Raw genomic sequence first — 57671 nt, forward strand, 5'->3', positions numbered from 1 at the left:
CCGCGAGCGGTGGCTTGGCGGCGATCCCGGCGGCCACCCGGTGCGCGACATCGGCGAGCTCGCCGGCGGGCACCACCTCCTGTACCAGTCCGATCTCGAGCGCGCGCCGGGCCGAGATCCGCTCGTCGTTGCCGACCAGCGCCATCCGCAGCACCTCGCCGAGCGGCATCCGCCGGGACATCATGATCGACTCAAACACCGCGGCCATCCCGAAGGTCACGTGCGGGTCGAAGAAGGTGGCATGGTCGGCCGCGAGGAGAAAGTCGCATTCGGCCAGCAGATAGAAGGCACCGCCGCAGGCCATCCCGTTGACTGCGCCGATGACGGGCTTCCAGAGGTCGCCGGCCGTCTTCGGGGGTAGCCAGTCGCCCGGGTCGTCGTTGTGCAGCGGCGTCTTGCCCCGCCGGCCGATCCCGAACTCGGGATCGAGGTCGCCGACCCGGGCCGCGTCGCGGTCGATGCCGGTGCAGAATGCCTTGTCCCCGGCAGCCGTGAGCACGACCGCGTGGACGTCGTCGTTGCCCCGCAGCGACCGCCAGCAGGCGTGGATCTCCCGCATCATCGTGGCGTCGAACGCGTTGTACACCTCGGGACGGTTGAGGGTGACCCACGCGACCTGGTCGCGCTCCTCATAGCCCAGGGTCTTGTAGTCCGGGATGGCGAACCTCCTCGTTTCGGTGACCGGCCAGCGGATCGTAGGTCGGGTCGGCCCCCGCTCAGGCCCGAGCCGCTCCCACGCCCGCCGCGGGTCCGGGGACCCGTGCTGGCCAGTGCTTCAGCACCTCGTCCGCGGTGACGATGGTCGCCACCAGAGACAGGCTGTTGCGGATGAGAACCTCGGTGTACTCCGCGGGGACACCGGCGATCGCATCCCGGGGCACGACCACCTGGTAGCCGCGGTCGGCGGCCTCGAACACCGTCGACGGGATGGCCACGTTCGTGGAGACCCCGGTTACCACCAGCGTCCGGCAGCCGACGTTGCGCAGCAGGGCGTCGACATCGGTGCCACCGATCGGCGACAGACCCGCCAGCCGCACCGAGACGAGGTCCGACGGCTCCTGGCCGATCTCGTCGATCACCTCGACCATACGGGTTCCCGGTAGCTGGTAGACCGGCCCCCGCTCCGCCGCCGCGAACAGCCGGGCGTTGCGGTTGGCGCCCTTGCCGTCCGGGCGGCGCGCCGCGATCGTGTGCAGCACCGTCACCCCCGCCGCCCGGGCGCCGGCGGCCAGCCGGCTGATCGCCGTGAGCACGCCCTGCGAGCGGGCCGCCTCGGCCAGGGCCGGCAACGCGCTCTCGGGGCCGACGACGCCGTTCTGGCACTCCTGAGTCAACAGCACCGTGTGGGCTGGGTCCAGCAGGGATGCGAGGTCGACCGGCATGGTCGGTCTCCTTCCGTCAGTCGTTCTGTCCGCGGCGTCAGAACCGCATCCCGGGCGCCCGGGTCTCGAACAGGTCCTGGTTGATCAGCGAGCCGAGGGTGGTGGCGTCCCATCGCTTGCCGTCCGCCGAGATCGTCCGGTGCTCCTTCCATCCCCGCATCCAGATGATGCGATCGCCGATGGACCGGATGACCTGACCGGTGACGTGGTCGGCCTCGTCGCTGGCGAGCCAGGCCACCAGCGGCGAGCTGTTCGCCGGGTCCATCTCGCGCCACTCGTCCTCCGGGACCTCGTCGGGCTCGAACGAGTCCGGCATGCCCGGGATCGAGGCGGTGATCCGGGTGAGACCCGACGGGCCCACCGCGTTCACCGTCACGCCGGTGCGATGCAGCTCGAGGGCGACGGTCTGGGTGATGGCGACGATCGCGGCCTTGGCCGCGGCGTAGCTCGACTGGCCGAAGTTGCCGCCCAGACCCGCGCCGGAGGTGGTGTTGATGATCCGGCCGTTGACCGGCCGGCCGGCCTTCGCCTCCGCGCGCCAGTGCCGCGCGGCGTGGTGGCAGGTCGACCAGGTGCCCATCACATGGACCCGGATCACCGCCTCGAAGTCCTCCGGCGGCATGTTCCAGATGACGGCGTCCCGAACGATCCCGGCGTTGTTGACGAGGATGTCGAGCCGCCCATAGGCGTCGAGCGCGCGCTGGACCAGCGCACCGGCCTGCTCGAAGTCGCTGACGTCGGAGTAGTCCGCCGCTGCCGTGCCGCCGCGCTTGTCGATCAGGGCCACGGTCTCGTCCGCCGCCCGGCCCTGTCCCTCGCCCCGCAACGAGCCCCCGAGATCGTTGACCACGACCTTGGCGCCGTGACGGGCGAACTCCAGCGCGTGACCACGGCCGATGCCGTGGCCCGCCCCCGTGATGACCGCGACCTTGCCGTCGAGCAGTCCCATGGCCTCTCCTGTCCTGTCAGGTCGATGTGTAGCCGGACCCCGGTCCCGGTACGCCGGTGCTTGCTCCCGCGCCTGGTCGGCCCGCCTCTCCGGTCAGCCCAGTGCTCCGGTCAGCCCAGTGCTCCGGTGGCGCGCAGCTGCGCCAGGCGCTCGGGTCCATAGCCGAGCAGATCCCGCAGGACCTCCTCGGTGTGCTCCCCCGCGGTCGGCGCGTGCCGCGTGACCGCGGGAACGGCTCCGTTGAGGTGCACCGGGAAAGGAAGCTGGTCCGCACCCAGCTCCGCTGCCGGCAGCCAGGGCAGACGCTCGACGAACTGCGGGTCGGTCGCGATGGTCTCCGGGGTGTTCACCGGCGACAGCGCGGTGTCGACCTCCCCGCCGAAGCGCACCCACTGCGCGGTGGTGCGGCTCTTGAAGATCTCCCGCAGCTCGGACCGCAGCTCGAGATCCCCCCGGGCGTGGTCGGCGTACTCGGCACCTGGCCGGGCCTCGAAAAGATCGAGGCGGCCGATGCCCGCGCAGAAGTTGCGCCAGAACCGCCGCTCCGACGCCATGAACAGGATGTGGCCGTCCGCGGTCGCGTAGGTCTGATAGCGGACTGCGTCCCGCATCCCGCCGGTGCCCGCAGCGCGCCGTTCGTACCCGTCGGCGGGGTTTCCGGTGACCTCGTCCGCCGGCCGCTCGTACGCGCGGTAGGTCTCGATACGCATCCAGTCCATGGCCGCCGCCGCGTCGGACTGGCCGACCTCCAGGTGCGCGCCCCGCCCGGTCTCCCGCGCCGCCAACACCGCCGCCAGCAGCGCCAACGCCCCGTACAGCGGACCGGCATGGATGCCGATCGAGGCGTGGTCGGGCACCGAGGCGAACCCGTTGTCGTCCTCCTCCGGACGAACGACCCCGGCCCACATGTCGTACGCCACGCCGTGGCTGGGAAGATCGCGATAGGGCCCGCTCGCCCCGTAGCCCGAGAGCGAACACAGCACGATCTTCGGATTCAGGGCGGTCAGTGCCTCGTAGCCCAGGCCACGGCGTTCCAGGGCGCCCGGCCTCATCGCCTCCACCACCGCGTCCGCGGACGCGACCAGCTCACGAAAGACGCTCGCGCCCTGTTCCGTGCGCAGATCGAGTACCACGCTGCGCTTGCCGCGCCCGATGTGCAGGTGCAACAGCGAGACGCCCGCCACGAAGGGCCACGACATCCGGCGGACGTAGTCCCCACCAGGCGGTTCGACCTTGATGACATCGGCGCCGAGGTCGGCCAGGTGAGTGGTCAGCGCACCGGGCCCGAGCATCGAGACGTCGATCACCCGAACGCCCGCGAGCGGAGCGGCAGCGGCGGTCATCCCCATCACCTATTTTCGATCACGGCAGCATTTTTGGATATTATATATAATTTACAATCCAGGTATGAGATTCGCGATCCAGCCGGCGGCGGATCGTCGCCGGACGGGGTCACGCCGGGCGCCGGGCACGCGAGCACTCGCCCGGCGCGCCCGGCGCCCAGGCTCATGACCTGGAATCCACCACCGCCGCGGATGATCCCGCGATCTGGACGTCGGCGGGCTCGCCGGATGAGGCCGCGATATCGGTGGTGTCCGCGCTCGCGGCACTCCCGGAATCGGCCACGCTCGGCGCGCCGTCGACCGTCCCGGCCGCAGCAGCCCCGGCCGCAGCAGCCCCGGCGGAAACTGCAGCATCCGCCGCCGAGTCGATGCCGAGATAAGCCGCGGCGAGCGTGTCCGCGTCGACCTCGGAGGCGGGTCCGGTCCATCTGACGTGGCCGACGGTCAGGAAGGCGACGCGGTCGGCCAGAGCCAGCGCGTCGCGCGCCTTCTCCTCGGCGATCAGCAGGGCGGTCCCCCGCTCGTGTAGTTCGTTCAGGGCACCGAAGATCTTCTCGATGATCAGGGGTGCCAGCCCGAGGGAGGGTTCGTCGGCGACCAGCAGGTCGGGCGGCCGCACGAGGGCCGGCGCCAGCACAAGCATCTGCTGTTCGCCGCCGGACAGGGCGCCGGCGAGCTGCTTGCGGCGCTCCCCGAGGATCGGGAAGGCGGCGTAGGCGCCGTCGCGCTCGTCGGCGTCCGGCAGCCACAGGCTGAGGTTCTCCTCGATCGAGAGGTCCGGGAAGATGCCCCGGCCCTCCGGCGCGAGATAGACCCCACCGCGGCTTCGCCGGTGGGCGGGAGTTCTCGCGACCTCCTGTCCGACGATCCGCACACTGCCCGCCGACACCGGCAGCAGCCCGCCGACGACCGAGCACAGGGTGGACTTGCCAGCGCCGTTGCTGCCGAGCAGGGCGACCACTTCGCCCTTGCGCACGGTCAGGTCGATGCCGTGCAGAACCTCGAGCTGACCGTAGGCCGCCCGTACGCCGGTCAGCCTCAACGCGGCCGGCTGGTCGGCAGCCTCCTCCGGGCTCGGGCCCGTCCCAGCCGGGGCGGCGGGCCGGTCCTTCGCGACGGCAACGGCACCCCCGACGGCGCCGATCGCCGCCGGCTCGGATGCGCTGGACCCGGCAGACGCAGCGGACCCGGCAGACGCAGCGGCGGACACGTGTGCGGCCGACTTCGCCTCCCGACGCTCCCGACGCTGCCAACGCTGCTGCGAGATCAGCGACAGCAGCCCGTCCGGGTTGCGCGCCAGGTTGACCGCGCCGAGCCCGAACAGCAACTGCATGAAGTACGTGGTCCCCGGGACGTCGTTGAGGACCTGCGGCATCAGCGCGGAGAGCATCCCGGCCACGACGGCGCCGGCGGGGCGACGGACACTGATCGTGACGGTCGTCGCGAGCCAGACCATGCCGAGCAGCACGTCGAAGTCGGTGTTGGTCACCCGACCGCGGCTCGCCCCGAGCATCACGCCCCCGAACCCGGCGATGCCGGCGGAGACGACGAACACCATCAGTTTCATCCGCCCGGCCGCGATACCGCTGGTCATGGCGCCGGTCTCGGTCGAGCGGACGGCCAGGATCGCCCGGCCGGTGCTGGAGTTGCGCAGCGCGTGCACCAGCGCGATGGCGAGCCCGACCAGGACGAGCAGCAGCACGACCATCCAGCGCGGGTTGGCGGTGTCGAGCGGACCGAGGGACGGCGCCGGGATGGCCCACCCGGACGATCCGTTGGAGATGTCCGAGATCTGGAAGATCAGGTTCTGGCCAATGTAGGCGAGCGCCAGGGTGGACAGCGCCAGCGGAAGGCCCCCGAGCCGGCGGGTCGGCAGCGCGACGATGAAGCCGACCAGCGCCGACACCACCGTGCCGGCCAGCAGGGCCGGGAAGAACGGCACGCCGTGGGAGATCAGGATGCCGGCGGTGAAGGCGCCGGAGAGCACGAAGGCGGCCTGGGCCAGGCTCACCATCCCGCCGATGCCCGTCACCACAGTGAACGAGATCAGGATGATCGCGGTGGCGAGGCCCTGAGCCAGCAGTCCGGCATAGAAGTCGGTGGCGCCCCAGGCGGTGTAGGCAAGAAGCCCGACGGTCAGCAGACCCCACAGCACGCGCCGGTGCCACTGCGGCACTCCCGCCGCGTAGTCCCGGGGCGGCTTCTCCTCCAGCGTGGTGCCGGCGCGTCGTCCCCGGTCCGCCCCGAAGTAGATGAGCAGGATGAATAGGATGATGAAGGGCACGGCGGTGGGAAAGCCGACGATGTCGATCGTGACGTAGCCGGCGATGAGGTTCTGGACGACGCCGAGGGCGAGACCCCCGCCCATCGCGATCGGGATGGAGGCCATCCGGCCGAGGATCACGGCGGGGATGGAGATGAACAGCAGCGTGTTGTACGTCAGCGAGGTCAGGCCGAACATCGGCGCGAGCAGCACGCCGACGAGCGCCGCCAGCGTGCAGGACAGCACCCAGGAGACGGCCGAGGCCCGGTCGGGATTGACGCCGCGCAGCGCGGCCAGGCTCGGACGGCTCACCGACGCCCGCATCTCCAGACCGATCCGGGAGTGCCGAACCACGAACCACAGCAGCAGGGCCGAGAAGATCGCGGCACCCAGCATCGCAAGCTGATCGGTGTCGATGATCAGGCCGTTGCCGAGGTTGAAGTTGCTCTTCGGGCTGGGGGCGAGGCCCGGGATGCGGAAGACGTCCTCGATCTTCGGTAAGGTGAGGTCGGTGTTCGACCGCAGCATCTCCGTGATCCACAAGCAGAGCGCCGGCAGTGCGATGAGCAGGCCGAGCGCGGCCACCATCCGGGCCGCGATCGGCGCCTCGCGCAGATCGCGGAACAGGACGCGATGCAGCACCCAGCCGAGCAGCGGCGCGAACACCAGAATGGCGATGATCGCGCTGGGCACGATGGGCAGGCCCTGCCCGGTGTTGAGCTGGAAGTAGAGGTAGGCCGCGGCGAACGCGACACCGCCCTGGCCGAAGTTGAAGATGCCCGAGGTCTGGTGCGTCAGTGTCAGCCCGGACGCCAGAATGGCGTAGAGCGCGCCTGTCACCAGTCCGGCGATCACCAGGTTGACGAACTCGGTCACGTGATTCTCCTTGATGGTGTCCGCCGGCCCGGCGGCGCTACTGGACCCTGCGGAGCGTTCCGCAGCTCAGATCGCCGGCGACGTCGTATGTCGAGCCGTTCAGCGCCGTGGGCTCAACCCAGGTAGGCGTCGCGAACCGCCTGGTCCGCCCGGACCTCGGCCGGCGTGCCCTCCACGAGGACGGCGCCGAGGTTGAGGACGCAGATGCGGTCGCACAGCCGCATGACGAACTCGGCGTCGTGCTCGACCAGCAGCACGGCGCAGCCCTCGCCACGAAGGGACACGATCAGGTCGCCGAACCGGGCGGACTCGGCCTGGTCCAGGCCGGACGTCGGTTCATCGAGCAGCAGCAGTCGGGGCCGGTCGACGATCGCCCTGGCCAGCTCGACCACACGCTGAAGGCCGAGTGGCAGCGATCCCGCGGCGTCTGTGCGCACCGGCTCCAGGCCGCACCACGCCAGCACCTCCGCCGCCCGTTCCCGCCGGGCGCGCTCCAGAACGCGGCGCGTACGCAGCGCGGTGAGGTCCGCGAGCACACCGCCGCCACCGCCCCGCCACTCCAGCGCGGCGAGCACGTTGTCCTCGACCGAGAGCCAGTTGAACACCTGCGCCCGCTGGAAGGTGCGACGGATTCCGAGCCGGGCGCGCCCCGTCGGCGACACCCGGGTGATGTCCGTGCCGCCGAACCGGACGGAGCCGCCGCTGGCCGAGGTGACGCCGGAGACGATGTCGAACAGCGTCGTCTTGCCCGCACCGTTCGGACCGATCAGTCCACGGACCGACCCGGCGTCGAGATCCATACTGACGTCCGCGAGCGCGACCACCCCACCGAAATGCTTCTTGATCTGCGAGAGCCGCAGCAACGGCTCGGCGCCCCCGACGTCGGCAGGTTCGGTCACCGTCGCCGTGGCCGCACTGGACCCGGACATGCAGCCTCCCAGCACCAAAGTGGATCAATATGAATATTATATTCAAAATTTGCTTGATATGACAAGGCTCACAGGCCCAGCTCCGTGCCCGACCTGGGCCGACACTCGGGCGGACGGGGGGCGCGGTCCACATCCGAAGGATTATATTTTATCCGAAACTAGTTCCCAAATCCGGCCAGGAGGACAGATGCTCGGCCTCACGACGTCCCCGAGGGGCTGGACGGCCCCGCCCCGACCGCTCGGATGACCGCCCTTCCGTTGGCCGGCCTGCTCGTCGTCGGACTGGAGCAGGCTGTCGCGGCCCCGCTGGCGACGCGCCATCTGGCCGATCTGGGCGCCCGGGTCATCAAGGTCGAGCGGCCACGCGGCGGCGATTTCGCCCGTGACTACGACGACGCCTGGCACGACGCCCTCGGGGCACACTTCGCCTGGCTCAACCGAGCGAAGGAGTCGGTGACGCTGAACCTGCGCGACGCCCGGGGGGCGGGCGCGGCACAACGGCTCATCGCCCGGGCCGACGTCGTCATCCAGAACCTCGCACCGGGCGCGGCGGCCCGGCTGGGCCTCGACGCCGAGCGGCTCGTCGCCCGGTTCCCGAGCCTGGTGGCCGTCGACATCTCCGGCTACGGCGAGGACGGACCGCTGTCCCACAAGCGCGCCTACGACCTGCTCGTGCAGGCGGAGGTGGGATCGTGCGCGATCACCGGCCAGCCCGGCCGCCCGGCCAAGGCCGGCATCCCGGTCGCGGACATCGGTGCCGGGATGTACGCGCTGACGTCAGTGCTGGCGGCGCTGTACGCGCGGCGGGCCACCGGAGCCGGGTGCGCGCTGTCGGTGAGCCTCTTCGACGCGGCCGCCGAATGGATGGGGTATCCCCTCAACTTCACGATGGGCACCGGCACGGAGCAGGAGCCGAACGGGGTGAGCTCCCCCGCCGTCTCCCCCTACGGGGCCTACCCGACCGCCGACGACCAGACGGTCGTGCTGGGCACCACCAACGACGGCGAGTGGCAGCGACTGGCGACCAAGGTTCTCGGCCGTCCCGACCTGGCGGCCGACCCGACGCTGGCCGGCAACTACGACCGGGTCCGCGAACGACCCCGCCTCGACGCGGCGATCGGCGCGTGGACCAGCACCGTCTCTCTCTCCGAGGCCCAGGCCGCGCTCGACGGCGCCGGTCTCGGCAACGCCCGCCTCAACAGCGTCGGGGACGTCATCGGACACCCGCAGCTGGCCGCCCGCGACCGCTGGCGGGAGGTGGCCTCCCCGGCCGGGCCCGTCCGCGCGCTGCTCCCCCCGCCGACGAGCCCCGGCTGGGCGCCACGGATGGACCCGATCCCGGCGCTGGGGGAACACACCGACGCCGTCCTCACCGAGCTCGGTTACTCGCCCGCGCAGATCGCGGCCTGGCGCGCGGACGGGGCCTGCTGACACAGCGGGCGGCGCGGCGGAACGTCGACCCGCCCGACGGCGGGCGCCTGAGCCGTTCAACCCCGCGGAAGACCGAGAATCCGCTCGGCGATGACGTTGAGCTGGATCTCGACGGTGCCGCCGCCGATCAGCTGCGGCGGGACGGACAAATAGCTTTGGGTCCGCGTCCCGGCCGGGCCGTCCGCGACCGCCGCGGCCGGCCCGAACCAGCGCATCGTGCGCAGCCCGATCTCGGTCACCAGCGATCCCGCGGCGGTCTTGGCCACGCTGGACTCCGCCCCCGGTCGAAGCCCTGACAGGCTGCGCAGCGTCGACCGCAGCCCCATCGCGGCGAGGGCGTACGCCAGGGCGAAGATCGATCCCACCTCGCGCGTGACGTCCTGCGGCGCGGCGGCGAGCTCCACGGAGGCGGCCAGGTCGATCAGACCGGGCGGCACCTTCAGCATCCCGCTGATGCTGACCCGCTCGTTGCCCAGTGTCGTGCGGGCCAGCGCCCAGCCCTGGTTGACCTCGCCGACCAGCCGTCCGTCCGGGACGAAGACGTCGGTGAGGAACACCTCGTTGAACAGGTAGCCACCATTGGCCTCGCGCAGCGGCCGGATCTCGAGCCCGGGTGCGGCCATGTCGACGAGGAAATAGGAGATGCCCTTGTGCTTGGGCCGGTCCGGGTCGGTACGGGCCAGGCAGATGCCGTACTCCGCCTCGAGTGCGTTGGAGGTCCAGACCTTCTGGCCGTTCAGTCGCCAGCCACCCTCGACCTTCTCCGCCCGCGTCGACAGCGATGCCAGGTCCGAGCCCGCCCCCGGCTCGCTGAACAGCTGACACCACCGGATGTCGCCGCGCAGCGTCGCCGGGGCGAAGAACTCCTTCTGTTCCTCGCTGCCGTTGGCGAGGATGGTCGGCAGCGCCCAGTCCCCGATGGTCAGCCTGGGCTGCTCGACCCCGGCCTTCTCGTACTCCTGCGCGATGACGAGCTGCTCGACCGGGCTGGCGTCGATCCCGTAGGGCTTCGGGTAGTGCGGCACCACAAGACCCTCGGCGGCGAGCCGCTCGCGTCGGCCGCGCTCGTCCGGCACCGTGGCGACCTCGGCCAGCACGCCGGCGATCCGGGCCCGGAAGGCCGGGTCCTCCTCTGCCAGCTCGACCCGGAAGTCCCGGCTGCCGGTGCGGACGAGCTGGCCGAGTCGCCGCTGCCATCCGCTGGTCGGGCCGAGCAGGTTCTCCAGGGTCATCGCCCGGCGCCAGTAGAGGTGGGTGTCGTGTTCCCAGGTATAACCGATGCCGCCGAGCAGGGTGACGGTCTGCAGGCCGATCTCGGTCGCCGTCGGCAGGCACGTCACCGCCGCGGCGGCCGCAGCCAACGCGAGCTGCTCATCACCGTCCCCGACCGCCCGGGCGGCGTCCCAGGCAGCGGCCGACATCGCCTCGACGTCGATGAACATCCGCGCGCACTTGTGCTTGACGGCCTGAAACGAGCCGACCGTCCGGCCGAACTGCTCACGGACCTTGACGTAGTCGACGCCGGTGGTCACCAACCAGCGGGCCAACCCGACCGCCTCCGCGGCGAACAGCACGGCGGCCATGGCGCGGACCTGCTCGGTGGTGGCGGTGAGCACCTGGTCGACGGCGACGCCGACGGCGGTCAACGTCACCCTCCCGACCGCGCGGGTGTGATCGACCGGCGCCCCGGCGGCCGCCTCGACGCCGGCCCCGGGCTGCACGGCGAACCAGACCTGGCCACCGTCCTCCGTCGTCGCACCCAGAATCAGCAGCTCGGCACCCGGGGCGCCGAGCACCGGTCCGGTGGTGCCGTTGACCGTGTAGCCCCCGCCGGGCACCGAGGTCGCGACGAGACCGTCGGTGGTCACGGCCGTCGCGCCGATGCCACCGGCGGCCAGCGCAGGCAGGCTGCGCCCGCACAGCGCCTCGTCGCCGTGGCGCGCCAGCACCGCGCTGGTCAGCACGCTGGCCAGCAGCGGGCCGGGCAGCAGACCCCGGGCGGTCTCCTCGACCACCACGGCAAGCGCGATGAACCCGGACCCGGCCCCGCCGTATTCCGCCGGCAGGTGCAGCGACGTCAGTCCCTGCTCGACGAGCTGCGGCCAGTATCCGGGCGCCGTTCCCCGGGCCCAGTTCGCCAGGCCCGCCCGAACCTCGTCCGATGGGGCGTAGCGGGACACGAACCCCCGCACCGAGTCGCTCAGCGCGTGATGGTCCTCGTCAAGACCGATGGACACGTCTGCTGCTCCCTGTGGTTCACGGTCGAACGTAGCTCACCGTCAAACAATGATGATCATGGTCATGCCGGCGGAGGCGGAGGCGGCTCAGGAGCCGATCCCGAGTACCTTCCGCGCGTTCTCGTGCAGGAACCTGGACCAGACGTGATCGCGGAACGGCACGTCCTGCATCTCCTTCATGATCCGTTCAAGAGACAGGCCCATCGGGAAGTAGCCGCCATAGATGACTTTGTCCGCGCCGCGGGTGTTGGCGTAGTCAATGATCGCCTTCGGGTAGTGCTTGGGCGCGAAGGCGGACGTGGAGTAGTACAGGTTCGGCCACTTGAGCAGAAGCTTCACCGCGAGGTCGGTCCACGGCTCGCAGCCGTGGCGGGTCACGAACACCAGGTCGGGGAAGTCGAACATCACCTGGTCGATCAGTTCCACCCGCTGCGGCGCGAACGGCAGCCGCGGCCCCGGCACCCCGGCGCACACGAAGATCGGGATGCCGAGTTCCACGCACTTGGCGTAGATCGGATACATCTTCTCGCCGTTGATCGCGACCTGGGGAAAGGTGCCGGCGGGAAAGACGTCGGCCGCTCTGATCCCGAACTTCTCGTGGTCCTCGACCAACCGGCGCACCGACCCCATCACGTCAGAAGGGTCGGTGACCGAGCTTCCGGCCACGAAGCGGTCGGGGAAGGTCGCCAGCGCGCGCTGGGACGCCTCACCGCGGCACCCGATCAGCGCATACTCAATGTTGAACCGGTCCATCTCACGCAGCGTCACGCTCACCGGATCATCGGTGGGGAGATCGTGCGGAACACCCTTGAACATGTACTGCGCGGGGAACTCGAACGCCTTCGACTCGGAATCCTTGAGCTGACGCCGGATGAAGTCATACTGCGACGAGTCCGGCGAGGGGAACGAAATCATCGTGTCAACGACGGGCGTCCCCATCGGGAAAACCATTCTGTCTGCCCTCCGCCGTTCGTCAGGGAGCCGGCGCTCAGATCGTCGGCGCCGGCGACAGGTACTCCTGGCGGAGCCTGCCCTTGGCGGGCTTGCCGGTGGGCATGCGCGGCAGTTCGTCCCGGAAGTCCACCACCCGCGGTGACACGAGCTGGGGCGATGGTCAGCCGACCCGCTCGAAGATCGCGGCGATGCCCTGCCCGCCCCCGATGCACAGCGTCTCCAGTCCGTACCTGGCGTCCCGCCGCTGCATCTCCCGCAGCAGGGTCGCGAGAATCCGGCCGCCGGTCGCCGCGACCGGATGTCCCAGCGAGATCCCCGAGCCGTTGACGTTGAAGCGTTCCCAGTCCGAGCCGGCGAAGCCCCACTCCCGGGTGCAGGCGAGCACCTGTGCCGCGAACGCCTCGTTGAGTTCGATCAGATCCATGTCCGCCAGCTTCAGCCCGGCGCGTTTCAACGCCTTGTCGACCGCCGGCACCGGGCCGATGCCCATCCGGGCGGGTTCGACTCCGGCCACGGCCCAGCTCACCAGGCGGGCGAGGGGGCGCAGGCCGAGACGTTCCGCTTCGGCGGGGTGGGTGACGATGCAGGCCGACGCACCGTCGTTCTGACCACTGGCGTTTCCGGCGGTCACCGTCGACTGCGGGTCGGAGCGGCTCATGATCGGGCGCAACGCCGCGAGGGTGGCCAGGCTGGTGTCGGCCCGCGGATGCTCGTCGATGTCCACGGCGACGGCGCCCTTGCGGTGCGCAACCAGCACCGGAATGATCTCGTCGGCGAAACGCGCGGTCTGCTGGGCCGCCAGGGCCCGCTGATGCGAGCGGAAGGCGAGTTCGTCCTGCTCCGTACGGGAGATCCCGTACTCCCGTCGGAGGTTCTCCGCGGTCTCGATCATCCCCCCTGGGACGGGAAACCGTTCCCCGCCCGCGGTGACCCGGCCGCGGGCGAGGGAGTCGTGCAGCGTGAGCTCGCCGTTGTTCGGTCCCCACCGCAGGGTGGTCGAGTAGAAGGCGGCGTTGCTCATGCTCTCCGCGCCCCCGGCGACGACCACGTCCGCGACACCCGTCTGGACCTGCATCGCCGCCGTGACCACGGCCTGGACCCCGGAACCACACCTGCGGTCCAGCTGCAGACCCGGGACCTCGATCCCCAGACCAGCGTCGAGCGCGACCACCCGCCCCAGGGCCGGCGCGTCCATGCTCGGGTAGCACGAACCGAACAGGACGTCGTCGACATCCGGTCCCGTCAGGCCGGTACGGTCCAGCAGACCACGCACGACCGCCGCACCCAGGGCCTGCGCACTCATCGTCCGCAGAGCGCCGCCGTAGCGCCCGACCGCGGTCCGAACGGGCTCACAGATCACCGCTTCGCGCATGTTCCACTCCCCACCTTGCCGACATCACCTTGCCGACATCGCTCGGCGTCACCTTTCGTACGGGCGCTGCGACCGGCGATCAGGCCTTCGGACCCCCGGCCACGTAGATCACCTGCCCGGACACGTAACCCGCGCCCTCGCTGACGAGGAACGAGACCGTGTGCGCGATGTCCTCGGGCTGGCCGACGCGGGCCACCGGGATCTGCGCGGCCCGCGCCGTGACGTACTCGTCCCACTCGAGGCCCAGTCGGGCGGCGGTCTCCCTCGTCATGTCCGAGACGATGAAACCGGGCGCCACGGCGTTCGCGGTGATCCCGAACCGGCCGAGTTCGATCGCGATGGTCTTGGTGAAACCCTGCAGGCCGGCCTTGGCCGCGGCGTAGTTCGCCTGCCCCCGGTTACCCAGCGCCGAGGTGCTCGACAGGTTCACGACCCGGCCCCAGCCCGCGTCCACCATGTGCTTCTGCACCTGCTTCGTCATCAGGAACGCGCCGCGCAGGTGCACCGCCAGCACCGTTTCCCAGTCGGACCCGGTCATCCTGAACAGCAGGTTGTCCCGCGTCACCCCGGCGTTGTTGACCAGCACGGTGGGCGGGCCGAGCTCCTGGACCACCTGGTCGACCGCGGCCGACACCCGCGCCTCGTCGCTCACATCCACCCCGACAGCGACGGCTTCGCCGCCCGCGGCGACGATGGCCTCGGCGGTCGCCTTGGACGCGGACTCCTCGAGGTCCAGCAGGGCGACGCGCAGACCGTCGGCGGCCAGTCGGCGCGCGGTCGCGGCGCCGATTCCCCGGGCCGCCCCGGTCACGATCGCCACGCGACGGGGAGAGTCAGTCATCAGGGTCTCCTCCAGAGGACGAACTGAGCTGAGAGCTGGAGCTCCCAGGCCCGGGGCATCCCTGCTCTCGAACGCCTGGAAGCCAGATGCATAAAATATACATAACCGACGGTCTCGCGCCAGAGATCCACGGCTCCCTGTGGTTCCCGTCCCGGTGGCCTCGACCAGGTCCCGATCAGCCAGCCGGGCGGCTGAACCAGGGCTCCGCGACGCGACGGTCGGAGAAACGCCAGCCCTCGGGGGCGCGGGCGAAGGTGTCGAGGTACAGCAGCCCGGAGAAGAACACCGGGCTGTCCTCGCCCTGCGGCTCCATCGAGACGTGGCAGATGCTGCGGGCCGTCGCGGTGTCCCCGGCCAGCGTGATCGCGCTGGTGGCCACCTGGTGCTGGCTCATCTTCAGCGGCGACATCGCCCCGGCGATGTAGTCGAGAACGGACTTGCGGTCGCCGGCCGGGCCACCGGTGGCCGTGTAGTCGAGAGTGCCGTCCGAGGTGAAGAGCGCGACGGCGTCGTCGAAGCTTCGGGTGTCGATGGCGTGGCTGTACCGCGAGATGAGCTCCTGGATCTCCAGCCGGTCTGAAATCTGTTCGAGGGACAGCGTCATGACGATCCTTTCTCGAGGAGTGTGCGGGGCCGGCGCTCGCCGAGCGCGGCCGTCATGATGGGGGCCGCGCCGGTCAGACGAAGTCGTAGTCGTCAGCGTTCGGGGTCCGGGTCAGTCGCCAGTACTCGTGAAGATTGAACGGCCAGTTCTGGGCGATGCGGCCGCGCTCGTTGCGATACCAGGTATTCACCGTGGAGACGCCCCAGGCGCGCTGGTCGGTCGCCTCGTCCACACGCTTGTTGTAGTCGTCGTGGACCGTCTTCCTGACGTCCATCGCCTGCCGGTGGTGCTCGTGGAGAAGCCGCACGCACTCCGTGATGTAGCGCGTCCCGCATTCCGAGAAATAAGTGATGGAGCCGTTGACGACGATGTTGGTGTTCGGCCCGTACAGCAGGAAGAGATTGGGGAATCCGGGGACGGTCAGGCCGAGATACGCCCGGGCGTCGCCGTCCCAGGTCCCGTGCAGATCGGCGCCGCCGGGGCCGATCACGCGCATCGGCGTCAGGAACCTGGAAGCCTGGAAGCCGGTGCCATAGACGATCACGTCGTAGCCGAGGTCGCGGCCGTCCTCCATCCGGAGGCCGTCCCCCGTGATCTCGGCGATCGGGGCCGTCTCGAGGGTGACGTCCGGGCGCTGCAGGGTCCGGGCGTAGGACCCGTTGTCCACAATCATGCGCTTCGAGCCGAAGGGATACGTGGGCAGCACCTTCGCCCGCAGCTCGGGATCGGGGAACATCAGCTCGTAGTACCCGGCCAGCATCTGGCGCAGCGTGTCGTTCGCCGCGCTGACCGATCCGGAGGAGATGTCCCAGTCGGGGTCGACGACCGCCAGCGGCAGCATCCCCTCCTGGAGCCGGGCGAAGACGGCGAGCCGGTCCCACCGGGCGAACTCGGGTACGTGGCGCAGCAGCCACTCGAGGCTGACCGGCAGATCGTCCTGATAGTTCGCCACCGGAAGAAGCCATGCCGGCGTCCGCTGGTGGATGGTGAGGTGCCCGGCACGTTCCGCAAGCCAGGGGATGAACTGCACGGCGCTCGCACCGGTGCCGATCACGGCCACCCGCTTGCCGGTGAGATCGACGTCGTGATCCCACCGGGCCGAGTGGAACGACTGTCCGCGGAAGCTGTCGATTCCCGCGATGTTCGGCATGCTGGGCCGGTTGAGTTGGCCGACCGCGCTGACGACCGCGTTCGCCTCGACTGACCGCTCGACGCCGGCGCCGTCGCGGACCTTCAGGACCCAGATTCGCCGGCTGTCATCCCAGCGGGCCTCGAGTACCTCGGTCTGGAAGCTGATGGCGTCCCGGACGCCGAACTCCTCGACGCAGGTGCGGAAATAGTCGTGGAGGACGGGTTGCGGCGAATTGAACTGCGGCCAGTGACAACTCTGCGCGAAGGAGTAGCTGTAGAGGTGGTTCTGCACATCGACCCGGCAGCCGGGATAGTCGTTCTCCAGCCAGGTCCCGCCGACGTCGTCGTTCTTCTCGAAGACGTGGACCCGAGCGCCGGCCTGGGACAGCCGGTGTGCGGCGAGTATGCCGGACATGCCGGCGCCGATGACGGCGACGGTGAACGCACCGTCGGTCGCGGTCTCGTCGATGCGCCAGGTCGGCGCCCGTAGGTCGACGCCACCGAGGGCGAGCTCCTCCGCCAGCAGGGCCAGGTGGTCGTCGCCGACCGGGTGACCGGCGACGAACTCGACGAGCTGGCGCAGCCGGGTCTGGTCGGGGGCCGGCGCCGCCACGCAGCCGGCGTCACGGAAGCGGATGAGGGCCTCGGCGGCCAGCTTCCGGGCGAGTTCGAGCTGCGCGTCGGAGTAGCCGGCCTCCGGCGGTGCCGGCGCGTGCGTCACCTCGGGACGTAGATCCTCTCGTAACAGATCGTAGTCACCCGTGAGGTGCGCGACGGCGGCGAGGAGGGGGGCGACGAGCACGCCGTTCGTGGCGGCCCGGATGGTCTCGTCGTCATCGGTGATGGTCTGCCGGTCGAAGTCCAGCTGCATGGCTGGAAAGGGTGACATAACCTTGGACGCCCGTCCAGTAGATTCGGACAGGCGTCCAACTTGAGCGACGGGAGGCCCCGCAACGCCGGTCACGATGACCCCGCTCCCGCTACAGCGCGCTCAGGTGCGGAAGAAACTCCTCGGCATGGCGTTCGAGCGCCTCCAGGTACTCGGCGTGGCTGGCGTCCGGTCCGACCAGAGCCCCGGGAGTCAGGTAGGTCACGCCCATCTCGGCCAGCCGGCCCGCGTTGTCGATCTGCTGCCACTTGGAGGCCTTCTCCCCCTTCCAGTACGCGAAGCCGGTCGTCGAGAACGCGATGTCCAGTGGCTCGGTGCGTCCGATCCGCTCCGCGTGCGCACGGGCGTAGGCGATGCGGTCGGCGAAGTTCTCGAAGGAGGACAACGGCGCAAATCCACGCGCCCCCTGCGTGTACGGCGGCTCGGGGATCGGCGTCCAGCCCTGACCGAACTCGACCGCCCGGCGCACCGCACGCGGACTGTTGCCACCCACCCAGATCGGCGGATGCGGCTGTTGTACCGGCCGCGGCAGCGCCTGGTTGCCCGCCGCGGCGAACCCCTTGCCCACGAAGTCGAAGGGCTCACCGGTCCAGGCGGCCTTCATCGCCGGAAACGCCTCGTCCATGATCTCGTTGCGCTGGTCGAACGGGACTCCCAACGCGGCGAACTCCTCCACCTGGTAGCCGGTGCCGACACCGAAAATCAACCGGCCGCTGCTCACCACGTCGAGGCTCGCCACCAGCTTGGCGGTGACGAACGGGTTGCGGTACGCGAGGAGGACCAGGTTCGTCCACAACCGGACCCGACTCGTGACACCCGCCGCGACCGCGAGCTCCACGAACGGATCAAGATTGTGATAGCTGTGCTTCAGCGCCGGGATGTCGTACGCCGGATGCGGGACTGGGTGATCAAGCGCGTGCACCGCGTCATACCCGAGGCGCTCCGCCAGCGACGCGACATCAGCAATCCGCGCCGAGACAGCCCCCGGCTCCTCGCCGTCCAGCGGCCTGGTCCGCAGCGAAACCCCTACCCGCATCCGTCCTTCTCCTGCCTGGAAAGATCAAGGGCGACCACCGCCGGGTGACGCGCCGAGAGAAACCGGGCCTCAGCCGAAGACGACCAGGCCTCTGATGTTGCGGCCGGCGCGCATGTCGTCGTAGCCCTGCTGGACGTCGTCGAGCGGATACCGCCGCGTCACCATCTCGGCGAGCTGCAGCAGTCCCCGGCGGTAGAGGCTCAGCATCTGAGGGATGGCGACCGCGGGCGCATATTCGCCGTACAGCGAACCGCGCAGCTGCTTCTGCCAGGTGGTGAGCGTGCCCAGCGACATCGTCACCGTGGACTCGCGGTAAGGCGTGATCGCGGTGACGACCCCGATGCCGGCCTTGCGGACCAGAGCCAGCAGCGGGGCGATCATGTCGCCGTGCGCGACGCCGACGGTGAGGATCGCACTGTCGGCCATCACCCCGCGGGTCAGCTCGGCGACGAGCGGAACCGCCTGCGCCATGGAGGCGACGCCGTGGGTGGCCCCGAACACCTTCGCCTGGTCGAGCTTCCACGCCACCGGGTCGACCGCGACGATGTGCTGTGCTCCCGCAACCCGGGCACCCTGCACCGCGGCGGCGCCGATACCGCCGATGCCGACGACCACCACGGTGTCCCCGGGCCGGACCTCGGCGGTGTTGACGGCCGAGCCGAAGCCGGTGGTCACCCCACACCCCACGAGGGCCGCGAGGTCGAGCGGGAGGTCACGGTCGACCTTGATCGCCGACGACTCGTTGACGACGGTGTAGGGGCTGAACGTCCCCAGATTGGTCATGCGCCGCACGTCCCGACCCCGGGCGTGGGTGCGGGTCGTGCCGTCGAGCGGAAGGCCGCCCATCATCTGCGCGCCGACGTCGCACAGGTTGGCCCGGCCGCTCATGCACCACCGGCACCGACCGCAGGAGGAGATGAAGGCGAGCACGACGTGATCCCCGGGCGCCACGGAGGTGACGCCTGGTCCGATCTCCTCGACGACCCCCGCGCCTTCGTGCCCCCCGACCACCGGGAGCGCGTTCGGCGTGTCGCCGGTGACAGCATGGTCGTCGGAATGACACAGCCCGGAGGCGGCGAGCCGCACGCGGATTTCACCGCTCTTCGGCGGATCAAGCTCCACCTCCTCCACCGACCACGGCTTGCCGATCTCCCACGCGATTGCCGCTCGTGTCCGCACGCGGTCTCCCCTCTGCCGACCGGCCGGTGCCGAGCCGGGCGCGGTGCCCGGGGGCTCCCTTGCACCACCAGGTGTCTGGATAGATATTATAAATAATATATAACCTTACATCAACCGGGGCGGGGGCTTGCTGTGGCTGAAGAAGATAGTGGCCGGGCTGTGCCGGCGGGTCGTCAGCGGCGAGGTCGCCTGACCGCCGACCTGCCGCTCGACGGAATCACGGTGGTCGCGCTGGAGGCGGCCGTGGCCGCGCCGCTCGCGACGCGGCATATGGCCGATCTCGGCGCACGGGTGGTGAAGGTCGAACGGCGCGACGGTGGGGACTTCGCCCGAGCCTACGACGACAGTGTCCACGGGCTGGCGAGCCACTTCGTCTGGCTGAACCGGGGCAAGCAGTCGGTGACCCTCGATCTCAAGACCGACCGCGGTCGAGCGGTCCTCGCCGATCTCGTCGCGGGTGCCGACGTCTTCCTGCAGAACCTCGCGCCGGGGGCCGCGGCCCGCCTCGGATGTGCCTCCGCCGACCTTCGCGAACGCGACCCGCGCCTGATCACCGTGGACATGTCCGGTTACGGCGCGAGCGGTCCGTACCGTGACAAGCGCGCCTACGACATGCTCGTCCAGTGCGAGGCGGCGCTCGCCGCGGTGACCGGCCCGGCGCAGTCCCCGGCGAAGACGGGTGTGCCGGCCGCCGACATCGCGGCGGGCGTGTACGCCTTCTCGGCCGTCCTGGCCGCGCTCGTGCGCCGCGGCACGACCGGCGAGGGCGCCTCGATCGAGATCTCGATGTTCGAGGCGACGGCGGAGTGGATGGGCTATCAGCTTTACTACCTCCAGGGGACCGGACGCGCGCCCGGCCGTTCGGGCCTGTCCCACCCGAGCGTCGCCCCGTACGACTCCTACCCGACCGCGGACGAGCAGGAGGTGCTGATCGGTATCCAGAACGACCGGGAATGGCGGCGGTTCGCGGACGGCTTCCTCGGTCGTCCCGAGCTGGCCGACGACCCTGAATGGGCCACGAACGTGGCCCGGGTGCGCCATCGCCGGATCGTCGACGCGCTGGTCGCCGGCCGCACGGCGACGATGGCGGCCGACGACCTGGTCGCGCGACTCGACGACCTCGCCATCGCCTCCGCCCGGCTGAACAGCGTGGCGAACCTGCTGGACCACCCACAGCTCGCCGCCCGCGACCGGTGGCGAACGGTCACCACACCTGGCGGCGAGATACGCGCCCTGCTGCCACCCTTCACCTTCGCGGGGCTCGAGCTGCCGACCGGTCCGGTCCCAGCTCTCGGCGAGCACACCGAAGACGTCCTGCGTGCTCTCGGCTACCCACCGGAAAGGATCACTGAACTCCAGGCCGCCGGCGTGGTGTGAACGCCTGAACTCAGGCGAACCCTCGACCAATCGGTATGCCGATCGATCGGCGCAGGTCAGGGGCGGCGCAGGTCAGGGGCGGCGGATCGACCCGACATCGGGCCCGGAGTGCGAACCATGCGGGCGGCCGGCGGGGAGGGGCCGCGCTCGCGGATGACAGCTGGGCCGAGCCCAGCTACCATATAGGATATTTTATTCAACGTCCGCCAGTCATGTTCGACTCTCCGTGAGCGAGGAACAGCCGTGGTCGTATCCGAGGCGATCTATTGGGACCCGTTCGACACCGACATCGACGCCAACCCGTACGAGACGTGGCGACGGATGCGGGACGAGACGCCGGTCTACCGCAACGACCGGTACGACTTCTGGGCGCTGAGCAGGCATGCGGATGTCCTCGCGGCGCACCGGGACCCCCAGACCTACCTGTCGGGCCAGGGCACCGTGCTGGAGCTCATGGGAGCCGACATGAGCGGCACCGGGCAGATCATCTTCATGGACCCTCCGCAGCACGACAAGCTGCGCGTCCTGGTTTCCAAGGCGTTCACCCGGGGCCGGGTGGCGCAGCTGGAGGCGCGGATCAGGCAGTTCTGCCGAGACCTGCTCGATCCTCAGCTCGGCAACCAGCGTTTCGACTATGTCGCCGATTTCGGGGCGCAGTTACCCTCGCTGGTCATCTCCTCGCTGCTCGGGGTCTCGAATCAGGATCGTCCCCGGATACTCGAACTGATCAATACCATCTTTCACATCGAGCCAGACGTCGGGATGATCAATGACACCTCCTTCGGGGCCCAGCTCGCGCTGCACGAGTACCTCACCGGCGAGCTCGCCGAGCGGCGCCGGTCGCCCCAGGACGATCTGCTCACCGCACTGACCGAGGTGGAGCTGACCGACGACGGCAGGACCCGGCGACTCACCGACAAAGAAGCCGCCGACTTCGCCAACCTCCTGGTCAGCGCCGGTACCGAGACGGTGGCGCGGCTGCTCGGCTGGGCCTCGGTCATCCTGCCCGCCCACCCGGACCAGCAGGCCGCGCTGGTGGCCGATCCCCGCCTGATTCCGGCGGCGGTCGAGGAACTGCTGCGCTACGAAGCGCCCTCGCCGGTGCAGGGCCGCACCACCTCCCGCCCGGTCGAGCTGCACGGAGAGACGATCCCGGCCGGCGCGAAGGTGCTACTCCTCACCGGCGCCGCGGGCCGCGATGACCGCGTCTTCGATCATGCCGACCAGTTCGACATTCATCGGCGGCCCGAACAGCACGTCTCGTTCGGTTTCGGTGTTCATTTCTGCCTGGGGGCGGCCCTGGCCCGGCTGGAAGGCCGCATCGCGCTCGAGGAGACCCTGGCCCGATTTCCGCGGTGGCAGGTGGACCAGGCCGAAGCTGTTCGCCTGCACACCAGCACGGTCCGTGGATACAAATCGGTGCCGATCTCCTTCTGACCCGCTGACCCGCTGACCCGCGAGCGGCGACCGTCCGTCGGCGGCGGCGGCGGCGACTCACCCCGCCGCTTCGGCGGTCCGGTTCACGGCCCACTGTGGACTGTGGAATCCGGCGAAATGGAACTCGCCGTCCCGGAGCTGTTTCATGAACATGAAGTCGCCCTTGTAGCCCCGGTGGTCCCGCTCGCCGAACTCGATATAGGTGCGCGGTCCACCGAGAGTGGAGGGTATCATCTTGATGCGTTCCAACCCAGCGGCCATGCCCTCGCCGGTGAGGATCGGAGCGTTCACGACGGCCTCGACCGCGGCGCGGCCCTGGTCGTACAGCAGAGCGATCATGGTGTCGTTCCGGCGATAGCCGAATCGCTTTTCGTGACGGTCCAGCAACGCGACCCAGTTGAGGTTCTTGGGCAGGTCCTCGTGATCGCCGATCGACTGCTCGATCCCGATCCAGCCGTCGAGCGCGACCTTCCATTCCGGTGAGGTCAGCGCCCACATGATCGCCGCGTTCATAATTTTGGGAGGATGCCAGCCGATCCGCGTCAGGGCGGGATTGAACTGCGAGCTGTTCCAGCCGAACCCGCAGTACACGAGGGCGTCGGGCCTCAGGTCGTCACGGAAGTGGCGCAGCACGGTGTCGACCTCGTCGGCGGTCGGCTCCTGGTCGAAGTAGTGTTCCGTGAGGATGTCGATCCCGTACAGGCGAGCCTGCTCCTGAAAGAACCGGTGGTACTCGGAGTCACCGGGAGAACGTTCGCCGGTGAGCACCACCCGGCGCAGGCCGTGATCGGCGAGGTAGGAGGCCATGATGGCGGCCTCCTCCCCGTGCCCGCCGTTCGCCAGGGAGAAACAGTAGTCGCCGACGAACCGGGTGGTTCCCGCCATCGTGATGAGCGGCACCTTCGCCGCGTTGATGGTGTCTCGAAGAACAAGCGCATTGTCGGTCACACCGGTCGACAGAACAAGCACACAGCCGCGTTCCACTAGATCCAGATAGGCCGCGATCACATTGTTCGGCTGCCCGGTCGGCAGACCGACGACATGGCTTGCCAGCAACTCGACGGGGCGCCGCATGCGGCCTTCAGCTAATGCGTCCTCAATGGCAAGGATGATGGGGTCAAGGTATTCGCCCAGCGCTTTCCCGGCCGGCATGTCGGAGAGGAAGCCGATACGGGTCGGGGTGAAACCGTCGCCCACGGCAGCGCGCTCGATGGTGCCTGCCGGCCCGATGAGGATGCGCTCCTCGAGGACACTCGTCATCGCTACGGAGCGGTGTGAAGTTCTCTGGAGATCACGAGCACTATGGACGGTGCATTCAGCTTCGGCAGTCGAGTATCCCATGTTCTCCGACCCATTCTGGACTGATCGACATAATTTCCACGGAGCGGCGGCGCCGCGGCACACCCAGTAGTCGTCACCGCGCTGCCGCGGCCCGAACCTTCATGAGACCACCGGGAGCGGCACTCCGCACCGGTTCGCCGTGCGCAACAGCGATCGCCAGCCCAACCGACCCCGGCGGGGGCGCCCCGCCTGGCGGCTTACCCGGCACTACCGACAGGCCGTGAGATAACTTGGATATAGTATCCGATCTGCGATGCGCCGGGGGTGCGGAGACGCCGGAGCTGCGGTCGGGGGTTTCCGCTCAGAAGCCGATGAGCGCCTTCGCGTTCTCGCCCATCACGAGCCTGATCTCGTCGTCGGTCAGCCCAGCGGCCTCGAGGTCCTTGGTGAAGGACAGCGGGTCGACGAGCCCCTCCGTGTGCGGCCAGTCCGAACCCAGCATCATCCGGTCGGGCCCGATCATCGACTTCAGTTCGGACAGGTCGTTCTCGTGGAAGGGCGAGACCCAGACATGCCGACGGAACGTTTCCCGCGGATCCTCGTCCCACAGCTGCGGGTTCTGAACGAACGACTTCTTCAGCGACTTGAACAGGGGGGTGACCCAGTCCGACCCTGTCTCGATCGCGGCGAACCGCAGGTTCGGGTTCCTCCTGATGACGCCCTGGGACAGCAGCGCCGCAAAGGTGTCCGCGACCGCGCTGGACGACAGCAGGCCACGAAGGGCGGAGCTACGGAACGCCTCCGTCTCCCCGCTCTCACTCCACCAGCTGATCAGCTCCGCGTAGACGTCGTCTCCCCCGTGATACGCGCACACCACGCCTGCCTCGCTGGCGAGCGCCCAGAAGTCATCGAACATCCGGTCAGCCGGCGACTTCAGCCCACGCTCGGTCAGCACCGCGCATCACCAGAATGTGAACATCGTGGTCCAGCGCCCACCGCAGCTCCCGGACGGCCTCGGCCGGGTCCGACAGAGTCATGTACGGCGCGGCAAAGATCTTGTTCTGGTAGGCGAAGCCCCAGTCCTCGTCCAGCCATCGGTTGAACGCCCGGAAGGCCGCCCGCCCGGCTGGCAGATCGTCCCGAAGGGCACGCTCCATCCCCACACCGAGCGTGGGAAAGAAGAAGGCCCCGTCGAGGCCCAGGTCATCCATCACCCGTAGCCGCGCGTCCCGGTTTCGATACTCCGGCCGCGGTGGCTCGAGCTCGCCGAAGAGCTGGACCACCGGACCACCTACATTGCCACGGAAGTACTGCTCGAGCACTCCTGGCGCGGCCAGCTGGGAGAATGTCGGGTTCGGCAGAAAGCGGTTGACCTTCCCGCCTACCAGCAACCGGGTCTTTCCCGCTACCTCAGCCCACTGCATGCACCGCTTGGCGAACGCGGGCTCGATGTGGCGCGTGAAGGCGTCCAGCGCCTCGTAGTAATGGTTGTCGGCATCAAAAGCCCGCCGCCCGTCGACCGCCATACCAGCATCTCTCCCAGCTCACAGTCCAACGATCATTCAGCGGCCGGCTTCCCGGAATCGGCACGGGTGGCAAGCAAATCAAACGGGAAAGTCGACGATCTCGTGCTCGTGGACCAATGAGCGGCCGAAGTCGGCAGAGTCGATCGGACGGCCCACAGTGTCGGGTCGCATGGGTCAGGCTCCACCCTGCCCGCCGGTGACCGCAAGCGTTTGTCCGGTGACGTATCCGGAGAGGTCCGAGACGAAGAACTCGACGACCTTGGCGACGTCCTCGGGAGTCCCGAACCGTCGCAGCGGAACTCTCGCGAGCTGTTCAGGGGTACCGACACCGCGCTCACTCGCGGTCGCGAGAATCCGGGCGGTGGCGATGATGCCGCAGACGACGGTGTTGACCCGGATACCGTCCCGGCCCACCTCGGTGGCCAGACAACGTCCATAGCTCACCAGGCCCGCCTTCGCCGCCCCGTAGAAAGCCAACTGGCCACCAGGTCCCCCGGCCTGGGCAGCCATCGACGAGATGTTCACGATCGAGCCACCGTCGCCCTGGTGGCGCATATGCCGGACTGCCGCCTGCGAGCAGTGGACAGCGCTCTGGAGGTTGGCGCCGAACACCGCCGAGTAGGCCTCGTCGTCGCTGGTGGACGCCGCGCTCTGCGCCATGGCGACGATGGCACCGCCCGCGTTGTTCACGAGGATGTCCACCCGCCCCAGCGCAGCCACGGTCTGCTCGAAGGCGCGGTCCACGAACGCACGGTCGGCCAGGTCGCCCTCGAAGGCCAGGGACCGGCGACCCAGCGCGGCGATCTCACCTGCGACCCCCTTCTCACCGACCGCCTCACCGAACGACGATCCGCCCGCCAGGTCGAGGTCGATCACCACCACGTCGGCCCCTGACGCGCCGAGCCGATGGGCGACTCCGCGTCCGATGCCGCGCGCGGCGCCGGTCACGACCGCCACCTTGCCTTCCAGTGATGTACCCATTGCTCTCCATCCTCGACGAAGGCGTTGGTGTATGGCAGCCAGGCCGGCCGCCTCATCGATCTGCTCCTGCCGCTGGCCCCCGAGACTCGACTGCGTTAACATTCGACGTGATGTATATCATATCAAAACTTGCCTCGCGTTCGCGAAGACGGTCTCAGGTCGGAGCGCAGTTGCGTCCGGGCTGGGTCCGCAAGTGCCGATCATGATCTACATGGGATCGTGCCGAGGTGGGCGTCGGTCGGTATCGCCTGTCGGATGGCCGCGGCCCGTGTCCTCTCGGCGGCGAGCGTCAGCGTGGCTTCGCCTCACCGGGACGAGACCTCCCCGACGCTGGCCGCGCCACCGTCCCGCTCCTCGATGTCTTCCTTGCGACCCCTGCTGAGCAGGAAGATCTTCCGGCGTGCCCGACAGCGGAGCCGCAGGCCAGGTCGGACCCATACGAGTTCATCTGCCGGCCCGAGCTCGACGGTGACAAACGATGAGAAGTACTTCTCCTCGTAGCACCCTCACCCGACAGGGAGTGAAAATCGTGAACATTCGCCGAGTTTCGACGGGTCACGACGAGAAGGGGCATGCCATCTTCGTTCAGGATGATTACGTCGAACCCACGACGCTTATGTTGTCGCCAGCTACAGCGTACCATCTGCTCTGGAGCTCAGACACGGCCGAGACGCTGCCCAACGATGGCGTCTCCCCGAATTGGTCGACATTCTTCCCGCCCGTGGGCGGGTACCGATTCTTCATCTTGACGCTGTTGCCGGCCACCACCGATGGCGATCTGAAAGGCGTCGATATCGAAGCGGGGATTCGCGAGTTTGACGAGAAAACTCCCGGGCTGCGAGATCATTCCGAGCCGGACAATCCCGGAATGCATCGCACCGACTCCATCGATTTCGAGATCATACTGAGCGGCGAGGTGACTCTTGAACTCGACGACGGAGTCGAGAAGGTACTTCGCACCGGTGACGTGAACATTCAAAACGGTACACGACACCGTTGGCACAACCGCAGTGAGCGGCCCGCGACGATGGCCTGCGTTCTCGTCGGAGCTCTCCGCTCCACAACGCGCGCCGAGACTGACGACGGTGGGACGGGTGGGTGAGTGTAGAAGTTGCGGTCGCAGCGGGCTCACCCGGTGAGGATCATGTTCCCCTCGGCATCGTTAGACCCGGTCCTCCACCGGTCAGAACGCACCGCCACATTCCAGCCCCGACCGTTATCGCCCCTCCTGCCCTTTCGTCATCCCACCCCCGGCGGGGGGAGGCTCGATCACGCCGCCCTGGATCAGCCGGCCGATCTCAGCGTCGCTCAGGTCCAGCACCTCGGCCAGGACTGCGGTGGTGTCCCGGCCAAGCTGCAACGCCTCGCCCGGTGCACCGTATTCACCGTTCCACCGCATCGGGGAACGTGCGGTGATGGCCGGCACGCCCCGCGACCGCCCGACCTGCCCGGACACCGTGACGTCGGCAGGCACTATGACGTCGGCAGGCACTATGACGTCCGCGGGCACTATGACGTCGGCGAGCACCGGATGGGCGCCGCCGCCGTGCGCCGTGACGATGTCCGTCATCCCCCGGTACCCGCCCCACAGCACCCGCGCACTGTCGAGCTCATCGCTGACCTGCTTGCGGTCGCGTGCGGCGAACCAGGGCCGCAGCACCGCGGCGATCGTCTCGCGCAGACGGTACCGATCCGACTCCCGCGTCAGGTCGGCGTCCAGCGCGGCCTCGAGGGCGGCGAACACCTCGCGGGTTCCGGTAGCCGAACACAACGCCGCCCACTGGCCCTCCGTGAGGGCCACCACCATCACCCGGCCGCCGTCGCGGCAGGCGAAGTCAGTGCCGAAGCTGCCGTAGATGTAGTTGCCCTGCCGCGGTCGTTCGCGACCGCGTGCCGCGGCCTCCGACAGCCAGCCGAGATTCGCCACACCGCCCAGGGCCACATCCGAGAGTGCCACCTCGACGAAGGCGCCCGACCCGGTGCGGCCACGATCGTGCAGCGCCGCGAGCACCCCGGTCGACACACTCAACCCGGTGATCAGATCCCAGGCAGGGAGCACATGGTTGACCGGTGCCCCGCCAGCCTCCGCGCCGGTGATACCCGGCAGGCCGACCTCGGCGTTCACCGTGTAATCGACCGCAGGCCGGCCATCCGGATAGCCCTGCACACGCAGATGGATCAGATCAGGCCGGCGGGCGGCGAGAACATCGTGGGCCATCCACCGACGACCCACCACATTGTCCACCAAGATCCCGCGATCCGGACCAGGAGCGGTGATCAACGCCGTGACCAGCTCCTTGCCCTCGCCCGAACGCAGATCAACCGCTACCGACCGCTTTCCCTTGTTCAGGGAGGTCCAGAAGTAGCTCTCGCCACCGGCTGCCAGCGGCCACCGCCGGTAGTCGCTTCCTCCGCCGATCGGGTCGATCCGGATCACGTCGGCGCCGAGCTGGGCGAGGGTGAGCCCACCTGTGGGGCCGGCGACGAAGCTCGCGCACTCCACGACCTGCAGGCCAGCGAGCGGACGCCCGCTCATGCCACCCGCTTCGGGACGTTCGCGATGCTTGCCATGGGCACCTTCAGTCGCCCAGGAGCCGGCGCAGCCACCGGGCCCGCGCGTCCCTCGCCGCCTGGGAGAGAGCCGCCTGTGGCGCCATCAGGTCGAAGCCGTGGAAGCCCCCGGGCCACACGTGGAGTTCGGCGCTTCCTCCTGCCTGCCAGATGCGGGACGCGAAGGCCACGTCCTCGTCGCGGAAGGTCTCGGCCGAGCCGACGTCGATGAAGGCCGGCGGCAGCCCGGACAGGTCCCCGGCCCGGGCCGGGGCCGCGAACGGGGAGACGTCCGGTCCCCCGACCTCGTCGCCGAGCAGCGCCGACCAGCCGGTCCGGTTCGCCGTCCGGTCCCAGACCCCCAGCCCGGCCATCTGGACGGTGGACGGGGTGTTGTCGCGGTCGTCGAGCATCGGGGACAGAAGCAGCTGCCCGACCAGCTCCGGGCCACCGCGCTCCCGCGCCATCAGCGCCAGCGCCGCGGCCAGCCCACCCCCCGCGCTGGTGCCCCCCACGACGATCCGGGTGGGATCGACACCCAGCTCGGCGGCATGATCCGCCAGCCAGACCAGCCCCGCGTAGCAGTCCTCCACCGGAGCGGGATGGGGATGCTCGGGAGCGAGCCGGTACTCCACCGAGACGACGGTGACGGACATGTCCCGGGTCCATCCGAGCAGATCCGGCAGACCCGTCCGACTGTTGCCGATGATCATCCCGCCGCCGTGGGCGTAGTAGATCGCCGCGGTCGGCACCGGGACACCCGTCGGACGGCACACCACCAGGCTGATCTCCGGCGCGCCCGGTGGCCCGGGCACGGAGAGCTCCGCCACCTCGAACGCGCCGCCCTGGCGCAGGTCGTCGTCGGTGATCGGCAGCATTGTGCCGGCTTCCCGAAGGCCGTTGATCATTTCGGCTGTCACGGCTGACGGTAAGTGCTGCCCCACGAGTTCGAGGACGGCCGTCAGCTCCACGTCAAAGGCGGGCGGCGGCCCGAGCGGCGCGGACGGCGGCAGATCGATGATCGACACCTGCATTCTCCTCATCGGCGAGGTAACCGGCCCGAGGCCGCTACCTGAATCGTGACCTGTTCCCATTCCGCCTGCCAGGCGCCGTCTGGCGGGTATGACCCGCCAAACGGCGGGCATCGGAGCCGGCACACCGAAAACCCTCGTACCCGCTTGAGAGCATCCCCTGACCGAGCCTACGATTCCCCTCGCACCGTCAGGTGCGTCCGACGAGCGGCAACGATGCCCCGCTCGGTCAGGTCACCAGGCGGGCGGCACACCGCCGCGCCGGGCAGGCCCCCGGAGCACGGCAGTCTCATCGACTGCGTCTCGGGCGATCGCCCGACAGATAGCACGGAAACGGAGCAGGACATGACGGGACGTCTTGAGGGCAAGGTTGCCTTCATCACGGGCGCCGCGCGGGGGCAGGGGCGCAGCCACGCGGTACGGCTGGCGCAGGAGGGCGCCGACATCATCGCGATCGACATTCTCGAGCAGATCGAGTCGAATCCCTATCCGCTGTCGACCCCCGAGGACCTCGCGGAGACCGTCGCGTTAGTCGAGAAGTTCGACCGGCGCATCATCGCCACCAAGGCCGACGTCCGCGAGCGCGACCAGCTTCGCGCCGCCGTGAACGCTGGTGTGGCCGAGCTCGGCCGCCTCGACATCGTCGTGGCCAATGCCGGAATCCTGCCGATGGCGATGGGTGATCCGCACCCCTCGGACTTCATCGACGCCGTCGACGTCGATCTCATCGGCGTGATGAACGCCGTCGCGGTGTCCCTGCCGCACCTGCCCGACCACTCGTCGATCGTGATCACCGGGTCGACGGCGGCCATGATATCCGGCACCGTCGGCAACCCCGACATGGGTCCGGGTGGCTCCGGCTACGGCTGGGCCAAGAAGATCCTCATCGACTACGTCGAGCAGATGGCGCTGCATCTCGCGCCGCAGTTCATCCGGGTGAACGCGATCCACCCGACGAATGTCAACACCCATCTGCTACACAACGATGGTCTCTACGGAATGTTCCGGCCGGATCTTCAGAACCCCACCCGCGAGGACGTGGAGCCGGCCTTCACCATGTTCCAGGCCATGCCGATCCCCTACGTCGAACCCGTCGACATCTCCAACCTCGTGTTGTTCCTCGCCTCCGAGGAGGCCCGTTACATCACCGGCCAGCAGATCCGGGTAGACGCCGGCTCCCTGCTCAAGTTCCCCAACGGCCCGGGCGGCTGAGTCCTCGCCGCCGGAGAGCGGTGACCGCATCTCTTCCCGGACGGTCACCGCCCCCCGGCCATCACCGCCCTCCGACCATCACCGCCCCCCGACCGTCACCGGTCCCGCATTTTCGACACAGATCGCGATTGGCCGGATACCCCTGGGCTTCGGACGACCGTTGACAGTGCGGTCATGGTGTTGCCATGATAAAAAAATGCTATTTTCCAATCAGGTCTGCCCGTTCGAACCCGCGGCAAGGAAGGCGATCCGAGCCAGGGAGGCGGGCCGGTGACGGCCGACGCGGCAGACCTGACGGCGGTGGCGGGGTTCGACCGGCCGCTGCCCGTCGTGAATGAGGAAAACGCGCATTTCTGGCGGGGAGGCGCGGACGGTGTCCTGCGGTTCGCCCGGTGCAACGCCTGCGGCGCGCTGCTGCACCCCGCGCCGGTTGCGTGCCGCTACTGCCGGTCGGCGGACCTCGGCGTGGCCGACGTCTCGGGCCGGGGCGTGGTGGTGGGAGCCACGGTCAACCACCAGCAATGGGACGCGCGCTTCCCGACTCCCTTTGTGATCGCCACCGTCGCGATCGAGGAGGACCCGCGGGTCCGGGTCATCACGAACCTCATCGGGGTCGACGTCGACGACGCACACGTCGGTATGCGGGTGCGGGTGCGGTTCCAACCCGTCGAGGATGTCTGGTTCCCGCTGTTCGAACCCGACGGCGGCGACGTCGACGAGCTCCCGTCGGACGAGACGCCTCCCGACGGCCACCACCGCTGGGTCCGCCCCATGCTCCGGACCGACAAGTTCGAGGACCGGGTCGCCATCACCGGGATCGGGATGTCGCAGATCGGCCGCCGGCTCATGGTGGCGCCCCTCGCCCTCACCGTGGCCGCGGTCAAGGACGCCGTGGCCGACGCCGGGCTCACCCTCGACGACATCGACGGCCTGTCCACCTACCCCGGTTCGGGCGGGGAGGGAGGATTCGGCGAGGGCGGCGTCAGCGCCCTCGCCGAAACGCTCGGCCTACGCCCCACCTGGTACAACGGTGGCTCGGAGACCTTCGGCCCGGCCGGCTCGGTCATCGCGGCGATGCTCGCGGTCTCCGCCGGCCTCGCCCGGCACGTCGTGTGCTTCCGCACCGTCTGGCAGGCGACCTTCGCGGCTCAGCAGCGGGCCCGTGACCCGCGGGGAGCCAACCCGAACAGCATGATGGCCGGGCTCGGCGGGGCCGGGCGCCGGGTACCCGGCTACACCGCCCCCTACGGCGTCGGTTCGGCGGCCAACCACCTGGCCATGTGCGCCTCCCACCACTTCCGCCGGTACGGCACGACGCGCGAGACCCTCGGCTGGGTGGCGCTCAACCAGCGCACCAACGCCGCGGTCAACCCCCGGGCGATCTACCGCGACCCCCTCACGATGGACGACTACCTCTCGGCCCGCCTGGTCAGCACGCCCTTCGGGCTCTACGACTGCGACGTCCCCGCCGACGCGAGCGTCGCGGTCATCGTCTCCGCGGTCGAGGCGGCCCACGACCTGGCGAAGCCGCCGGTGCTGGTCGAGGCGGTCGGGACCCAGCTGACCGAGCGGATCACCTGGGAACAGTCGACGATGACCCACGAGCCGCACGTGTTCGGGCCCGCCGCCCACCTGTGGTCCCGCACCAGTCTGCGGCCCTCCGACGTCCAGGTCGCCGAGTTGTACGACGGCTTCACCTTCAACTGCGTGTCCTGGCTCGAGGCCCTCGGTTTCTGCGGGATCGGCGAGGCGAAGGACTTTCTCGACGGCGGCCGGGCGATCGCCCGCGACGGCGGTGTGGTCGCCCTCAACACCCACGGCGGCCAGCTCTCCGCCGGGCGCACCCACGGCATGGGCCTCATGCACGAGGCCGTCGTCCAGCTTCGCGGCGAGGGTGGCGCCCGCCAGGTCACCAATGCGCAGGTAGCCGTCGTCAGCAGCGGCGGACTCACACCCGCGGGTGTGATTCTCCTGCGTCGCGGCCGGTGACGGGCGCCCAACACCTCCCTACCCATGGCAGGAGAAGTACCCGATGATCGATGACCTGCGCGGCACCGTGGTGTTCATCACCGGCGCGGCCGGTGGAATAGGCCTGGGAATGGCTCGGGCGTTTGCCGAGGCCGGCGCGAAGATTGCGGTGGCCGACATCGACATGGAGACGCTGGGCCAGGCCGCCGCCGAGCTTGAGGATGCCGGTGCGACCGTTCTCCCGGTGCGGCTCGACGTGACCGACCGGCCGGCCTGGACAGCCGCGGCCGAGAAGGTCGCGGCGACCCTGGGACCGGTTCGGGTGCTGTGCAACAATGCCGGCGTCAGCACCCTGGGCCTGAAGTTCGGGGAGATCACGCCAGAGTTCTGGGACAAGGTGATCGACGTCAACCTCAACAGCGTGTTCAATGGGGTGAACTGTTTTCTTGGACCGATGCGGGCCGCCTGTGGCGGTCACATCGTGAACACGTCGTCAATGGGCGGCCTGATGGGTGGCGTGCCCACCCTGACGCCCTACGCCGCCACCAAGTTCGGCATCGTCGGCCTGTCCGAGGGGTTGCGGGCGGAGCTGGCCGACGACGGCATTGGCGTGAGCGTTCTCTGTCCGGGCGGCGTGCGTTCCCGGCTGTGGCGTACCTCCCGGCGCATACGTGGAGTGCCGGACACGGAGGTGGCTCCGTCCGACATGAGCGGACAATCCGCGCCGCCCACTGGCATGGACCCCTACCAGGTTGGCCTGCGTGTCGTCGACGCCGTGCGGAAAAATGAACTCTATGTCATCACTCACCCGGAATTCCGGTCCGCGGTCGTGAACCGCCACGAGCAACTCATGGCCGCATTCGACCGGAGCGAGGCGGCGAATTCAGAATCCTCCCGGACGCCCGCCGAGAAGACTTCGCCCTGAATACCGGATGATCAGCGGGGTGGCGGGCGCGTCATGTCCGTGACGCGCGGCCTCGACGCCGACGGCTCGGCGGGGGATCACCGCAGCGTCCCGAGCGCGTCGGCGTCGGCCTCGATGCGGTCGAGCCGTTCCCGCAGCCACGTCAGGGTCTCGCGGTGGGTGTTCACGTAGAGCCGGTCGCCGCGGATGGCCCGCACGACGAGCCGGCCGACGTCGATCGAGGCGACGGCGTCGGCCACCCGGCTCGTGATGAACTCTCTGATGTTCGGATCGTCCAGCTCCCCGCGCTCGACCCTGCGCATCGCCTCGCTCAGCTGCCGGGTCACCACCCCGCCGGGGGTGAGCACCGAGGTGCTGACCGCGGTACCGAGCGCGGCGAGCTCGGCGCGCAGCATCTCGGTCAGGGCGACCGAGGCGTGTTTCGCCGGCGGATACGGGCCGAGATCGGGCGTGGCGACGAGTCCCTGGCGGGACGAGGTGTTCACGATGTGCCCCTCCCCCTGCTCGAGCATCCGGGGAAGGAACGCGTTGAGCCCATGCAGAATCGAGTACAGGTCCACACCGAACACGCGATCCCAGGCCGAGATCTCGAGGGGCTCGACGAGAGGGCTGCGGGCCCCGATCCCGGCGTTGTTGCACAGCACGTGCGCCGTGCCAAACCGCTCGAACGTGCTGTCCCGCAGGTTGTCCAGCGCCTTCGCGTCGGCGACGTCCGTGCGCACCGCCAGTACCTCGGCCCCGGCCTCGGCCAGCGAGGCGCGGGCGGTCTCGAGATACCCGTCGTCGATGTCGGCGAGGACGAGCTTCATGCCCTCCTCGGCGAAGGCCTGGGCCAGGCCGAGACCGATCCCGCTGGCAGCGCCCGTGACCACCGCGACCTTGCCCTCGAGGTCGTCCATGGTGCCCTCTCCGTTCCCGATGTGCAGTGGGTTCCCGATGTGCAGTGAGTTCCCCGATGCGCAGTGGCCGACGAGCGGAAAGCTAGTCGGCGGCCAGAACGATCTTGCCCAGCTTGCCCGGGCCACGCAGCCGCTCGTAGGCCTCGGCCCACTTCTCCAGCGGGAAGGTCGAGTCGACCGGCACCCGCACCCGGCCCGCGGCCAGCAGCGGCACCACCGCGCCGGCGATGTCGCGGGCCAGGGTCGCCTTCTCGGCGTTGGTCCGTCCCCGGATCGTCGTCCCGATCACCCGGCATCGCTGCAGCAGGAGATGGCCCAGCCACCAGGGAGCGGTGGTGGGTACCGGCGCCAGCAGACCCACCACCATCAGCGTGCCCTGACGGGCCAGCATCATGACCCGGTCCAGGCAGGCCTCGCCACCGACGAGATCCACGATGATGTTATACGGACCGTGCTCCTTCTCGCCGTCCGGGGTTATCACGTCCACGTTCGTCCCACCGAGCAGCGCCTTCACCGGCTCGTGCAGCTCGGTCCGGCGCACGCTGGCCACCACGTGCGCGCCGGAAACGGCGGCGATCTGCAGCATGGCCGTGCCCACCCCGCCGGCGGCACCGGTGACCAGGACGCGGTCACCCGCCCGCACGCCGGCCTGGCTGACGAGCGCGTCCCAGGCCGTACTGAACGCCTCGGGGAAGCCTGCTGCCTCCGCCCACGACAGGGTCTCGGGTACCGGCACCAGCAGGTCGGCCGGTACCGCGACCCGTTCGGCCTGGCCGCCGCCGCCGATCAACGCCATCACCCGGTCGCCGCGGGCGACGCCGGTAACCGCCGCACCGACCTGTTCGACCTCGCCGGCGACCTCCAGGCCCGGCACGTCGGCCGGCCATCCCGCCGGAGCCTGATAGTGACCGGCCGCCTGCTGCAGGTCGGCCGCGTTCAGTCCCGCCGCCCGGACCCGGACGACCACGTCATTGGGCCCCGCCACCGGATCAGGCCGTACCTGCAGGCCAAGCGTCTTGTCTGAGCCTATCGTCACCGCCCGCATGGGCAGATCCTCCAATTGTATATATTATATATTTATGGAATGTTCGGCCAGTGGCTGCCCCGCCGCGTCAACACCCGTCCGGTTCCGTGGACCGGCCGGTCTCCTGGGCCAGGTGCTCGGTGAGCAGTGTGCCCGCCCGGCGGATGTGGTCGGTCATCGCCGCGCGGGCGGCGTCGCCGTCCGAGTCCCGCAGCGCCCGGAGGATGGCGCGGTGGTCGCGGGCGGACGCCGCCGACCAACCGCGGATGGACGGAAAGAACCGTCGCGGCGCGTAGCTGAGCGTCGAGCCGAGAAGCCAGCGGATCTTCGGTGCGTCGGCGATGCGATTGATCATCCGGTGGAACTCGAAGTTCAGTTCCTCGACCCCGGTGAGGTCGCCTGTTTCCGCGGCCCTCTCGAGTCTGGTCTGGATCTCCTGCAGCGCCCGGACGTCGGCCGAGGTCACCAGGTCCGCGGCCCGGGCGCACAGCTCCCCGCCGAGGAGGGCCTGGGCTTCGAAGGTGTCGCGGATGTCCTTCGGGGACAGCGGCGAGACGACGAACCCGCGTCGGGGTTCGACCTGCAGGAAACCCTTGCTCTGCAACTGCAGCAGCCCTTCCCGGGCCGGAGTGGCGCTGATGCCCAGGTCCTCGGCGACGGCCTCGGGCCTGATGAACTCACCGCCGCCGAGCCGGCCCGAGATGATCAGTTCACGGACGTGGGTGGCCACCTCGTCGCTGAGTCGTGGCCGGCGGTGGCGCGAGCGGCCCGTCCACGCCGGGAGCTTCGGCGCGGTCACGGCGTCGGCCCGGTTTCAGTACGCGAGTCCACCGCGCTCGACCAGCTGCCTGACGATGACGTTCTTCTGGATCTCATTGGTGCCCTCGCCAACAATCATCAGCGGCGCGTCGCGGAAGTAGCGTTCGATGTCGAACTCGGTGGAATAGCCGTAGCCGCCGTGAATTCTTATCGCGGAGAGCGCGATCTCCATCGCGGTCTCCGAGCAGAACAGCTTGGCCAGGCCCGCCTCGAGATCGGTGCGCTCGCCCGAGTCCAGCCGCTCGGCGGCGTGCAGCAGCAGATGACGAGCCGCGGCAAGCTTGGACGCCATGTCGGCCAGGTGGTTGCCGACCGACTGGTGCTGCCAGATCGGCTTCCCGAAGCTCTCCCGCTGCTGGGCATAGGCGAGCGAGTCCTCGAAGGCGGCCCGGGCAACGCCGGTGGCGCGGGCGGCGACCTGGATCCGGCCGACCTCGAGACCCTTCATCATCTGGCCGAAGCCCTTGCCCTCCACCCCGCCGAGCAGCGCGCCGGCGGGGACGCGGGCGTCGTCGAACGTGAGCTCGCAGGCCTCCACCCCCTTGTACCCCAGCTTGGGAAGGTCCTTGGACACCAGAAAGCCGGGAACCTTCTCCACCAGCAGGATCGAGATGCCCCGGTGTTTCGGCGCCGCGGCGGGATCGGTCTTGCACAGCAGCGCCACGAGCCCGGACCGGCGGGCGTTGCTGATCCAGGTCTTCGCCCCGTTGATCACGTATTCGTCGCCGTCCCGGCGGGCCGTGGTGCGCATCGCCTGCAGATCCGACCCCCCGCCCGGTTCGGTCAAGGCCATCGTCGCCCGCAGCTCCCCGGTGGCGAGCCGGGGCAGGTACGTCTCCTTCTGCTCCCGGGTGCCGTAGGTCAGGATGAGCTTGGCGACGACGGTGTGCCCGCCCATGGCGCCGGCCAGGCTCATCCAGCCGCGGGACAGCTCCTCGGTGACCAGCGCGTAGCAGGGGGTCGAGACCTGCCCGAAGCCATACGGCTCGGGGATGGCGAGGCCATAGACGCCGAGCTCCTTCATCTGCTCGATCAGACGTTCGGGATAGATGTTCGCGTGCTCCAGCTCCCGGACGACCGGTCTGACCTCGCGGTCGACGAAGTCCCGCACGGTCTTGACGATGATCTGTTCCTCGGCGTCCAGCTTCATACTCGCCAGCCCTTCGTCGGATGCGACGACCATCGCGGAGATCAGCCGGAGCGATCTCCGGCCGAGCGAGCACGCCTGCCAACCTTCTCCGTCGGTCTATGGACTATATTATCAAATCTATAGTATGCATAGATGACCAGACCACGATGCCCAAGACCACGATGCCCGATACCGACCATCGCCGGCGGTGGCATCCCACGAGCAGGAGTCACGGACCATGAGCGAGGACCCGAAGGCTTCGCCGTCCACCCGGCGGCCGACCGTGAGCTGGGACGGTCGCTACCTGGAGGACTTCGTCGTCGGTGACGTGTACCGGCACCCGCTGGGGCGCACGGTGCTGGCCACGGACAACAGCTGGCTGACGTTGCTCACCCAGAACACCGCCGCGGTCCACTTCGACGCGCACTACGCCGCCCGCACCCAGTGGGGCCGGCCGCTGGTCGACTCGACCTTCACCCTGGCCCTGGTGACCGGGCAGAGCGTGCACGACGTGTCGATGAACGTGATGGCCAACCTGGGCTGGGACCGGGTCCGGCTGCCCAACCCGGTCTTCGAGGGCGACACCATCTACTCCGAGTCCGAGGTCCTCTCGGCACGGGCGTCGGCGTCCCGCTCCGACGTGGGCGTCGTCGAGGTGCGCACCATCGGGTTCAACCAGGACGGCGTGATCGTCATCAGCTTCGAACGCACCCTGCTGGTCTACCGGCGCGGTCACGGCCCCGGGCGCGGCACGGTCGAGCCCCGGTGGGACGCGCGGACCCTCCGGGCCGCCGGTCTCGTGGTGTCGGCGCCCCCCGAATGACAGGTGCGACGAACTCGCCCGACAGTCCGGAAGGCATTCTCAGAGGAGCACAGGTGTCCGACCACAACCTTCAGTCGTTATTCACCCACCAGGTACCCCAGGCTCGGCTTGATCCCGACGAGCTGCGAGCGAACGCGGGTACCGCCGATCCCGCGCTTCTGCTCCTGTCCCTGGCCCACGTGACCGGGGACGCGTCGGTCCTGGACCGCTACGCCGGCCGGATCAGCGCGCCCCAGGGAACGGTCAAGCGCGCGATCATCCCGACGGCGACGGTGTCCGACGAGGTTCGCGCCGAACTCGTCGACCAGCTCTGTGCGGCCCTGTCCCGGGATGATCAACCCGAGTATCTCGGCGTCGACGACCTTGCGCTGTTCGGCCGGATGGCCGACATCGCCGTCGGCCGGCAGGTCGCCGAGGAATACCTCCCCATGTTCCGCGAGCAGGCCGGCTTCGTGCCGGACCAGCGCGCTGTCGAACCGACCAGGACACCGCCGGCAACCCTCAACGTCGCCATCCTCGGCGCCGGGATGACAGGAATCGCGGCCGGCGTCTCGGCGGTCGACCGGGGCTTCTCGTTCGAGATCTTCGAACAGTCACCGAGCCTGGGTGGGGTGTGGCGGGCGAACACCTATCCGGGCGTCGCGGTCGACACCCTGAGCGCCTACTACTCCCTCTCCTTCGCGACGAATCCGGACTGGTCCCACCTCTTCCCGATCGGCGAGCAGTATCTCGCCTATCTCCAGGAGGTATCAGACCGCCACGGAATCACCGAACACATCCGTTTCAACACGGAGGTCTCCCGGATCGAATGGGATGACCAGGCTCAGGTCTGGGAGCTGACCACGATCGCGGCCGACCGCACCGTCCGTAAGGTCCGGGCCGCGGCCGTCATCACCGCGGCCGGCCACCTCAACCGCCCCAAATACCCGGCACTCGACGGGCGGGACAGCTTCGCCGGTGCGTCCTTCCACTCGGCCGAGTGGGACCACAGCGTCGATCTCCGCGGCAAGCGCGTCGGCATCATCGGCGCCGGCGCGACCGCCGTCCAGGTCGTCGCCGCCATCGCCGGCGAGGTCGGCCACCTGACGCTGTTCCAGCGCCAGCCGCACTGGGTTGTCCCGAACCTGGCCGGGGACAACGTGATTCCCGAGAGCGAGCGCTGGCTGCTGCGGCATCTCCCCTACTACCAGCAGTGGTTCCGGTTCAAGGCATTCTGGTTCACCGGGGACGAGAACGGCTATGCGACGGTGCGGGTCGACCAGGAGTGGATGAAGGACCATCTCTCGATCTCCCCCGGCAACGACCGGCTCATGCAGGTGTGCCTGCAGTACATCGACAGCTGCTTCGGGGCGGGCTCCGAGCTCGCGCGGAAGGTGACACCCGACTACGCCCCCGCCGGTAAGCGGCTGGTGCGCGACCCCGCCGACTTCATCCCGGGCGGCTACTACTACGCGCTCAGTCAACCGCACGTGGACGTCGACACCTCGAAACTCGACCGGGTGGTCCCCGAGGGCATCCTCACGGTCGACGGCGACCTCATCGAACTCGACGTGATCGTCTACGCGACCGGGTTCACCCTCGACTGGCTGTCGCCGGTCGAGGTCATCGGCCGGGACGGGGTCCGGCTCGCCGACGTCTGGCGCAACAACAACCCGCAGTCCTATCTCGGCGGGACCGTGCCAGGATTCCCCAACCTCTTCGTGAACTCCGGGCCCAACACCGGTGTCGGCCACGCGGGTGGGCACAACTTCATGGCGGAGGTCGTCAACCACTACGCCTTCGAGTGCCTGCAGCTCGTCGTCGAGCGGGGCGCGCGTTCCATCGAGGTGACGCAGCAGGCCCACGACGAGCACAATGCCCGGCTCGACGCGGTCATGGATGGCTCCATCTGGACGCATGTGCTCGGCGCGCACACCTACTACCGCAACGAGGCGGAGCGGGTCATCCTGCCGAGCCCGTGGCGGCTGGTGGAGTACTGGGAGATGTCGCAGACCCCGATCGAGGAGAAGTTCACCCTGCGCTGATCACCGCGGTGCCGACCGGTTCGCCGGTGAGCATCGTCCGCGCCGGCGTGGAGGCCGGCATCCCACCGGGGTGAGACACCGGAAGCTGTCCGATGGAGGACCATCATGAACGAACTCGGAACCGGGCCGAGCCGGCCGACGCGCGCGGTGGTGCTGGGCGGCGGTGGGGTCACCGGCATCGCGTGGGAGGTCGGGGTCGTCACCGGGCTGCTCGATGAGGGGGTCGATCTCGGCGCCGGTGACGCGCTGATCGGCACCTCCGCGGGCGCCTTCGTGGCCGCCCACCTGGCCGCGAGGACGGACCTGGAAAAGACCTATCTCGCCCAGTTCGCCACGGACGCCCGGGAGATCTCGGCGACCATGTCACGGGAGAGCATCCTGGGATTCCAGGAGGCTTTCCAGCTCGGCGCGGGCGACCCGCGCCGGGTCGCGGCGGCGCTCGGACGGATGGCCCTGGCCGCCGAGACGGTCTCCACCCAGGCGCGGCTCGACGTCGTGGCCGGCCGGCTTCCCGTCCACGACTGGCCGGCAGCCCCACTCATGATCACCGCCCTGGACGCAGAGACCGGCGAGCTGCACATCTTCGACCGCACGTCGGGGGTGCCCCTGGTCACCGCCGCCGCCGCGAGCGGGGCCGTGCCCGGACTGTGGCCGGTGGTCCACGCCCGGGGCCGCACGTGGATCGACGGCGGCTCCTGCTCACCGGCGAACGCAAGCCTCGCCGGAGGCTACGACCGGGTGGTCGTCATCGCGCCGGCCCCGGCCGGCATGGCCGGGATGCCCGGCGCCGTCGAGGATGTCGACGCGCTGCGGGCGCGGTCCCGAGTGGTGCTGCTGAGCCCGGACGAGCACACCCGGGAAGCCATCGGCGACAACGTGTTCGACACCTCCCGGCGGGGCCCGGCGGCCGAGGCGGGCCGAGCCCAGGGCCGTTCGGCGGCGGCCGCGGTCCGTGCGGTCTGGGACATCGAATGATGTGGCCACCTACGTGACGCAGCTGCGGGCCTTGGCCCAGCCCCGCTCGGCTCGGGCGCCAGCCGCGCCGATCACCACTCTGCGCACGGCCACGGCGCTCAGCCTCCGGACGCCCTAACTCGGATCCCGCAGAATGCGCAGGGCCTGCTTGGGGCAGGCGAGCACCGCCGCCTCGACATCGGGCCAGTTGTCGGGGTCCGGCTCCTCCTCGAGGATCGTCAGAAGATCGTCGTCACCGAGTTCGAACACCGTCGGCGCCAGGCCGACGCACATGGCGTTGCCCTCACAGATGTCCGGGTCCAGAAGCACACGCACGGGCAACCTCCACTTGTTCGCCACCAGCCACAGCCGTTGCACATATTACGTGACCGCTAGAGGGTAATCTTCTTGTCGGGCACGGCAACTGTCATTACCGCGCCCGCTGTCCGGATGTCTGGACGTTGGAGGAAGCGATGGCGGCACGATCGATCCATGAGCTGGACCTGCCGAGCCTGCGGGACACCGGGGTGGGGGCGCTTGATCCTGCCGCCATCCAGGCCTCCTGGCAGCACCACTGGCTGTCCAGGACACCCCTGGGGTTCGCGGTGACCCGCCATGAGGACGTCTTCGCCGTGCTGCGCGATCGCCGGTTCCACTCGGCGAGCTCGCGGCTGGCGAAGATGCCCGGCGACGATGAGGACTACCTGGGGAGCCTGCCCAGGTCCCTGCTCTCGATGGACGGCAACGAGCACTCCCGGCTGCGACGGCTGGTCTCGCCCGCCTTCACGCCGAAGGCCGCCGACCGGCTGCGCCCGTACATGCGTGAGGTCATCAACGCGTTGGTCGACTCGGTCGCTGCGAGCGGACGGTGCGAGTTCGTCGGCGACCTCTGCGACCCGTACCCGGTCCCGATCATCTGCCGACTGCTCGGCGCGCCCACCCAGGACTCGAAGATCTTCTCCCAGTGGGCAACCGACATCCACCGCAAGTTCAACAACAACCTGGCGGCGGACCTGCCCGTCATCCGGCGGGCGACCGAGGAGCTCAAGGACTACGTCCGGGCGATGATCGACGAGCGCCGCACCACCCCGACGAACGATCTGATCAGCGAGCTGATCGCCGTCGAGGAGCAGGGCGATCGTCTCTCGACCGAGGAGCTCGTCACGATGGCGGAGCTGATCCTCATGGCCGGCACCGACACCACCCGCAACCAGCTGGCGTGCAGCGTGGCGGTACTCGCCGAGCACCCCGACCAGTGGGCGTTGCTCGGCCAACGACCCGAGCTGGCCGCCCAGGCGGTGGATGAGACCATGCGGCATCTCGGCGCTCTGCGAGGAACGCTCCGCTTCGCCGCCGAGGACATCGAGTACCGGGATGTCCTCTTCCCGAGGGGGACCCTGTTGTGGACGTCGGCCGTCGGCGCCAACATGGACCCGTCCGTCTGGGAGGCCCCCGAAACGTTCGACATCACCCAGAAACGGTCCATCCAGCACCTGACGTTCGGATCGGGTATCCACTACTGCCTCGGCGCCTCGCTGGCCCGGGCCGAGCTCCAGGAGGCGCTGGCGCTGCTGGCCCGGCGGATGCCCGGACTCACCCTCGACGGGCCGGTCGACTGGCAGCCCTCGAACGTCGGGATCTGGGGGCCGGCCCGGCTTCGGCTGCGCTTCCAGCCTGACGTTCGAGCGTGACCGCGAGACCCCCGGCCGAGCCATCAGTCCGGCTGAACCATCAGTCCGGCTGAACCATCAGTCCGGCTGAACCAGCCGTGGGCCGTCACCGGCGCAAAGGTCGACGACGGCCCACGACGCCGGGAAGGCCCGGCGGGAGCGGTCCGCGCTCACCCCGCCGGGAGCTGCGTCCCGCACCACTGGTTCGGGTCCGGCGCGCCCTGGTTCGGCACCACCTCGAAACGGGTACCGGCGCCGTTCACCCGCACGAAGGCGTAACAGAGATTGATTGCTTCGGGAGCGCGCAGGTCGGTGCTGGGAATCAGGCCGCCGGCGTTGTAGTCCTTCACGGTACGAAGGTTGTCGATGAACGCCTTGCGGGTCGGGCAGGCGCCGGCGAGCTCAAGACCCCTGATGAACTCGTCGGTCGTGACATAGGAGGCGAGAGCCACCTCCGAGTCGGTCTCGCCGACTTCGGGCGCGTACCGGTGCATCGCGTCACGGTATGCCGTCAGGGCGGTCGACGGCTGGTCGAACGGGGTGTAATTCACGAACAGCGACATCCCTGCCATAGCGGGGCCGTTCTTGGCAAGCAGCTGCCGGTTGTAGCCGGCGGCCCCGAGGGCGACCTTGAAGTTCACCCCAGCCTGCTTGGCCGCTCCGTACACATCAATGAACGTCTGCGCCGACACCGCCCCGACCAGCGCGTCGGCCCCGCTGTCACGGATCTGCGCGGCCACCAGATCCGGCCGGCTCTCCTCGATCCCGTAGTTCACGGTGCGCACGACGCTGATCCCCTGCGACTGCAGGCTCTCGGCGATCCGCCGCCCGAACTCCTGCGAGGAGATCGAGAGCTCATCCTGGAGCACGGCGACCCTGGTGGCCCCCAGTCTCCGGGCATAGATCCCGAAAGTGCTGACGGACTCGCCCTTGGGGCTGACGGCGCCGAACGTGAACATGTTCCGGTGCTCCCCCCACACCGCTTCGGCGGCGATCCCGGTCATCGGGATGCCTTCGGCGTCCAGCCGGTCGGCCGACGCCGTGACGGTGCCGGACTGTGCGATGAGGCCGAACACGCCGACGGTGTGCAGCAGTTCCTGGGACACGGTGACGAAGGTCGAGGGGCTCCCATCGTCGTCCCGCCACACGACGTCGATCTTCCGTCCGTGCACTCCCCCGGACGCGTTCGCCGCGCCGATCCGGGCCTGGACGGCGCTACGCGCGGCAGAGAACGCCTCCGCCCCCACGCCGCCGCCGTCCGGATAGATCAGGCCGACCCTGACCTCGCTCGGGGTCACCCCCGGACTGTCGCAGGGGGTATTTGCGCCACTGGTCTGTCCGGACCGCGAACAGCCTGTCACCACCAACGGGAATGAGAAGGCAGCCACGGCCACCCCCCAACCACACCGCCGTAATCGATCCCGCATGTACAGCTCCTTGTTTGAAATACAGTCAGAAATCGCGCGGCGAGGACGCCAGGACAGCTCTCGCGTCCCAGACCGCGGGAATTCCCGGCTACAATCGGCCGGCACCGAGGATGCCATTCACGGCTCGGCCGGCGCGGGCGAGCCTCTGGTTGCCGTAATACCGTCAGTCAGGAAAGCAGACGAACGCGAAGTTCTGACCGCCGGCCATCACCGAGGCCAGGGTCATCCCGCCCAGCTCGAGCACCTCTCCGACGTCCAGGCCGGCCGAGGCCGACCGCTGGGCATAACGCTCCACGTCCGCGGTGGCGAAGCCGATGGACGCGACTCCCGATGCGATGGTCCCCCGCAGCACGGACGGGATCGCCTTGAGCTCGATCACGCCCGGAGCCGCCCCGATGACCACCCGGCGAGTGTCGACGTCCGCCGGCCAGCCGGGCGTCATCCGGGCGCTCATCGTGCCGGGAGCATCGGACCACTGCGGCTCACCCATGCCGACCACCTCGGCGAGGAACCGAACGGTCTCATCGAACCGCTCCTCGTCGATCATGATGAGCACGTTGAACAGTCGCTTCGGCATGGCGGCCGACTATACGCTAAAAACCGCGAGAGAAAAATGTACTGACCGCAATACGGTAATCACAGATACGTTCATCGGTCACGTTGGCGATTCCCACGCGGGTCTCGTCGACCGGATGATGGGCGTGGCTCGAGACCCATCGCCCGGTCACTGCGGGACGCGGGCCGGGTTGCCGCCACCCCCGACCGGGCCGGGGCGGCGGTGCCGGTACCCGGGCCGGCCAGCTCGGGCAGGTCGACCCGATCAGGCCGTGGGGGCGAAGCATAACGGGACCTCGACCGGGCCTCAGATCCCGGTCGTCGGGGACTTCCGGCCGATCGGCCCGTCGAGGGCGAGGCCGGGCAGGCGGGTGGCCAGCCAGAACGGTCTCGGCCATCTGCACCATCTGCACCATCTCGCCGGTCGAGAGCCGGTCTCCCTGCCCCTCCGCGGCGATCAGCTCGCCGAGCAGGTCGTCCTGCGGATGTGCCCGCCGCTCGTCGATCAGGGCGACCGGCCGATGGATCCGGGTGTGCGCGTCACCCTCCATGACCTCTCCCCTTCGACCATAGGGAGAACCTTGTTACCCTCTGGGTAAAACACAATTCCGACAGGGCCAGGAGCGCGTGGATATGTTCGATCTCACCGGACGGATTGCGCTCGTCACCGGCGCGGGGCAGGGCGTGGGGGCCGGCATCGCGCTGGCCCTCGCCGGCGGGGGGGCAGCCGTGGCCGTGAACGACCTCCACCAGGCTCGTGCCGTGACGACCGTCGGAAGCATTGCCGCCGCGGGCGGTCGGGCCGCCGCCGTCCCGTTCGACGTGTCGGATCACGACGCCGTCACCGCGGGCTTCGAGGAAGCGGCCCGGCTGCTCGGTCCGGTCGACATCCTGGTCAACAACGCGGGTATCCCCGCTGCCGGCTTCCCGCAGATCCCGTTCAAGGACACCGAGCCGGCGTTCTGGCGGCGGTTCGTCGACCTGAACCTCTACGGGATGTTCAACTGCACCCATGTGGCTGTCGGCTCCATGTGCGAGCGGGGATGGGGCCGGATCATCACGATCTCCTCCGAGGCGGCCCGGATGGGACTGGACATCAACGTCGCGATCTACGGCGCGTCGAAGGCCGGTGCGATCGGGCTGACCCGCCACCTCGCGGTCGAGGTCGCGCCGGCGGGCGTGACCGTCAACGCGATCTCGCTCGGCACGATGGAGAACGTCGGCGGCCGCTGGGGCGACAGGATCGCCGCCGGCATTCCCCGGCGGCGGCTCGGCACCGGGGCGGATGCCGGCGCCGCGGTCACCTTCCTCGCCTCCGACGAGGCCGACTGGGTCACCGGTCAGGTCCTCCCGGTCAACGGAGGATCCCGTGCGTAGGCCCGGGCCCGGGCGGGCGCACTCATCACCGACGGAAGGGGCGAACGATGGATCTTGGCGTCACGGGAACGGGCTATCTCCTGGTCGGGGGTACCTCCGGGATGGGACTGGCCACGGCGCGGGCGATGGCGGCGGACGGCGCCGACCTCGTCCTCGTGGGCCGGGACGCCACCCGGGCGAAGCAGGCCGCCGCGCGAATCGGAACCGACTCCGGGACCCGTGTCCACGCGGTGGCGGCCGACGTCCGCCAGCCCGGTGACATGGAGCGCGTGGTGGCCGAGGCGGTCGACCTACTCGACGATCTCGGCGGTCTGGCTGTGTTCACCGGCACGAGTGGTCACCGCGCGCTGGATGCCTCCGACGCCGAGTGGACGGAGGCGTTCGACGACGTTCTGCTGGGCACCACCCGCGCTGTCCGGGCCATCCTGCCCCGCCTGGTCGAGCGGGGCGGCGGGACGATCGTGACGCTCGCGGCCTATGGGATCGCCGCCCCGGCCGCGGACCGGCTCCCTTACCAGACGCTCAAGGCCGGGGTCGCCGTGCTCACGAAAGCGGTGGCCAAGACCTACGGACGCCACGGCATCCGGGCCAACTGCGTCTGCCCCGGCGCGATCGAGACCGACGGCCTGCACCGGCTGCGCGGCATCCTCGCCGAGGAACGTGGGATCCCCTACGCGGAGGCGCTCGAGCGGGTGATGGCCGAGGACTGGAACATGAAGGTCGCCCTGGGCCGCCCCGGGCAGCCCGAGGAGGTGGGCGAGCTGGTCGCCTTCCTGCTCTCGCCGCGGGCCGGCTACCTCACCGGAGCTCTGATCAACATCGACGGTGGTACCGACTTCTGAGCGTGACTTCCCGGTATCCGTTACCAGACCCCGTACCCACGCCGCCGACGTGCGATAACGTCCTTATCCTCACGAGGAAATACTCTTTCACAGGGTGGCCCGACCACCGGGCCCGAGCGGCGCGTGACGACATGGCGGAGGGCGCGTGAACCACGGTCGGCCAGCATCTCCCAGCAGCAGTGCGGTGCCGGCGCAGGCACCGGGCCAGGCGGTCTCTCAGCACGGCCCGGTCGAGCGGTGGACGACACGCAGCGGCATCCGGGTTCGCTATCTGGACAATGCGCCGGCGGACCCGGTCGGCCTTCCGGTGCTGTTCTCTCCCGGGGTCAGTGACTTCGCCGAGGACTACCTGGCCGCGCTCGAGTTCTTCCGGCCCCGGCGGCTGATCGTCGTCGAGGTCCGCGGGCGGGGCCGCAGCGAGGCGCCGGCGAGCGGCTACCGCAACGTCGACCACGCCCGTGACCTCGCCGCCGTCATCGCGGCGGAAGGACTGACACGGTTCCACCTGATGACCTTCTCCCGCGGGACCGTGGGTGCCCTCGAGCTGCTCAGCACCCACGCGGGGGCGATCGCCTCGGTCGCCATCGGCGACTACCCCGGCGAGGCGGTGGTGCTCGCCGACTGGTTCGCCGACCGGATCTGCGCCACCACCTTCCGGGGGATTCCCGTGCTCGAGCGGATCGAACGCCACGTCCTGGAAGCCCTCCAGCAGGAGGGGAAGTTCCGGGACTACTACGCCGAGCTCGCCGACCTCGATGTCCCTGTCCTCGTGGCCAAAAGCGAGGAGCAGAGCCTGGTGACCGAAGCCGCGGTGGACCGCTACCGCGCCACGGTTCCCGGAGTCGAGGTAATCACGATTCCCGGCTCCCGGCACGACATCTTCCGACCCGTACGCAACGCCTATCCGGCCGCCATCGCGGACTTCCTGGCCCGGCGGGCATCGGGGCTCTGACCCTGTGATCCCCCGGTGTGGACACGGTGGCGAACGTGGAGCGAGCCACCCCCGCGACACCTTCGGCGAGGTTCTCAGACGGCGGCTGCGGGACCGCGTCCCGCGACGGCGGCCGCTGCCGTCGCAACGTCAATGAGAAGGAATCCTGATGACACTCCATGACGCGCCCGCGGCCGGCGCTGGTCTCGATGTCGACGCGCTTGTGATCGGTGCTGGTTTCGCCGGGATGTACCAGCTGTACCGGCTGCGGAAGCTGGGTTTACGGACCCGTGTTCTGGACCGCGCCGCCGGCATCGGCGGAACCTGGTACTGGAACCGGTATCCGGGGGCACGTTGCGACATCCCGAGCCTGTTCTACACCGTCTCCTACACCCCTGAGCTCAACCAGAAGTGGCAGTGGACCGAGCGGTTCGGTACCCACGAGGCGATCCGCGCGTACATGGAGGAGGTGGCGCGCCAGGAGGACATGCACCGGGACATCTCGTTCGAGACGACCCTCGTCGCGGCCGACTGGGACGAGGGCAGCGCCACGTGGACGTCGATGACCGATGCCGGTGAGCGCATCAGGTCCCGCTATCTGATCATGGCGACGGGCGCCCTGAGCGAATCCCGGGTCCCCGACCTTCCCGGGCTGGGCGGCTTCAAGGGGCGGTGGTTCCACACCGGCCGCTGGCCGCACGAGCCGGTGGGCTTCACCGGCCGCCGGGTCGCGGTGATCGGAACCGGCTCGACCGGCGTCCAGGTCATCCCCGTCGTCGCGCAGGACGCCGCCGAGACAATCGTCTTCCAACGCACCCCGAAGTTCGTGCTGCCCGCGGTCAACGTGCCGATGACCGAGGAGGACGCCCGGCCAGTCAAGGAAATGTATCCGGCGTTACGCAAAGCCGCACGACGCGGTGACTACGGCACACCGTTCCCTCCTCCCGCGGAACACCTCGACGAGATGTCGGTCCAGGACCGGGAAACCCTTCTTGAGGACCTGTACACCAAAGGCGGCGTCGGCAGTTTCGTCGTCTCCTACCACGACCACCTGGGTCTGAAGAAGCAGGAGGTCAACGACATCGTCGCGGACTTCGTCCGCAAGAAGATCCGAGAGACCGTCGATGATCCCGCGACGGCTGAGACGATGACGCCGTACGGATATCCCATCGGCATCAACCGGATCATCATCGGGACCGATTACTACGAGACCTTCAACCGCGACAACGTCCGGCTGCACAGCGTCCTCGACGATCCGATCGTCGAGGTCACCGCCACGGGCCTGCGGACGCAGAACGCCGAGTTCGAGGTTGACGACATCATCTTCGCCACCGGGTACGACGGGATGACCGGCAGCTTCACCTCCGTCGACGTACGCGGCCGGACCGGGAAGACGATCAGGGAGTACTGGGCCGACGGTCCGTCGACGTACCTCGGCCTGCAGATGGCCGACTTCCCGAACCTGTTCCTGATCACCGGTCCGGGTGGCCCGTCGGTCCTGTCGAACGTCATCACGACGACCGAGCAGAGCATCGACTTCCTGATGGGCCTCATCGAGCACGCACGCGCGGACGGCCTCGACGTCATCGAGGCCGACGCCGACGCCGAACGCCGCTGGATGGAGCACGTCGCCGACGTGGCCCAGGGATCGCTCTACCGGGACTCGTACAAGGCGAACTCCTGGTACACCGGACTCAATGTCCCCGGTAAGAAGGTCGTGTTCATGCCCTATGCGGGCGGCGTCGGAACCTTCGAGACCATCCTCGAGGACGTCACGGCGGACGACTACCGCGGCTTCCGTCGTTCCGCCGCCGCGCGCACGGAGGTAGTTCCGGACCAGCCGCAGCCCGCGGGCGGCTGAGTCGCGAGCCGGCTGAGTCTCAAGCCGGCGGAGTCGGGTGCCGGGCGGGCGGCACCCGCCCGGCGGGCGCGGCGGGCGCGGCCGCTACCCGTCGTGCGGGACGTCGAACCGATCCGCCACCCGTCCCGGACTCAGCGTGTCGCGCGCACCTGGTCCTTGACTGCCGGGACGATCGGCGGCGCGTCCTTCCAGCTGGCGACGCCGTCCTCCTCCAGGGCGAGCGCCGCGCCGTTGTCGTGAAGTTCGGCCCAGTGGGAATGGTTGAGCTGGTGGATCGTGAAACACGCCTGCAGCGCGTTGGCGAAACCCATGTTGTCGACGGTCTGGTTCACCGACTCCTTGATCAGCAGACTGGCCATCGTCGGCAGTGCGGCGATCCGCCGGGCGAACGCGAGGGTGCTGTCCCCCAGCTCCGCCGACGGGAACACCTTGGAGACCATGCCGAGGCGGTGCGCCTCATCGACGCCGAGGGAATCTCCGGTGAGCAGCAGCTCCTTGGCCTTGCGGGGCCCGAACTCCCACGGATGGGCGAAGTACTCGACCCCGCACATCCCCAGGCGGGTCCCGACCACGTCGACGAACTCGACGTCCTCGGCGGCCACGATCAGGTCGCACGCCCACATCAGCATCAGACCGGCGGCGAAGACGTTGCCGTTGACCTGCGCAATCGTGATCTTGCGCAGGTTTCGCCACCGCTTGGTGTTCTCGTAGAAGTAGTGCCACTCCTGCAGCATCCGGTGCTCGGCACCCTTGCGAGTCCCCCCGTTGATCGCGTAGGTGGGGTGCATGGTCGGTCCCTGCCGCTCCGCCATGTACGTCGTCGGGGTGATGTCGTGGCCGGAGGAGAAGACCGGGCCCGTTCCGCCGAGGATCACCACTCGCACGTCGTCGTCGGCCTCGGCGGCGAGGAACGCCTCGCCCAGCTCGACCAGCAGCCCACGGTTCTGGGCGTTCCTGGTCTTGGGGCGGTTCAGCATGATCCGCACGATGCTCCCCTCGTCGAAGCTCTCGACGGTGAGAAACTTGTAGTCAGGCATCGGGGTTTCCTCCTGGTCATTGGACCTGAACAGCGTGGGCCACGCTGGGGTACGGCGGCGGCGGGCCGGGTAGGCGCCGTGCGGGGTGTAGCTCCACTCGACGACGCTCGGTGCCTTCGGCGTGGCGAGCGTCGGCGCCGACGATCGCGGCCTGCCGTCAGGAAAAGGTCATCCTCGAGCTCCGTCCCGGCTGGTCCGCGAACCAGCCCGCTCCAGATAACACGATTTTCCGATCGGAGCGCAAGCGTTGACAGTGACAGGTAATTGGATTTTCGATAGAGTCCGGCCACGCCGACGGACTGTGCATGTCGCGCCACAGGCGGATCGCCCGGCTGATCAAACAAGCTGGCCCGCAAGGGGTTCCCCGTGCGCCTAGCCCGCCGCGCCCCTCCCGAATCTGGAGACCAGATGCCCGTCGATGTAGCCGCCGTGGTCGAGGGGTGCGAGATGCCCCCCTTCCCGCGCGAGGCCAACTTCCACTCCTTCAACCGGTACGCCGTGGTGAACGACGACCTCGACGTCTGGACCGGGAGCCAGCGCAGCGAGCGCGCCACCCCGGGCACCGCCGCCGTCGCGTTCACTCGGCCGGCACCGGCGATGGGCCACCACCGGTGACGGCCCCCGTCGAACCAGTGACGGTCGAGCAGCTCGGTGCGGTGCGCCGAGTGGTCCTCAACCGACCCCGGAAGCTCAACGCCCTGGATGCCGCGATGAGCGCGATGTTCTTCCGCGCGGTCGACGACGCCGTCGCCGACCCGAACACCCACGTGATCATCGTCTCGGGTGCGGGCCGAGCCTTCTGCTCAGGGGCCGATCTAAGCGCAGTACCCGCGGCCGGCGGCCGGCCGCACACTGCGTCGGCCGGCGACGCACCCGGTCGTGGGCAGGCGACGTACCCGAACGCCGTGGCCGACATGACGGCGAACCGGAGCCGAGTCGAGAACTGGCTACACCTGTGGTCAACGCCGAAGCCGCTGATCGCCCAGGTCCACGGATACTGCCTCGGCCTCGCGAACGAGATCGTCGGCTGCGCCGACATCGTGGTGTGCGGGGAGAGCGCCCGGTTCGGGATGCCCGAGGCCCGCGAGTTCGCCCTTCCGCCCACCCTGGGCTTCTGGCCGGTGCGGATCGGTCACGCCCGGACCAAGGAGCTGCTCTGGAGCGGCCGGCTGGTCGACGGCCAGGAGGCCGTGCGCATCGGGCTGGCCGACCAGGTGGTGAGCGACGAGGCGCTCGCGTCGGAGACCGAGGCGATCGCGGCCCGCATCGCCGACGTTCCGGCGGCCCGCCTCACGGTCGTCAAGCAGGCCGTGAACTCCTGGGCGGAGACCATGGGGGTGCGGGAGGCCGCGCTGCGAGGAGCGGAGTACCACGCCCTCTACCACCAAGCCGGCTATCCGCCCGATCCGGCGGTGGCCACCTGATCGCTTCGAGCTGGGATCGCGGCGAACACCGCCGGGCGCTGCCCGGGACACCGCCGGGCAGCGCCGCGACATCACCGCGTTCCGGTCACTCTGTTCCCGGTATCGGGCTCTGGTTGGCGGCCCAGAACCCGCAGTGGTGGTCTGTGCTGAAGGTGGCGGCGGCGATCGGGCGGGCCGTCGCCGTCTCCAGGGACAGCAACCGGGGCGCGGCGGACGTGATCTTCGGCCAGCCCGGCGCGCCGGCGCCGTTCGGGTTGCCGGTGGCCGCGAACCGGGTCCAATAGCCGACCATGCGGGCCGCCGCGGCCTGCTGCTCGGGGTTCAGCGAAACCTGACGGAACAGATACGCGAGTTCGGCGCCGTGCGTGACCCCGAGCGGGAAGTCCCCGTTCGAGGGGAACGGCGGCGGCGCCGCGGCGTCGTTGAACTCGTACTGGTAGACGGGGACGGCGGCCGCGGCCAGCCCACCAGCGCGCAGCGTGGTGCAGGAGAACCCGGAGTCCCCGACAATGGTCGCATAGGCGAGTGCGGCCGACGAGTACGCGGCCGCGGGATATTCGGCGAGGACGGCGTCGGCGTTCGCGCCGAACGAGGCCCGGAGGGTCTGCTCGTAGTTCTCGGCGTTGACCGTCCCGAACGCACCCAGCGCGACGAGAATCCGGCCCTCGTCGTGATTGGACCCCACGAGGAGTGGTACCCGGGCTATCCGGCGTTCGGCCATCATGACGCTGACGGGTTTCGGCAGCACCGCGCCGCCGTTGACCACGTTGAAACCGTTGACCAGCCCGGCGGGTGAGGCAGCCATGAGCTCCCCGGTCGATTTCCCACGCAGGCAGGCGGCGACATCACCTGACGTGCAGCCGATGCTGGCGGCGATAGTGGTGCCTCTGGCCTCGGCGCTTTTCAGGTCGAGTTCCGCCAGATTGCAGCCGCTTTCGGACGCCACCCGGTCGAACAGGCCCGCCGAACTGGGCGAGACCAGGTGGACACAGACGCTTTCCGCTCCCGCGGACTCACCGAAGAGGGTCACGTTCCTGGCATCGCCCCCGAAGTTCGCGATGTTGGCGCGAACCCAGCGCAGTGCCGCCTGCTGGTCCTGGATGCCGTACATCCCGGACGCGCCGCCCTCGGCGGTCAGGCCCGGGAGAGCCAGAAAGCCGAACGGGCCGAGCCGGTAGTTGAGGGTCACCACGATCACGCGCCCCTGGTCCACCAGCGGCGCCGGATCGTAGCTGCTTCCCGACCCGACGATGAACCCTCCGCCGGGGATGAACACCATCACCGGCAGCCGGCCGGTGATGGTGGCGGGCGTGGTGACGTTGAGGAACAGACAGTCCTCGCTGCTGGGGTCGCTACCGGCGCCGGGGCCAGATCCGGGATCGGAACCGGGGGTCAGACCCCCCTGGGGGCAGATCGCCCGGGGCCTGGTGGTGTCGCGCACCCCCGACCACGCCGCGGCGAGTTGCGGGGCCTTCCACCGCAGCGGCCCGATCGGCGGGGCGGCGAACGGGATGCCCTGGAACGACCGCCGGGTCTCGACGACCGATCCGCGGACCACCCCCTTGTCTGTCCGCACCTCGATCGGCGCCGGCGCCGGCGCCGCGCCACCCCCGACCTGACCAGCGGCCGGCAAGGACGCGGCGACCAGCACACCGACGCCGACGGCCGCGACCACACCCAGCCCGATCAGGCGGTCCATGCGTAACCGCGACCGCCATCGGCTGACCCTCGGCCATGAGAGACGATCTGACATCGTTCCTCCTCCTTGGCCGGAAAAGAGCCACTCGACACCAGCCGCCGATCGAGGGTTCGCGCCGCCCGATTCCAGGCGTAACGGCCAGGAGGAAGAAAGCAGCAGAAGAGATCGGACCCGGTGACAAGACGGTTCCCGACCGTCGTATCGAGTACGTTTCCGTATCGTTACGCACGGTTCGGACCCGGTCAATTACCGAATGGTGCCGCAGATTTTTCCACCGTCAGTCGACGACGCTCGTCACGCCCCAGATCCGAGTATTCCTCCGGTTCATCAGTCAATCATTCGACGCGGAACGGCGAGCGCGTGGAACGGGCTTGGATCAGCTCGGCCAGTTCCCTTTTGAGGATCTTTCCGGAGGGCGTGAGAGGGAGTTCGTCCGGCCGGACGAGGACCAGCCGCCGGGGCACCTTGTAGTTGGAGAGCCGAGTCTTCAGGATGTCGAGCAGCGCGGACGGAGCCAGGTCCGCGCTGGCCTCGGGCACCACCGCCGCGCCGACCACCTGACCCCGCTCGGGGTCGTCGAGGCCGACGACATGCGCCGCCGCGACACCGTCGAGGGCGGCGATCTCCCGCTCCACCTCGGCCGGCGAGACGTTGGCCCCTGAACTTTTGATCATATCGCCGAGCCGGCCGACATAGTAGATGACGTCACCGTCGACCTCACCCAGGTCGCCGGTCCGGTAGAACCCGGCGGCGTCGAACGACGTCTCCCGGGTGACCTTGTGCAGGCCAAGCATCAACGTCGGCCCGCGCAGGAGGATCTGGCCGGTGCCCCCGTCGGCCGTGGGCCGGCCCTCGGCGTCCACGACCTGCACCTCGTAACCGGGTTCGAACTCCACCAGCGGCGGGCAGACGGGCCGGGCCGGGTCGGGCGGGCCGTCCCCCCACGAGTACATGCCGAACGTCTCCGTCATGCCGAGCCCGATCCGCATCTTCGACTTCGGGTAAGTGGAATGCGCATGCGCGGCGCCGGCGCCAGCGGCGGCGAACATCGAGCTGGGCGGGGTGGTACGTTCCCCGCAGACGACCGTGCCCCCGAGTTCCAGCGTCGGGAACAACGTCATGACCAACCCGCCCACCCAGAAGAACGGCAGATACGCCGAACGGGTCTCGCCGGGCCCATAGCCCAGCATCTCCCGTGCGTAGTGCGTTTTGGCCAGGACGGTCCGGTGAGAGTGGATCACCCCCTTGGGATCCGCGCTCTGCCCAGAGGTGTAAATCATCAACGACGGCTCCGACGGGTGCACCTCCGCCTCCGCCGCGTGCAACAGATCCTCCCCGACCCCGCTGTCAACATCCCCCTCGAGCCAGGCGAGGGTACGCGCCCAGGGCGGCAGGTCGGCGCCGGCGAAGGCCAGCCAACGCAGGTAGGGCGCGGCGGCTAATCGCAGGGTCGGCGGGGACGTCCGCAGCTCGGCAAACGCCTCCTCGAAGGCGGCTGGAATGTCGCGGCCCAGAATCGTGCGAGCGGCGATCACGCCGTGCAGGTCGCCGTGCCGCAGGAGCCGCGCCAGCTCCGGCGGCTTCGCGACGGTGCTCAGCGGGACGGCGACGGCACCCACACGGCTGATCGCCGCCCAGGTGACAGCCCAGTCCGGACCGTTGGCGAACAGCAGGCCGATGCGGGTGCCCTTGCCGACACCCTGGGCGAGCAGGCCCCGGGCCAGCACGGCCGACCGACGCTCGAGGTCACGATAGGTCAGCTCGTGCTCACCACTCACGACGGCCGGGCGGTCACCGTAGGCGTCCGCCACGGCACGCACGAAGGCCGCTACGGTGCGCGCCGCCGAGGGCTCCTCGGGCATTTCTTCTCTCTTCCCTGGGTCCAGCAGATCGCGTCCGTCGGCGGTGTCGGGAGTGTCGAGCATGTCGGGCACCATGGTTCAGGCCACCACGCCCTTCACCTTGAGGTCGACGACGGCGTCCCAGCCGAGGCCGAGTTCGCGGGTCAGGATGTCGTCACCGTGCTCGTTGAACTCCGGCGCCCGCCGGGGTCGGGACGGCGCGCCGTCAAACTGGACCGGCGTCGCGACCAGGGGGACCTGCGTCCCATCCGCCATCTCGGCGTCGACGAGGTAGCCGTTGGCCGTCACCTGCTCGTCGTTCGCCACCTCGACGGTGTCCTGCACGGGAGCCCACTGGCCGGTGAAGTCACGCAGCCGCTCCTTCCACTCGGCCAGCGTCGCCGTGACGAACTCGGCCGCCAGAATCGCGGCCGCCGCCGTGGCGTTCTCGGTCAGCTTCGCCACCGTGTCGAAACGTTCGTCGCCGACCAGCTCCGGTCGGCCGATCACCCGGCACGCGTCCGGCCAGTAATGGAAAGCCTGCAGGCAGGACAGGTACACCCAGTGGCCGTCCTTCGTCGCGTACGGCATCGCCAGCGGGTTGCGCAGCCCAGATCCGTCCCGGGCCCGCGGCCGCCACGGCTTGCCGCTCTGCATCGACAGCGCGATGCCGGCTCCCAACGCCCACATCCCCGACGCCATCAACGACACGTCGACGACCGTCGCCTCGCCGGTACGTTCGCGGTGCAGCAAGGCCGCCGCGATGCCGCCGGCGATGTTCATCGCGCCGATGGAGTCTCCGTAGGCGGGGCCGGGCATCGTCTGGAGCTGGTCGCTGCCCTCCGGGGTGCCGCCCATCGCGAGACCGGAACGCGCCCAGTACCCGAGGATGTCGTAGCCGCCGCTGTCCGCGTCCGGTCCCTTCGGGCCGAAGCCCGACCCGCGAACATAGATAATCTTCGGATTGTGGGCTCGGATGTCCTCGACGTCGATCGACAGCTTCGCCCGGACCTTCGGTAGCTTGTTCGTGAGGAAGACGTCGCAGGTGGCGGCGAGCCGGTAGAGAATCTCCAGACCCTCGGCCGTGGACAGATCCAGCCCCAGGCTGCGCTTGCCCCGGTTGGAATGCTCCAGCAGCGCGTGAACCTTCCCCGCGCCGAGGTCGACAGTGCCGGTGGCGGCGAGGCCACGCATGGCGTCACCCCGCTCGACATGCTCGATCTTGATGACGTCGGCGCCCCAGTCCGCCAGGATCGCCGAGGCCGCCGGCACGAACGTGTGCTCAGCCACCTCGAGAATGCGAATGCCCTGCATTACCGCGGTCATTGGCGACCAGCCTCCCGTAGTTTCGTCGCCGACGTTGGCCGACGAGCCGCTCGCCTCCGCCACCAGTCAGTCATCACGGCACCCCACAGAAGCTCAATCACGCGGGGTGCTCCGAGGCAGCCCGAGAAACTTCTCCGCGACGAGGTTCCGATGGATCTCGTTGGTTCCCCCGTAGATCGACGTCCCGGGCGTGAACCGGAACATGTACTCGGGGATCGCGCCCGCCACGGCTCCCTCGGCGCCGTGGGGCAGCAGCCCGGCGGGCCCCATCAGCTCAAGCAGGTCCGAGGCGGCCCGGGCCAGTG

At 69.2% G+C, this 57671-nt stretch carries 49 protein-coding genes (2 of these 49 running past the window's edge); 17 read left to right on the top strand and 32 right to left on the bottom strand.

The annotated features are described in order from the left end of the window. From NBZ83_RS00260 to NBZ83_RS00285, 6 genes are all read right to left on the bottom strand, one after another. Positions 1–694, bottom strand: the 5' portion of a protein-coding gene (locus tag NBZ83_RS00260) for an enoyl-CoA hydratase/isomerase family protein (RefSeq protein ID WP_308203292.1). The gene continues 164 nt to the left of window position 1, outside the view; 694 of the gene's 858 nt are visible here — the first part of the coding sequence; its start codon is at positions 692–694; its stop codon lies off the left edge, out of view. A gap of 22 nt (positions 695–716) precedes the next feature. Then, the gene (locus NBZ83_RS00265) at positions 717–1382 is read right to left on the bottom strand and encodes an isochorismatase family protein (protein WP_261566020.1); all 666 of its coding nucleotides are present in this window, start codon (positions 1380–1382) and stop codon (positions 717–719) included. 37 nt (positions 1383–1419) lie between these two features. Further along, the gene (locus tag NBZ83_RS00270; RefSeq protein WP_261566021.1) at positions 1420–2331 is read right to left on the bottom strand and encodes an SDR family NAD(P)-dependent oxidoreductase; all 912 of its coding nucleotides are present in this window, start codon (positions 2329–2331) and stop codon (positions 1420–1422) included. 110 nt (positions 2332–2441) lie between these two features. Next, entirely contained in the window at positions 2442–3674 is a 1233-nt protein-coding gene (locus NBZ83_RS00275; protein WP_261566022.1) for a CaiB/BaiF CoA transferase family protein, read from the bottom strand. Positions 3675–3837: 163 nt separating this feature from the next. Then, positions 3838–6813: an ABC transporter permease subunit gene (locus NBZ83_RS00280; protein ID WP_261566023.1), complete on the bottom strand. Its 2976-nt coding sequence runs from the start codon at positions 6811–6813 to the stop codon at positions 3838–3840. Between the two features lie 113 nt (positions 6814–6926). Then, positions 6927–7742 (bottom strand): ABC transporter ATP-binding protein, encoded by an 816-nt coding sequence (locus NBZ83_RS00285; protein ID WP_261566024.1) that lies wholly within the window; start codon positions 7740–7742, stop codon positions 6927–6929. Between the two features lie 243 nt (positions 7743–7985). On the opposite strand from NBZ83_RS00285, the gene NBZ83_RS00290 reads away from it, so the two are divergent. Continuing rightward, on the top strand, positions 7986–9173 hold the full coding sequence (locus NBZ83_RS00290) for a CaiB/BaiF CoA transferase family protein (protein WP_261566025.1): 1188 nt from the start codon (positions 7986–7988) through the stop codon (positions 9171–9173). 56 nt (positions 9174–9229) lie between these two features. Here NBZ83_RS00290 and NBZ83_RS00295 read toward each other — a convergent pair whose 3' ends face one another. The 8 genes from NBZ83_RS00295 to NBZ83_RS00330 all read right to left on the bottom strand — a co-directional run bounded on the left by NBZ83_RS00295 (position 9230) and on the right by NBZ83_RS00330 (position 19416). Further along, on the bottom strand, positions 9230–11410 hold the full coding sequence (locus tag NBZ83_RS00295; protein ID WP_261566026.1) for an acyl-CoA dehydrogenase family protein: 2181 nt from the start codon (positions 11408–11410) through the stop codon (positions 9230–9232). A gap of 87 nt (positions 11411–11497) precedes the next feature. Further along, positions 11498–12349 (bottom strand): amidohydrolase family protein, encoded by an 852-nt coding sequence (locus NBZ83_RS00300; protein ID WP_261566027.1) that lies wholly within the window; start codon positions 12347–12349, stop codon positions 11498–11500. Positions 12350–12524: 175 nt separating this feature from the next. Beyond that, the gene (locus NBZ83_RS00305) at positions 12525–13736 is read right to left on the bottom strand and encodes an acetyl-CoA C-acetyltransferase (RefSeq protein WP_261566028.1); all 1212 of its coding nucleotides are present in this window, start codon (positions 13734–13736) and stop codon (positions 12525–12527) included. Between the two features lie 79 nt (positions 13737–13815). Continuing rightward, entirely contained in the window at positions 13816–14577 is a 762-nt protein-coding gene (gene fabG, locus NBZ83_RS00310; protein ID WP_261566029.1) for a 3-oxoacyl-ACP reductase FabG, read from the bottom strand. A gap of 175 nt (positions 14578–14752) precedes the next feature. Then, on the bottom strand, positions 14753–15181 hold the full coding sequence (locus NBZ83_RS00315) for a nuclear transport factor 2 family protein (RefSeq protein ID WP_261566030.1): 429 nt from the start codon (positions 15179–15181) through the stop codon (positions 14753–14755). A 73-nt stretch (positions 15182–15254) separates the two neighbouring features. After that, positions 15255–17183, bottom strand: a complete 1929-nt coding sequence (locus NBZ83_RS00320; protein WP_261566031.1) for a flavin-containing monooxygenase — start codon at positions 17181–17183, stop codon at positions 15255–15257. A gap of 109 nt (positions 17184–17292) precedes the next feature. Beyond that, positions 17293–18237: a TIGR03619 family F420-dependent LLM class oxidoreductase gene (locus tag NBZ83_RS00325; RefSeq protein ID WP_261566032.1), complete on the bottom strand. Its 945-nt coding sequence runs from the start codon at positions 18235–18237 to the stop codon at positions 17293–17295. Positions 18238–18306: 69 nt separating this feature from the next. Further along, entirely contained in the window at positions 18307–19416 is a 1110-nt protein-coding gene (locus NBZ83_RS00330) for an NDMA-dependent alcohol dehydrogenase (RefSeq protein WP_261566033.1), read from the bottom strand. Positions 19417–19575: 159 nt separating this feature from the next. On the opposite strand from NBZ83_RS00330, the gene NBZ83_RS00335 reads away from it, so the two are divergent. Both NBZ83_RS00335 and NBZ83_RS00340 read left to right on the top strand, forming a co-directional pair. Beyond that, complete coding sequence (locus NBZ83_RS00335) at positions 19576–20793, top strand: CaiB/BaiF CoA transferase family protein (protein ID WP_261566034.1); 1218 nt, start codon at positions 19576–19578, stop codon at positions 20791–20793. Positions 20794–21036: 243 nt separating this feature from the next. Next, on the top strand, positions 21037–22230 hold the full coding sequence (locus tag NBZ83_RS00340; RefSeq protein WP_261566035.1) for a cytochrome P450: 1194 nt from the start codon (positions 21037–21039) through the stop codon (positions 22228–22230). A 57-nt stretch (positions 22231–22287) separates the two neighbouring features. Here NBZ83_RS00340 and NBZ83_RS00345 read toward each other — a convergent pair whose 3' ends face one another. From NBZ83_RS00345 to NBZ83_RS00360, 4 genes are all read right to left on the bottom strand, one after another. Beyond that, positions 22288–23490 carry an ABC transporter substrate-binding protein gene (locus NBZ83_RS00345; protein WP_261566036.1) on the bottom strand — a complete coding sequence of 401 codons (1203 nt, stop codon included), beginning with the start codon at positions 23488–23490 and terminating at the stop codon, positions 22288–22290. Positions 23491–23872: 382 nt separating this feature from the next. Continuing rightward, positions 23873–24466: an amidohydrolase family protein gene (locus NBZ83_RS00350; RefSeq protein ID WP_261574106.1), complete on the bottom strand. Its 594-nt coding sequence runs from the start codon at positions 24464–24466 to the stop codon at positions 23873–23875. After that, positions 24432–25037: an amidohydrolase family protein gene (locus NBZ83_RS00355; RefSeq protein WP_261574107.1), complete on the bottom strand. Its 606-nt coding sequence runs from the start codon at positions 25035–25037 to the stop codon at positions 24432–24434. The genes NBZ83_RS00350 and NBZ83_RS00355 overlap by 35 nt, the downstream gene beginning before the upstream one ends. A gap of 174 nt (positions 25038–25211) precedes the next feature. Then, positions 25212–26018 (bottom strand): SDR family NAD(P)-dependent oxidoreductase, encoded by an 807-nt coding sequence (locus tag NBZ83_RS00360; RefSeq protein WP_261566038.1) that lies wholly within the window; start codon positions 26016–26018, stop codon positions 25212–25214. A gap of 529 nt (positions 26019–26547) precedes the next feature. Between NBZ83_RS00360 and NBZ83_RS33170 the strand changes: the two genes are divergently transcribed. Then, complete coding sequence (locus NBZ83_RS33170; RefSeq protein WP_261566039.1) at positions 26548–27120, top strand: cupin domain-containing protein; 573 nt, start codon at positions 26548–26550, stop codon at positions 27118–27120. 114 nt (positions 27121–27234) lie between these two features. Here the strand turns inward: NBZ83_RS33170 and NBZ83_RS00370 are convergent, their stop codons facing one another. Continuing rightward, on the bottom strand, positions 27235–28554 hold the full coding sequence (locus NBZ83_RS00370; RefSeq protein WP_261566040.1) for a CoA transferase: 1320 nt from the start codon (positions 28552–28554) through the stop codon (positions 27235–27237). 43 nt (positions 28555–28597) lie between these two features. Beyond that, complete coding sequence (locus NBZ83_RS00375; protein ID WP_261566041.1) at positions 28598–29602, bottom strand: alpha/beta hydrolase; 1005 nt, start codon at positions 29600–29602, stop codon at positions 28598–28600. A gap of 342 nt (positions 29603–29944) precedes the next feature. Here NBZ83_RS00375 and NBZ83_RS00380 point away from each other — a divergent pair, with 342 nt between their 5' ends. From NBZ83_RS00380 to NBZ83_RS00390, 3 genes are all read left to right on the top strand, one after another. Continuing rightward, positions 29945–30811, top strand: a complete 867-nt coding sequence (locus NBZ83_RS00380; RefSeq protein WP_261566042.1) for a mycofactocin-coupled SDR family oxidoreductase — start codon at positions 29945–29947, stop codon at positions 30809–30811. Between the two features lie 270 nt (positions 30812–31081). Beyond that, a complete protein-coding gene (locus NBZ83_RS00385; protein WP_438803279.1) occupies positions 31082–32800 on the top strand; it encodes a thiolase C-terminal domain-containing protein in 1719 nt (572 codons plus the stop codon). 43 nt (positions 32801–32843) lie between these two features. Then, a complete protein-coding gene (locus NBZ83_RS00390; RefSeq protein WP_261574108.1) occupies positions 32844–33704 on the top strand; it encodes an SDR family oxidoreductase in 861 nt (286 codons plus the stop codon). A 77-nt stretch (positions 33705–33781) separates the two neighbouring features. On the opposite strand, the gene NBZ83_RS00395 is transcribed toward NBZ83_RS00390, so the two are convergent. The 4 genes from NBZ83_RS00395 to NBZ83_RS00410 all read right to left on the bottom strand — a co-directional run bounded on the left by NBZ83_RS00395 (position 33782) and on the right by NBZ83_RS00410 (position 37596). Further along, positions 33782–34603: an SDR family NAD(P)-dependent oxidoreductase gene (locus NBZ83_RS00395; protein ID WP_261574109.1), complete on the bottom strand. Its 822-nt coding sequence runs from the start codon at positions 34601–34603 to the stop codon at positions 33782–33784. An 82-nt stretch (positions 34604–34685) separates the two neighbouring features. Continuing rightward, positions 34686–35648, bottom strand: a complete 963-nt coding sequence (locus NBZ83_RS00400; RefSeq protein ID WP_261566045.1) for an alcohol dehydrogenase catalytic domain-containing protein — start codon at positions 35646–35648, stop codon at positions 34686–34688. 67 nt (positions 35649–35715) lie between these two features. After that, positions 35716–36426, bottom strand: coding sequence for a GntR family transcriptional regulator (locus NBZ83_RS00405; RefSeq protein ID WP_261566046.1), 711 nt, complete (start codon positions 36424–36426; stop codon positions 35716–35718). Between the two features lie 15 nt (positions 36427–36441). Continuing rightward, positions 36442–37596: an acyl-CoA dehydrogenase family protein gene (locus tag NBZ83_RS00410; protein WP_308203293.1), complete on the bottom strand. Its 1155-nt coding sequence runs from the start codon at positions 37594–37596 to the stop codon at positions 36442–36444. A gap of 217 nt (positions 37597–37813) precedes the next feature. Between NBZ83_RS00410 and NBZ83_RS00415 the strand changes: the two genes are divergently transcribed. From NBZ83_RS00415 to NBZ83_RS00425, 3 genes are all read left to right on the top strand, one after another. After that, positions 37814–38398: a MaoC family dehydratase gene (locus tag NBZ83_RS00415; RefSeq protein ID WP_261566048.1), complete on the top strand. Its 585-nt coding sequence runs from the start codon at positions 37814–37816 to the stop codon at positions 38396–38398. 53 nt (positions 38399–38451) lie between these two features. Further along, positions 38452–40422, top strand: a complete 1971-nt coding sequence (locus tag NBZ83_RS00420) for a flavin-containing monooxygenase (RefSeq protein ID WP_261566049.1) — start codon at positions 38452–38454, stop codon at positions 40420–40422. A gap of 105 nt (positions 40423–40527) precedes the next feature. Continuing rightward, positions 40528–41397 carry a patatin-like phospholipase family protein gene (locus NBZ83_RS00425; protein ID WP_261566050.1) on the top strand — a complete coding sequence of 290 codons (870 nt, stop codon included), beginning with the start codon at positions 40528–40530 and terminating at the stop codon, positions 41395–41397. A gap of 114 nt (positions 41398–41511) precedes the next feature. Here the strand turns inward: NBZ83_RS00425 and NBZ83_RS00430 are convergent, their stop codons facing one another. Next, positions 41512–41712, bottom strand: a complete 201-nt coding sequence (locus NBZ83_RS00430) for a ferredoxin (RefSeq protein ID WP_261566051.1) — start codon at positions 41710–41712, stop codon at positions 41512–41514. A 137-nt stretch (positions 41713–41849) separates the two neighbouring features. Between NBZ83_RS00430 and NBZ83_RS00435 the strand changes: the two genes are divergently transcribed. Further along, positions 41850–43067 carry a cytochrome P450 gene (locus NBZ83_RS00435; protein WP_261574110.1) on the top strand — a complete coding sequence of 406 codons (1218 nt, stop codon included), beginning with the start codon at positions 41850–41852 and terminating at the stop codon, positions 43065–43067. Positions 43068–43216: 149 nt separating this feature from the next. Here NBZ83_RS00435 and NBZ83_RS00440 read toward each other — a convergent pair whose 3' ends face one another. After that, entirely contained in the window at positions 43217–44344 is a 1128-nt protein-coding gene (locus NBZ83_RS00440) for an ABC transporter substrate-binding protein (protein WP_261566053.1), read from the bottom strand. Between the two features lie 292 nt (positions 44345–44636). After that, positions 44637–45050, bottom strand: a complete 414-nt coding sequence (locus NBZ83_RS00445; RefSeq protein ID WP_261566054.1) for a hypothetical protein — start codon at positions 45048–45050, stop codon at positions 44637–44639. Positions 45051–45661: 611 nt separating this feature from the next. Between NBZ83_RS00445 and NBZ83_RS00450 the strand changes: the two genes are divergently transcribed. The 4 genes from NBZ83_RS00450 to NBZ83_RS00465 all read left to right on the top strand — a co-directional run bounded on the left by NBZ83_RS00450 (position 45662) and on the right by NBZ83_RS00465 (position 50039). After that, the gene (locus tag NBZ83_RS00450) at positions 45662–46405 is read left to right on the top strand and encodes an SDR family NAD(P)-dependent oxidoreductase (protein ID WP_261566072.1); all 744 of its coding nucleotides are present in this window, start codon (positions 45662–45664) and stop codon (positions 46403–46405) included. A gap of 47 nt (positions 46406–46452) precedes the next feature. Then, positions 46453–47247, top strand: coding sequence for an SDR family NAD(P)-dependent oxidoreductase (locus NBZ83_RS00455; RefSeq protein WP_261566055.1), 795 nt, complete (start codon positions 46453–46455; stop codon positions 47245–47247). 184 nt (positions 47248–47431) lie between these two features. Next, on the top strand, positions 47432–48199 hold the full coding sequence (locus NBZ83_RS00460) for an alpha/beta fold hydrolase (protein WP_261566056.1): 768 nt from the start codon (positions 47432–47434) through the stop codon (positions 48197–48199). A gap of 148 nt (positions 48200–48347) precedes the next feature. Further along, positions 48348–50039 (top strand): flavin-containing monooxygenase, encoded by a 1692-nt coding sequence (locus NBZ83_RS00465; protein WP_261566057.1) that lies wholly within the window; start codon positions 48348–48350, stop codon positions 50037–50039. Between the two features lie 131 nt (positions 50040–50170). Here the strand turns inward: NBZ83_RS00465 and NBZ83_RS00470 are convergent, their stop codons facing one another. After that, positions 50171–51076, bottom strand: coding sequence for an enoyl-CoA hydratase (locus tag NBZ83_RS00470; protein ID WP_261566058.1), 906 nt, complete (start codon positions 51074–51076; stop codon positions 50171–50173). A 408-nt stretch (positions 51077–51484) separates the two neighbouring features. Here NBZ83_RS00470 and NBZ83_RS00475 point away from each other — a divergent pair, with 408 nt between their 5' ends. Both NBZ83_RS00475 and NBZ83_RS00480 read left to right on the top strand, forming a co-directional pair. Further along, a complete protein-coding gene (locus tag NBZ83_RS00475; protein WP_261566059.1) occupies positions 51485–51691 on the top strand; it encodes a hypothetical protein in 207 nt (68 codons plus the stop codon). Continuing rightward, entirely contained in the window at positions 51688–52500 is an 813-nt protein-coding gene (locus NBZ83_RS00480; protein ID WP_261566060.1) for an enoyl-CoA hydratase/isomerase family protein, read from the top strand. The genes NBZ83_RS00475 and NBZ83_RS00480 overlap by 4 nt, the downstream gene beginning before the upstream one ends. Before the next feature lie 85 nt (positions 52501–52585). Here NBZ83_RS00480 and NBZ83_RS00485 read toward each other — a convergent pair whose 3' ends face one another. The 4 genes from NBZ83_RS00485 to NBZ83_RS00500 all read right to left on the bottom strand — a co-directional run. Next, the gene (locus NBZ83_RS00485) at positions 52586–54199 is read right to left on the bottom strand and encodes a carboxylesterase/lipase family protein (RefSeq protein ID WP_261566061.1); all 1614 of its coding nucleotides are present in this window, start codon (positions 54197–54199) and stop codon (positions 52586–52588) included. 335 nt (positions 54200–54534) lie between these two features. Then, positions 54535–56124: a class I adenylate-forming enzyme family protein gene (locus NBZ83_RS00490; protein WP_261566062.1), complete on the bottom strand. Its 1590-nt coding sequence runs from the start codon at positions 56122–56124 to the stop codon at positions 54535–54537. 15 nt (positions 56125–56139) lie between these two features. After that, on the bottom strand, positions 56140–57366 hold the full coding sequence (locus NBZ83_RS00495; protein ID WP_261566063.1) for a CaiB/BaiF CoA transferase family protein: 1227 nt from the start codon (positions 57364–57366) through the stop codon (positions 56140–56142). A gap of 93 nt (positions 57367–57459) precedes the next feature. Beyond that, on the bottom strand, positions 57460–57671 hold the 3' end of the coding sequence (locus tag NBZ83_RS00500; RefSeq protein ID WP_261566064.1) for an acyl-CoA dehydrogenase family protein. 961 nt of this gene lie beyond the right edge of the window; only the last 212 of its 1173 coding nucleotides appear in the window; the start codon falls outside the window, past its right edge; it ends in the stop codon at positions 57460–57462.

Origin of the sequence: Frankia gtarii, from assembly GCF_025403375.1 — a bacterium.
In the GTDB taxonomy this organism is placed as follows: domain Bacteria; phylum Actinomycetota; class Actinomycetes; order Frankiales; family Frankiaceae; genus Frankia; species Frankia gtarii.

Coding starts and splice junctions, on each gene's coding strand:
- NBZ83_RS00320 (WP_261566031.1), bottom strand. CDS start 17,183: ATGCAGCTGGACTTCGACCGGCAGACCATCACCGATGACGACGAGACC.
- NBZ83_RS00450 (WP_261566072.1), top strand. CDS start 45,662: ATGTTCGATCTCACCGGACGGATTGCGCTCGTCACCGGCGCGGGGCAG.
- NBZ83_RS00355 (WP_261574107.1), bottom strand. CDS start 25,037: ATGGCGGTCGACGGGCGGCGGGCTTTTGATGCCGACAACCATTACTAC.
- NBZ83_RS00290 (WP_261566025.1), top strand. CDS start 7,986: ATGACCGCCCTTCCGTTGGCCGGCCTGCTCGTCGTCGGACTGGAGCAG.
- NBZ83_RS00275 (WP_261566022.1), bottom strand. CDS start 3,674: ATGACCGCCGCTGCCGCTCCGCTCGCGGGCGTTCGGGTGATCGACGTC.
- NBZ83_RS00375 (WP_261566041.1), bottom strand. CDS start 29,602: ATGCAGGTGTCGATCATCGATCTGCCGCCGTCCGCGCCGCTCGGGCCG.
- NBZ83_RS00360 (WP_261566038.1), bottom strand. CDS start 26,018: ATGGGTACATCACTGGAAGGCAAGGTGGCGGTCGTGACCGGCGCCGCG.
- NBZ83_RS00390 (WP_261574108.1), top strand. CDS start 32,844: ATGATCGATGACCTGCGCGGCACCGTGGTGTTCATCACCGGCGCGGCC.
- NBZ83_RS00370 (WP_261566040.1), bottom strand. CDS start 28,554: ATGAGCGGGCGTCCGCTCGCTGGCCTGCAGGTCGTGGAGTGCGCGAGC.
- NBZ83_RS00485 (WP_261566061.1), bottom strand. CDS start 54,199: ATGGACCGCCTGATCGGGCTGGGTGTGGTCGCGGCCGTCGGCGTCGGT.
- NBZ83_RS00425 (WP_261566050.1), top strand. CDS start 40,528: ATGAACGAACTCGGAACCGGGCCGAGCCGGCCGACGCGCGCGGTGGTG.
- NBZ83_RS00410 (WP_308203293.1), bottom strand. CDS start 37,596: ATGAAGCTGGACGCCGAGGAACAGATCATCGTCAAGACCGTGCGGGAC.
- NBZ83_RS00395 (WP_261574109.1), bottom strand. CDS start 34,603: ATGGACGACCTCGAGGGCAAGGTCGCGGTGGTCACGGGCGCTGCCAGC.
- NBZ83_RS00315 (WP_261566030.1), bottom strand. CDS start 15,181: ATGACGCTGTCCCTCGAACAGATTTCAGACCGGCTGGAGATCCAGGAG.
- NBZ83_RS00455 (WP_261566055.1), top strand. CDS start 46,453: ATGGATCTTGGCGTCACGGGAACGGGCTATCTCCTGGTCGGGGGTACC.
- NBZ83_RS00445 (WP_261566054.1), bottom strand. CDS start 45,050: ATGCCGAAGCGACTGTTCAACGTGCTCATCATGATCGACGAGGAGCGG.
- NBZ83_RS00305 (WP_261566028.1), bottom strand. CDS start 13,736: ATGCGCGAAGCGGTGATCTGTGAGCCCGTTCGGACCGCGGTCGGGCGC.
- NBZ83_RS00270 (WP_261566021.1), bottom strand. CDS start 2,331: ATGGGACTGCTCGACGGCAAGGTCGCGGTCATCACGGGGGCGGGCCAC.
- NBZ83_RS00325 (WP_261566032.1), bottom strand. CDS start 18,237: ATGCGGGTAGGGGTTTCGCTGCGGACCAGGCCGCTGGACGGCGAGGAG.
- NBZ83_RS00380 (WP_261566042.1), top strand. CDS start 29,945: ATGACGGGACGTCTTGAGGGCAAGGTTGCCTTCATCACGGGCGCCGCG.
- NBZ83_RS00285 (WP_261566024.1), bottom strand. CDS start 7,742: ATGTCCGGGTCCAGTGCGGCCACGGCGACGGTGACCGAACCTGCCGAC.
- NBZ83_RS00475 (WP_261566059.1), top strand. CDS start 51,485: ATGCCCGTCGATGTAGCCGCCGTGGTCGAGGGGTGCGAGATGCCCCCC.
- NBZ83_RS00490 (WP_261566062.1), bottom strand. CDS start 56,124: ATGCTCGACACTCCCGACACCGCCGACGGACGCGATCTGCTGGACCCA.
- NBZ83_RS00495 (WP_261566063.1), bottom strand. CDS start 57,366: ATGACCGCGGTAATGCAGGGCATTCGCATTCTCGAGGTGGCTGAGCAC.
- NBZ83_RS00345 (WP_261566036.1), bottom strand. CDS start 23,490: ATGACGAGTGTCCTCGAGGAGCGCATCCTCATCGGGCCGGCAGGCACC.
- fabG (WP_261566029.1), bottom strand. CDS start 14,577: ATGACTGACTCTCCCCGTCGCGTGGCGATCGTGACCGGGGCGGCCCGG.
- NBZ83_RS00465 (WP_261566057.1), top strand. CDS start 48,348: ATGACACTCCATGACGCGCCCGCGGCCGGCGCTGGTCTCGATGTCGAC.
- NBZ83_RS00400 (WP_261566045.1), bottom strand. CDS start 35,648: ATGCGGGCGGTGACGATAGGCTCAGACAAGACGCTTGGCCTGCAGGTA.
- NBZ83_RS00415 (WP_261566048.1), top strand. CDS start 37,814: ATGAGCGAGGACCCGAAGGCTTCGCCGTCCACCCGGCGGCCGACCGTG.
- NBZ83_RS00470 (WP_261566058.1), bottom strand. CDS start 51,076: ATGCCTGACTACAAGTTTCTCACCGTCGAGAGCTTCGACGAGGGGAGC.
- NBZ83_RS00435 (WP_261574110.1), top strand. CDS start 41,850: ATGGCGGCACGATCGATCCATGAGCTGGACCTGCCGAGCCTGCGGGAC.
- NBZ83_RS00265 (WP_261566020.1), bottom strand. CDS start 1,382: ATGCCGGTCGACCTCGCATCCCTGCTGGACCCAGCCCACACGGTGCTG.
- NBZ83_RS00300 (WP_261566027.1), bottom strand. CDS start 12,349: ATGGGGACGCCCGTCGTTGACACGATGATTTCGTTCCCCTCGCCGGAC.